This window comes from Streptococcus moroccensis (genome assembly GCF_030812835.1).
In the GTDB taxonomy this organism is placed as follows: domain Bacteria; phylum Bacillota; class Bacilli; order Lactobacillales; family Streptococcaceae; genus Streptococcus; species Streptococcus moroccensis.
The window spans coordinates 1-57,419 of record NZ_JAUSTM010000014.1; the positions used below are offsets into that span (position 1 = coordinate 1).

The 57,419-nt window shown below is 42.0% G+C and carries 56 protein-coding genes and 1 riboswitch; of the genes, 43 read left to right on the plus strand and 13 right to left on the minus strand.

The annotated features are described in order from the left end of the window. Nucleotides 1-325: 325 nt before the first annotated feature. The 17 genes from J2S23_RS07410 to J2S23_RS07490 all read left to right on the plus strand — a co-directional run bounded on the left by J2S23_RS07410 (nucleotide 326) and on the right by J2S23_RS07490 (nucleotide 13,370). Nucleotides 326-967 (plus strand): amino acid ABC transporter permease, encoded by a 642-nt coding sequence (locus J2S23_RS07410; protein ID WP_307122099.1) that lies wholly within the window; start codon nucleotides 326-328, stop codon nucleotides 965-967. 8 nt (nucleotides 968-975) lie between these two features. Further along, nucleotides 976-1,611: an amino acid ABC transporter ATP-binding protein gene (locus J2S23_RS07415; RefSeq protein ID WP_307122100.1), complete on the plus strand. Its 636-nt coding sequence runs from the start codon at nucleotides 976-978 to the stop codon at nucleotides 1,609-1,611. A 52-nt stretch (nucleotides 1,612-1,663) separates the two neighbouring features. Beyond that, entirely contained in the window at nucleotides 1,664-2,494 is an 831-nt protein-coding gene (locus tag J2S23_RS07420) for an amino acid ABC transporter substrate-binding protein (protein WP_307122101.1), read from the plus strand. 134 nt (nucleotides 2,495-2,628) lie between these two features. Continuing rightward, complete coding sequence (locus J2S23_RS07425; protein WP_307122102.1) at nucleotides 2,629-4,383, plus strand: alkaline phosphatase; 1,755 nt, start codon at nucleotides 2,629-2,631, stop codon at nucleotides 4,381-4,383. A gap of 75 nt (nucleotides 4,384-4,458) precedes the next feature. Beyond that, a complete protein-coding gene (locus J2S23_RS07430) occupies nucleotides 4,459-5,061 on the plus strand; it encodes a hypothetical protein (RefSeq protein WP_307122103.1) in 603 nt (200 codons plus the stop codon). Nucleotides 5,062-5,064: 3 nt separating this feature from the next. Continuing rightward, complete coding sequence (locus J2S23_RS07435; protein WP_307122104.1) at nucleotides 5,065-5,703, plus strand: DUF4767 domain-containing protein; 639 nt, start codon at nucleotides 5,065-5,067, stop codon at nucleotides 5,701-5,703. Nucleotides 5,704-5,709: 6 nt separating this feature from the next. Further along, the gene (locus tag J2S23_RS07440) at nucleotides 5,710-6,666 is read left to right on the plus strand and encodes a cation diffusion facilitator family transporter (RefSeq protein ID WP_307122105.1); all 957 of its coding nucleotides are present in this window, start codon (nucleotides 5,710-5,712) and stop codon (nucleotides 6,664-6,666) included. Nucleotides 6,667-6,760: 94 nt separating this feature from the next. Then, the gene (locus J2S23_RS07445) at nucleotides 6,761-7,132 is read left to right on the plus strand and encodes a DUF1033 family protein (protein WP_307122106.1); all 372 of its coding nucleotides are present in this window, start codon (nucleotides 6,761-6,763) and stop codon (nucleotides 7,130-7,132) included. A 184-nt stretch (nucleotides 7,133-7,316) separates the two neighbouring features. Further along, nucleotides 7,317-8,258, plus strand: a complete 942-nt coding sequence (gene comGA, locus J2S23_RS07450; RefSeq protein ID WP_307122107.1) for a competence type IV pilus ATPase ComGA — start codon at nucleotides 7,317-7,319, stop codon at nucleotides 8,256-8,258. Beyond that, on the plus strand, nucleotides 8,188-9,225 hold the full coding sequence (comGB, locus tag J2S23_RS07455; RefSeq protein ID WP_307122152.1) for a competence type IV pilus assembly protein ComGB: 1,038 nt from the start codon (nucleotides 8,188-8,190) through the stop codon (nucleotides 9,223-9,225). Before comGA ends, comGB begins: the two co-directional genes overlap by 71 nt. Further along, nucleotides 9,222-9,527 (plus strand): competence type IV pilus major pilin ComGC, encoded by a 306-nt coding sequence (gene comGC / locus J2S23_RS07460; RefSeq protein ID WP_307122108.1) that lies wholly within the window; start codon nucleotides 9,222-9,224, stop codon nucleotides 9,525-9,527. Before comGB ends, comGC begins: the two co-directional genes overlap by 4 nt. Then, nucleotides 9,484-9,933, plus strand: coding sequence for a competence type IV pilus minor pilin ComGD (gene comGD / locus J2S23_RS07465; RefSeq protein WP_307122109.1), 450 nt, complete (start codon nucleotides 9,484-9,486; stop codon nucleotides 9,931-9,933). Before comGC ends, comGD begins: the two co-directional genes overlap by 44 nt. Then, nucleotides 9,905-10,198 (plus strand): competence type IV pilus minor pilin ComGE, encoded by a 294-nt coding sequence (comGE, locus tag J2S23_RS07470; protein ID WP_307122110.1) that lies wholly within the window; start codon nucleotides 9,905-9,907, stop codon nucleotides 10,196-10,198. The genes comGD and comGE overlap by 29 nt, the downstream gene beginning before the upstream one ends. Next, entirely contained in the window at nucleotides 10,188-10,619 is a 432-nt protein-coding gene (gene comGF, locus J2S23_RS07475; protein ID WP_307122153.1) for a competence type IV pilus minor pilin ComGF, read from the plus strand. The genes comGE and comGF overlap by 11 nt, the downstream gene beginning before the upstream one ends. Further along, nucleotides 10,597-11,151, plus strand: coding sequence for a competence type IV pilus minor pilin ComGG (comGG, locus tag J2S23_RS07480; RefSeq protein WP_307122111.1), 555 nt, complete (start codon nucleotides 10,597-10,599; stop codon nucleotides 11,149-11,151). The genes comGF and comGG overlap by 23 nt, the downstream gene beginning before the upstream one ends. 19 nt (nucleotides 11,152-11,170) lie before the next feature. Further along, the gene (locus J2S23_RS07485; protein WP_307122112.1) at nucleotides 11,171-12,124 is read left to right on the plus strand and encodes a class I SAM-dependent methyltransferase; all 954 of its coding nucleotides are present in this window, start codon (nucleotides 11,171-11,173) and stop codon (nucleotides 12,122-12,124) included. Nucleotides 12,125-12,179: 55 nt separating this feature from the next. Then, nucleotides 12,180-13,370 carry an acetate kinase gene (locus J2S23_RS07490; RefSeq protein WP_307122113.1) on the plus strand — a complete coding sequence of 397 codons (1,191 nt, stop codon included), beginning with the start codon at nucleotides 12,180-12,182 and terminating at the stop codon, nucleotides 13,368-13,370. Between the two features lie 249 nt (nucleotides 13,371-13,619). Here the strand turns inward: J2S23_RS07490 and aao are convergent, their stop codons facing one another. Next, nucleotides 13,620-14,792: an aminoacetone oxidase gene (gene aao / locus J2S23_RS07495; protein WP_307122114.1), complete on the minus strand. Its 1,173-nt coding sequence runs from the start codon at nucleotides 14,790-14,792 to the stop codon at nucleotides 13,620-13,622. 102 nt (nucleotides 14,793-14,894) lie between these two features. On the opposite strand from aao, the gene J2S23_RS07500 reads away from it, so the two are divergent. From J2S23_RS07500 to J2S23_RS07510, 3 genes are all read left to right on the plus strand, one after another. Further along, entirely contained in the window at nucleotides 14,895-15,413 is a 519-nt protein-coding gene (locus J2S23_RS07500; RefSeq protein WP_307122115.1) for a DUF536 domain-containing protein, read from the plus strand. Nucleotides 15,414-15,454: 41 nt separating this feature from the next. Then, nucleotides 15,455-16,042, plus strand: coding sequence for a 3'-5' exonuclease (locus J2S23_RS07505; RefSeq protein ID WP_307122116.1), 588 nt, complete (start codon nucleotides 15,455-15,457; stop codon nucleotides 16,040-16,042). Nucleotides 16,043-16,175: 133 nt separating this feature from the next. After that, entirely contained in the window at nucleotides 16,176-16,901 is a 726-nt protein-coding gene (locus tag J2S23_RS07510; protein ID WP_307122117.1) for a MerR family transcriptional regulator, read from the plus strand. Nucleotides 16,902-17,210: 309 nt separating this feature from the next. On the opposite strand, the gene J2S23_RS07515 is transcribed toward J2S23_RS07510, so the two are convergent. The 3 genes from J2S23_RS07515 to J2S23_RS07525 form a co-directional block, all read right to left on the minus strand. After that, nucleotides 17,211-17,951 (minus strand): alpha/beta fold hydrolase, encoded by a 741-nt coding sequence (locus J2S23_RS07515; RefSeq protein WP_307122118.1) that lies wholly within the window; start codon nucleotides 17,949-17,951, stop codon nucleotides 17,211-17,213. A gap of 44 nt (nucleotides 17,952-17,995) precedes the next feature. Next, on the minus strand, nucleotides 17,996-18,781 hold the full coding sequence (locus J2S23_RS07520) for an L-threonylcarbamoyladenylate synthase (protein ID WP_307122119.1): 786 nt from the start codon (nucleotides 18,779-18,781) through the stop codon (nucleotides 17,996-17,998). 186 nt (nucleotides 18,782-18,967) lie between these two features. After that, a complete protein-coding gene (locus J2S23_RS07525; RefSeq protein WP_307122120.1) occupies nucleotides 18,968-19,267 on the minus strand; it encodes a YbaB/EbfC family nucleoid-associated protein in 300 nt (99 codons plus the stop codon). 369 nt (nucleotides 19,268-19,636) lie between these two features. Between J2S23_RS07525 and J2S23_RS07530 the strand changes: the two genes are divergently transcribed. The 3 genes from J2S23_RS07530 to J2S23_RS07540 all read left to right on the plus strand — a co-directional run bounded on the left by J2S23_RS07530 (nucleotide 19,637) and on the right by J2S23_RS07540 (nucleotide 24,104). Continuing rightward, a complete protein-coding gene (locus J2S23_RS07530) occupies nucleotides 19,637-20,458 on the plus strand; it encodes a PRD domain-containing protein (protein ID WP_307122121.1) in 822 nt (273 codons plus the stop codon). Nucleotides 20,459-20,578: 120 nt separating this feature from the next. Next, the gene (locus tag J2S23_RS07535) at nucleotides 20,579-22,657 is read left to right on the plus strand and encodes a glucose PTS transporter subunit IIA (protein WP_307122122.1); all 2,079 of its coding nucleotides are present in this window, start codon (nucleotides 20,579-20,581) and stop codon (nucleotides 22,655-22,657) included. Between the two features lie 10 nt (nucleotides 22,658-22,667). Beyond that, nucleotides 22,668-24,104 (plus strand): glycoside hydrolase family 1 protein, encoded by a 1,437-nt coding sequence (locus tag J2S23_RS07540; protein ID WP_307122123.1) that lies wholly within the window; start codon nucleotides 22,668-22,670, stop codon nucleotides 24,102-24,104. A 614-nt stretch (nucleotides 24,105-24,718) separates the two neighbouring features. On the opposite strand, the gene J2S23_RS07545 is transcribed toward J2S23_RS07540, so the two are convergent. Continuing rightward, entirely contained in the window at nucleotides 24,719-25,453 is a 735-nt protein-coding gene (locus J2S23_RS07545; RefSeq protein ID WP_307122124.1) for a PHP domain-containing protein, read from the minus strand. A 527-nt stretch (nucleotides 25,454-25,980) separates the two neighbouring features. Between J2S23_RS07545 and hisC the strand changes: the two genes are divergently transcribed. From hisC to hisE, 10 genes are all read left to right on the plus strand, one after another. Continuing rightward, complete coding sequence (gene hisC, locus J2S23_RS07550) at nucleotides 25,981-27,039, plus strand: histidinol-phosphate transaminase (protein WP_307122125.1); 1,059 nt, start codon at nucleotides 25,981-25,983, stop codon at nucleotides 27,037-27,039. Beyond that, nucleotides 27,032-28,009, plus strand: a complete 978-nt coding sequence (locus tag J2S23_RS07555) for an ATP phosphoribosyltransferase regulatory subunit (protein ID WP_307122126.1) — start codon at nucleotides 27,032-27,034, stop codon at nucleotides 28,007-28,009. Before hisC ends, J2S23_RS07555 begins: the two co-directional genes overlap by 8 nt. After that, on the plus strand, nucleotides 28,009-28,656 hold the full coding sequence (hisG, locus tag J2S23_RS07560; RefSeq protein ID WP_307122127.1) for an ATP phosphoribosyltransferase: 648 nt from the start codon (nucleotides 28,009-28,011) through the stop codon (nucleotides 28,654-28,656). Before J2S23_RS07555 ends, hisG begins: the two co-directional genes overlap by 1 nt. Next, a complete protein-coding gene (hisD, locus tag J2S23_RS07565; protein WP_307122128.1) occupies nucleotides 28,653-29,930 on the plus strand; it encodes a histidinol dehydrogenase in 1,278 nt (425 codons plus the stop codon). Before hisG ends, hisD begins: the two co-directional genes overlap by 4 nt. Nucleotides 29,931-29,933: 3 nt before the next feature. Next, nucleotides 29,934-30,518: an imidazoleglycerol-phosphate dehydratase HisB gene (gene hisB, locus J2S23_RS07570; RefSeq protein WP_307122129.1), complete on the plus strand. Its 585-nt coding sequence runs from the start codon at nucleotides 29,934-29,936 to the stop codon at nucleotides 30,516-30,518. After that, entirely contained in the window at nucleotides 30,515-31,120 is a 606-nt protein-coding gene (gene hisH / locus J2S23_RS07575; RefSeq protein WP_307122130.1) for an imidazole glycerol phosphate synthase subunit HisH, read from the plus strand. Before hisB ends, hisH begins: the two co-directional genes overlap by 4 nt. A gap of 108 nt (nucleotides 31,121-31,228) precedes the next feature. Then, nucleotides 31,229-31,948 (plus strand): 1-(5-phosphoribosyl)-5-[(5-phosphoribosylamino)methylideneamino]imidazole-4-carboxamide isomerase, encoded by a 720-nt coding sequence (gene hisA / locus J2S23_RS07580; RefSeq protein WP_307122131.1) that lies wholly within the window; start codon nucleotides 31,229-31,231, stop codon nucleotides 31,946-31,948. Between the two features lies 1 nt (nucleotide 31,949). Next, nucleotides 31,950-32,711: an imidazole glycerol phosphate synthase subunit HisF gene (hisF, locus tag J2S23_RS07585; protein WP_307122132.1), complete on the plus strand. Its 762-nt coding sequence runs from the start codon at nucleotides 31,950-31,952 to the stop codon at nucleotides 32,709-32,711. Next, nucleotides 32,708-33,046: a phosphoribosyl-AMP cyclohydrolase gene (gene hisI, locus J2S23_RS07590; RefSeq protein ID WP_307122133.1), complete on the plus strand. Its 339-nt coding sequence runs from the start codon at nucleotides 32,708-32,710 to the stop codon at nucleotides 33,044-33,046. Before hisF ends, hisI begins: the two co-directional genes overlap by 4 nt. Before the next feature lie 2 nt (nucleotides 33,047-33,048). Continuing rightward, a complete protein-coding gene (gene hisE, locus J2S23_RS07595; protein WP_307122154.1) occupies nucleotides 33,049-33,363 on the plus strand; it encodes a phosphoribosyl-ATP diphosphatase in 315 nt (104 codons plus the stop codon). A 375-nt stretch (nucleotides 33,364-33,738) separates the two neighbouring features. Here the strand turns inward: hisE and J2S23_RS07600 are convergent, their stop codons facing one another. Together J2S23_RS07600 and J2S23_RS07605 are read right to left on the minus strand one after the other, a co-directional pair. Continuing rightward, nucleotides 33,739-34,665: a polysaccharide deacetylase family protein gene (locus tag J2S23_RS07600; protein WP_307122134.1), complete on the minus strand. Its 927-nt coding sequence runs from the start codon at nucleotides 34,663-34,665 to the stop codon at nucleotides 33,739-33,741. Between the two features lie 93 nt (nucleotides 34,666-34,758). Then, nucleotides 34,759-37,056, minus strand: coding sequence for a Xaa-Pro dipeptidyl-peptidase (locus tag J2S23_RS07605; RefSeq protein WP_307122135.1), 2,298 nt, complete (start codon nucleotides 37,054-37,056; stop codon nucleotides 34,759-34,761). Nucleotides 37,057-37,414: 358 nt separating this feature from the next. Here J2S23_RS07605 and J2S23_RS07610 point away from each other — a divergent pair, with 358 nt between their 5' ends. Continuing rightward, nucleotides 37,415-38,143 carry a CppA N-terminal domain-containing protein gene (locus J2S23_RS07610; protein ID WP_307122136.1) on the plus strand — a complete coding sequence of 243 codons (729 nt, stop codon included), beginning with the start codon at nucleotides 37,415-37,417 and terminating at the stop codon, nucleotides 38,141-38,143. Further along, nucleotides 38,140-39,078 carry a serine hydrolase domain-containing protein gene (locus J2S23_RS07615; RefSeq protein WP_307122137.1) on the plus strand — a complete coding sequence of 313 codons (939 nt, stop codon included), beginning with the start codon at nucleotides 38,140-38,142 and terminating at the stop codon, nucleotides 39,076-39,078. Before J2S23_RS07610 ends, J2S23_RS07615 begins: the two co-directional genes overlap by 4 nt. A 71-nt stretch (nucleotides 39,079-39,149) precedes the next feature. Here the strand turns inward: J2S23_RS07615 and pflB are convergent, their stop codons facing one another. Beyond that, entirely contained in the window at nucleotides 39,150-41,492 is a 2,343-nt protein-coding gene (pflB, locus tag J2S23_RS07620; RefSeq protein ID WP_307122138.1) for a formate C-acetyltransferase, read from the minus strand. 276 nt (nucleotides 41,493-41,768) lie between these two features. On the opposite strand from pflB, the gene dinB reads away from it, so the two are divergent. Both dinB and J2S23_RS07630 read left to right on the plus strand, forming a co-directional pair. Continuing rightward, nucleotides 41,769-42,839 (plus strand): DNA polymerase IV, encoded by a 1,071-nt coding sequence (gene dinB, locus J2S23_RS07625; protein WP_307122139.1) that lies wholly within the window; start codon nucleotides 41,769-41,771, stop codon nucleotides 42,837-42,839. A gap of 72 nt (nucleotides 42,840-42,911) precedes the next feature. After that, nucleotides 42,912-43,673 carry a glucose 1-dehydrogenase gene (locus J2S23_RS07630; protein ID WP_307122140.1) on the plus strand — a complete coding sequence of 254 codons (762 nt, stop codon included), beginning with the start codon at nucleotides 42,912-42,914 and terminating at the stop codon, nucleotides 43,671-43,673. Nucleotides 43,674-43,776: 103 nt separating this feature from the next. On the opposite strand, the gene recD2 is transcribed toward J2S23_RS07630, so the two are convergent. The 3 genes from recD2 to rnhC are packed head-to-tail and all read right to left on the minus strand — an operon-like array spanning nucleotide 43,777 to nucleotide 47,856. Continuing rightward, nucleotides 43,777-46,257, minus strand: a complete 2,481-nt coding sequence (gene recD2, locus J2S23_RS07635; protein WP_307122141.1) for an SF1B family DNA helicase RecD2 — start codon at nucleotides 46,255-46,257, stop codon at nucleotides 43,777-43,779. A gap of 52 nt (nucleotides 46,258-46,309) precedes the next feature. After that, nucleotides 46,310-46,933: a signal peptidase I gene (lepB, locus tag J2S23_RS07640; RefSeq protein WP_307122142.1), complete on the minus strand. Its 624-nt coding sequence runs from the start codon at nucleotides 46,931-46,933 to the stop codon at nucleotides 46,310-46,312. A 2-nt stretch (nucleotides 46,934-46,935) separates the two neighbouring features. Then, nucleotides 46,936-47,856: a ribonuclease HIII gene (gene rnhC, locus J2S23_RS07645; protein ID WP_307122143.1), complete on the minus strand. Its 921-nt coding sequence runs from the start codon at nucleotides 47,854-47,856 to the stop codon at nucleotides 46,936-46,938. A gap of 89 nt (nucleotides 47,857-47,945) precedes the next feature. On the opposite strand from rnhC, the gene J2S23_RS07650 reads away from it, so the two are divergent. The 4 genes from J2S23_RS07650 (at nucleotide 47,946) to trxA (ending at nucleotide 51,806) form a co-directional block, all read left to right on the plus strand. Continuing rightward, nucleotides 47,946-48,254 carry a hypothetical protein gene (locus J2S23_RS07650; protein WP_307122144.1) on the plus strand — a complete coding sequence of 103 codons (309 nt, stop codon included), beginning with the start codon at nucleotides 47,946-47,948 and terminating at the stop codon, nucleotides 48,252-48,254. Beyond that, a complete protein-coding gene (locus J2S23_RS07655) occupies nucleotides 48,251-48,796 on the plus strand; it encodes a CvpA family protein (RefSeq protein ID WP_307122145.1) in 546 nt (181 codons plus the stop codon). The genes J2S23_RS07650 and J2S23_RS07655 overlap by 4 nt, the downstream gene beginning before the upstream one ends. Nucleotides 48,797-48,964: 168 nt before the next feature. Continuing rightward, nucleotides 48,965-51,295, plus strand: a complete 2,331-nt coding sequence (locus tag J2S23_RS07660) for an endonuclease MutS2 (protein WP_307122146.1) — start codon at nucleotides 48,965-48,967, stop codon at nucleotides 51,293-51,295. A 196-nt stretch (nucleotides 51,296-51,491) separates the two neighbouring features. After that, nucleotides 51,492-51,806 carry a thioredoxin gene (trxA, locus tag J2S23_RS07665; RefSeq protein ID WP_307122147.1) on the plus strand — a complete coding sequence of 105 codons (315 nt, stop codon included), beginning with the start codon at nucleotides 51,492-51,494 and terminating at the stop codon, nucleotides 51,804-51,806. Between the two features lie 72 nt (nucleotides 51,807-51,878). On the opposite strand, the gene J2S23_RS07670 is transcribed toward trxA, so the two are convergent. Further along, nucleotides 51,879-53,420: an ATP-binding cassette domain-containing protein gene (locus tag J2S23_RS07670; protein ID WP_307122155.1), complete on the minus strand. Its 1,542-nt coding sequence runs from the start codon at nucleotides 53,418-53,420 to the stop codon at nucleotides 51,879-51,881. A gap of 392 nt (nucleotides 53,421-53,812) precedes the next feature. Continuing rightward, a riboswitch (glycine riboswitch) is annotated at nucleotides 53,813-53,904 on the plus strand. A gap of 71 nt (nucleotides 53,905-53,975) precedes the next feature. Here J2S23_RS07670 and J2S23_RS07675 point away from each other — a divergent pair. Beyond that, nucleotides 53,976-55,307, plus strand: a complete 1,332-nt coding sequence (locus J2S23_RS07675; RefSeq protein ID WP_307122148.1) for an alanine/glycine:cation symporter family protein — start codon at nucleotides 53,976-53,978, stop codon at nucleotides 55,305-55,307. Nucleotides 55,308-55,357: 50 nt separating this feature from the next. Continuing rightward, nucleotides 55,358-56,203 carry a mechanosensitive ion channel family protein gene (locus J2S23_RS07680; RefSeq protein ID WP_307122149.1) on the plus strand — a complete coding sequence of 282 codons (846 nt, stop codon included), beginning with the start codon at nucleotides 55,358-55,360 and terminating at the stop codon, nucleotides 56,201-56,203. A gap of 349 nt (nucleotides 56,204-56,552) precedes the next feature. Here the strand turns inward: J2S23_RS07680 and J2S23_RS07685 are convergent, their stop codons facing one another. Continuing rightward, complete coding sequence (locus J2S23_RS07685; RefSeq protein WP_307122150.1) at nucleotides 56,553-57,383, minus strand: CHAP domain-containing protein; 831 nt, start codon at nucleotides 57,381-57,383, stop codon at nucleotides 56,553-56,555. Nucleotides 57,384-57,419 lie beyond the last annotated feature (36 nt).

Below are 57,419 nucleotides of genomic sequence, written 5' to 3' on the forward strand. Positions count from 1 at the left end.
GATATTTGGGTCTTCCAATCCGATTAAATCTGTGGTATTCTTAAGATGTTCCATATGTGTCTTTCTAATGAGTTGTTTGGTCACTTTTCATTATAGATCATATGTGACTTTTTTTCTACACTCAAAAAGGCTCCATAATCTCCGTAAGGTTTTTACCCACTACAGAAATTATAGAGCCAGCTTTTTCTAAAATGGCTATCTGCCTTTTTGATTTGCGTTTAGCTTCGGTCTAGGAGAAATCGTTACGTTAAGAAATGTTATGAAATAAACCTAGTATAATCATGCAAAAGGTGGTATAATAAAACAATATTGTTTGGAGGTTATTATGGATTATATTTTAGAGGTCTTGCCCAACCTGTTAAAGGGAGCGGGTGTTACAGTCCATCTATTTGTCCTTGTTTTAGTTTTATCTATCCCTTTAGGCGTTGTTTTAGCCTTTTTACAGAGAATTGCCTTTAAACCCTTGCAATGGTTTTTACAAGTTTACGTTCTAGTTATGCGGGGAACACCGTTATTATTACAGTTAATCTTTGTTTACTATGTTCTGCCAAGTGTCGGCATAACCTTTGATCGGATGACAGCGGCAATTATTGCTTTTACCTTAAACTATGGGGCTTATTTTGCAGAGATTTTCCGAGGGGGTATTGAAGCCATACCTGCTGGTCAGTACGAAGCTGCCAAAGTTCTCAAACTAAGTTCTTTTCAAACGGTTCGCTACATTGTTCTTCCTCAGGTCATTAAAATTGTCCTTCCAAGTATTTTTAACGAAGTTATAACCCTGGTCAAAGATACCGCCTTGGTCTATGCTTTGGGTGTTGGGGATCTCCTCTTAGCCAGTCGAACAGCTGCTAACCGTGATGCTAGTCTTGCGCCTATGTTTATTGCAGGGGCCATCTATCTTCTGATGATTGGTGTGGTAACACTGGTCTCTAAGAAGGTTGAACAACGCTATAATTATTACAGATAGGAGGAATCATGTTAGAACTAAAACATATTTCAAAACGATTTGGCGATAAACAGATTTTTTCAGATTATAGTTTGGAGATTCCTGCTGGAGAGACATTGGCAATTGTAGGGCAGTCTGGTGGTGGGAAAACAACCTTACTTCGAATGCTAGCTGGCTTGGAATCTATTGATTCAGGCGAATTAGTTTATAATGGGGAATCACTTCCTCTAGAGCATTTGGAAGAGGCAAACTTGTTGGGATTTGTCTTTCAAGATTTTCAGCTCTTTCCGCATTTATCGGTAATGGAAAACTTGACGTTATCACCAATGAAGACGATGAACCAAACCAGGCAAGAAGCTGAGAATCGTGCGAATGCCCTCTTAGAGACCCTAGGTTTAAGTCAGCATGCGTCGGCTTACCCTTATTCATTATCGGGAGGTCAAAAACAGCGGGTTGCCTTGGCTAGAGCTATGATGATTTCACCAGAAATGATTGGATTTGATGAACCGACGTCTGCACTTGATCCGGAATTAAGACGGGAAGTGGAACGGCTCATTCTTGATAATAAAACGTCAGGAATTACCCAGATTGTTGTGACACATGACATGACTTTTGCGCAAACAATTGCTGATCGTATTATTACCATCGAGCCAAAACATTTCTAAATATTGGCTAGATAAAAATCACACCTTAACTTATTAACAAAAGGAGAAAATAATGAAAAAAATCGTTAAAGCAGCTGCCTCATTGGTAGCCATTATTGGTCTTGCAGCCTGTGGAACTAAGGCATCGAATGATGCTCAGACAGATAGCTGGGAGCAGATTGAACAAGCAGGTAAAATTACCATTGGATTTGACAATACCTTTGTACCAATGGGGTATGAAGATACTTCTGGGGAAAATGTCGGTTTTGATATTGACCTTGCAACAGCTGTATTTGATAAATACGGTGTAAGTATTGAATGGCAACCGATTGATTGGGACCTAAAAGAAACAGAACTGAACAATGGCAATATTGACCTCATTTGGAATGGCTATACAGCGACAGATGCGCGTCGTGAACTCGTTCTCTTTACAGAGCATTACATGGCAAACGAGCAAGTACTCGTGACCAAAAAAAGCTTAGGTATCACCAACACAGAAGGCATGACGGACAAGGTCTTAGGCGCTCAGGCGGGATCTTCAGGCTATCAAGTGTTTACAGACGAAGCGAGTGTGCTTAAAGAGTTAGTGGCTACCAATGATGCCAATCAATACGCAACCTTTAACGAAGCTTTGATTGACTTAAAGAATGAACGGATTGATGGTCTCTTGATTGACCGCGTTTATGCCAATTATTATTTGGCCCAGGAAGGCATTTTGGATGACTATAATGTTATCGTACCAGGTTACACCAGTGAAGCCTTCGCTGTCGGTGCTCGTAAGGCAGATAAAACCTTGGTGGACAAGATTAACCAAGCCCTAAAAGAACTCTATACAGATGGAACTTTCGGCGAAATTTCAGATAAATGGTTTGGTGAGGATGTCGCAGCGGACGACATCAAATAAGTAGAGAAAGAGTCTCAAAGAGGCTCTTTTTTTGATATAGTAAAAAACTTCACACATTCTTTACAGCAAATGCATCAAAACAAGAAATAAATAGATTAAACTAACACTTGTAAAAAGAAAATGAGGAGAATCTTATGACATTCAACCGAAAATTGCTGCAACGGCTAGGGATCATTTTAGCGTCATCTACGCTTATTTTGACAGCTTGTGCGACACCTTCTCAGACAGAAAAGACAGGTTCGGTGGCTACTACAGAAACTGTATCAGAAACGTCTTTAGATATCGCAGCAGCAAATGATGCCGAGCTCGCTAAAGAAACTGCTGCTGGAAAAGAAGTGGAGATGTACGACACCGAACGTCCTAAAACAGAAGATTATTCAAAGGTCAATCAAAACCAAGCCAAATATGTCTTTATGTTTATAGGGGATGGGATGGGTGTGACACCCGTTACTGCAGCGGAAAATTATCTCGGGTTTACACGGACAAATGCAGGAGAAGTTTTTCCAGATCGGATGAACTTTACAGAAATGCCAGTTGTCGGCTTGAAAACACAATTTGACTGCCATTCCTTTATCCCAGACTCAGCATCAACAGCAACTGCTTTTGCGACAGGGATCAAGACACAAACCAATACAGTTGGGTTAAGCGGAGATTTTTCAAAGGCGGCAGATTCAGTTGCTGAAAAAGCAAAGCGTGCTGGAAAATCTGTCGGGATTCTTTCAACGGTAACCTTGAACCATGCCACACCAGCTGCCTATTATGCCAATGAAGAATCTCGCAATTCCTACTACGAGATTGGTGCTCAGATGGCAGAAACTAATTTTGACTATTTTGCAGGCGGCTCTTTAAAGCATCGGACAGGTAAAGAGAAAGATCAAAAAGATCTCTTTGATATCATGAAAGACAATGGCTATACTATTGTTGAAACCGCGGCAGATGCTGAAAAAATAGATAAAAATTCTGAAAAAGTTTATTGGGTAGCTGAAGAACTTCAGGATGACGGTGCCATGACCTATGCCATTGACAAGACGGAACAGAGCCAGAGTTTTAGTGATATGGTGGCTAAAGGCATTGAAGTGATGGAGGATAATCCAGCTGGCTTCTTTATGATGGCAGAATCTGGAAAAATCGATTGGGCTGAGCACGCAAACGATGGTGTAACCACCATGGAAGAGGTTATTGATTTTCAGGAATCCATCCAAGTTGCTATTGATTTTTATAACGAGCATCCAGACGATACCTTAATCGTGGTTACTGCTGACCATGCGACGGGTGGTTTTACAATTGGAAATGAATCAACTGGTTATGAAACTTATTTTGATTTGTTGACCAATCAAAAAGGGTCACAAACCGCCTTCAATGATATCGTTACTTCAGAATTGGAAAAAAATCCAAACATGACGTTTGAAGAATTTGCTCCAAAGATTGAAGAATTCTTTGGACTGATTCTTGATGCAGATGCACCAACAGAAATGATTACAAATGCTGAAGAAGAAGACTATTTGAAGGTTCAAGCTGATAATCGTTTACGGTGCTCAAAAGAAGAATATGAAGCGCTAAAGGTGGCCTTTGAAGAATCCAAGAAGGATTCTGCAGATCAAAACACCAATTATGGTGGCTATATACCAGTTTCCATTACAGCAACTCGAATCATTAATAAAAAGGCTGGCTTAGCATGGACTACAACGGATCACTCTGGAGACAAGGTTCCTGTTTATGCCATGGGTTCAGGTGCTTATATGTTTGATGGTGAATTTGATGATACCGACATTGCGATTCGTGTTGGAGATGCTATGGGCTTTAATGGCAAAGTGACGGGGCCGACAGATGGTGGTGAAACCGAAAGTCTTAAACCAACTGGTGTTGGTCTTGCTGCACCAGAATCGTAACCAATGGATGGGATTTAATAAGGCATAAGGGTCAGGGACGTGTCCCCGCCCTTTTGCTCATAAAGAGAGGTAGTTATGAGAAAGATTACGTTTGTATGGATTGCTTTATTGATGTTGGTCGGTTGCGAACAGGCTCAAAACACCTTGTCATCGCAAGAGAGCTTACAACAGGCTGAGGTGGTAAGCTTAAAAAAAGTATTCAAGCAAGAAGAAATTTTATTACCAGACCAATTATTCAATAAAAAGAGTTTGGCTAGCTATGAAGACATGTATGCTTACTTAGAAGGTTTATATGGAAAACCGGTTGATTTGGAAAAAACAGAGTCTGCTGAGGGCATTTATTTAAAAGTTGCCTATTTTTTAGATGAACAGACAGGAACTCAATATTTTGTTGGACAAAATACAATACCGGAGTATGGGCAACTTTCATACAGTTATTTTGGAATCATTGCCTATTCACCAGAAGCTTTAGATGTGGCACTTCAAAAAACAGATTATTATGCTTACAAAAAACAGATTTTAGTTAGCAATTCTCATAATCCTTTTTACCATAATGGAACTGGCATAACTTACCGTAAGTTAGCGGTCACAGATGATGAGATGGCCTATGGTATTTCCATTTTTGATGAGAAAGAGTATACCCTCTATAATGAAGCAGTTTATCAAAAAACGGAGTAAAAAATGGCAAGAAAGCAAAGATTAATGCTTATCGTGAAAGGGTTCTTCCTCCTTTTTCCAGCCGCCCTAGCGCTACTGATTATTGGACCAAGTCTTGGAAATCAATCAGGCGGGCAGACCCTTTCACATCAAGGACACACTCATTTTCCACTGGCATCAAAATTGGCTACTAATAAGTCACTAATAGTTGGTCATGTTCACCAAACAGCTCAAACGACACTAGATACACCTTGGAATCTTAGTAAAGCAGAGAATCTTAGGCAAAAGTTGATGACTTATAGACCTGTTGGTCAAGGAAACTATAAAGAATATTTTATGGGAAATGGTATCGACTGGCAAGGGACAGAACTGCCTAAAGGCCTCGTTCAAGAAAAGGGACAAGCTCTTGTTGATGGCAAGGCTCAGGATTTTCGCTATTCTCAGACTGCAGAACAGCCGGGCTGGCATATTGTTGCTGTTTTTTCAAATCAAGAAGATCCTTCTGCAGAGTTGAAACATACCTACCTTTTTGTAATTGCTAATGGTCAAGGGCCAATAGTGCTAGAACCCCAACGAAGAGATGGGAATCAACTTCATCTAACGAGTCAGGTGGATCAGGAAGTACAAGCCTTGTTTAAATCTGTTGTCGATGGAGAGAGGTAGAAAAAGATGTTAAGTATTAGATTAGTAGATAAGGAAAAAAACCATAGATGCCATCACCACCATGACCATCATTTGAGTCATCATTTGGGAGTCGATCATGACTCCCAATCGATAAGTCGGCAAATGGGAATTGTTGGTCTTATTAATTTGGCCTTTGCTGGGATGGAACTTTTTTTTGCTGGGCGATTTCGATCGACAGCTCTTTTTTCAGATGCCATTCATGACTTAGGAGATGCTATTGCTATTGGCCTATCCTGGTTTTTTGAAAAAGTATCAGGATTACCAGCAGATGATCAGTACCCTTTGGGATACCGACGCTTTTCCCTGTTAGGAGCCTTAATTTCATCTAGTGTGATGATTGTAGGTTCCCTAATTGCCATTACGTTCGGTTTACTATCTCTGAGAGATCCTTGGCCTGTCAACTCTAAAGGTATGCTTATCGTTGGAGTCTTGGCGGTCTTTGCAAACTTAGTATCTACCTATGTCTTGAGAGGAAAAGATTCAGTAAACGGCAATATGTTGAATCTTCATCTTTTAGAAGATGTGTTAGGGTGGATAGCTGTTATTCTTGTAGCCCTCATCTTACAAGTCACAGACTGGTATTTTTTAGACCCACTCTTATCTATCGGAATCGGGCTGACAATGTTGATTAAAACGGTACCGACTTATTTAGATATTTGTCAAATTTTCCTTACAGGATTACCTAAATCGATAGAATTAACCAGAATTTATGAAGCGATTGAAAAAGTTTCAGGTGTTAGCCAAATCGTAACGAAAACCCCTATCACAACAGATGGACGAACGCTCATCATGGGGTTGAAAATAGAAACGGCCTTAACCTCAGTAGAGGAGCAATATCGGTTGAAAAAGCAGGTTAAGGAACAACTCGAATCTTTGGATGTCAGACAGAGTTTCATTGAGATAATACCTGAGAAACGACAACGATTAGAAGGGCATCAGTAAGATAAGAGGATTAGAAGAAGGATGTCATAAGCAAATTTTTTCCTATTTTTCAAATTTTCAGATATAATACGATACATAAAGGAAGTATGAAACCATGTATCAAGTGATTGAATTATTTGGAGATTATGAACCCTGGTGGTTTTTAGAGGGTTGGGAAGAGGATATTGTAAGCTTTGAACTCTTTGAATCCTATGGTGAAGCACTCAGCTTCTATCAAATGAAGGGAGAGCAATTTGCGCAGCTTTTCCCTAAAAAAGAAGAAAAACGAGACCAGCCGGACCAGGATGTCATGGTAGCTTTTTGGAATCCTGACGAACAGCGTTGGTGCGAAGAATGTGGTGAGAATTTACAACAGTTCCATTCTCTGCTGATCAGAACAGTCTCTGAATCGGTAACACCGCTTTCGAAAACAGTGTCCGAGCCTTCATCCAAAGTAAAAATCTGCCGCCTGCAAAAAGAAGCCTAAACTAGTAATGCTAAAAAAGTTGACATTTTTTGTCGACTTTTTTTGTTTATTACGAATGTAAAAGTAAGGGAGCATTGGCTAAGAGTTGGTTCAGAAAAGATGACCTGTCGTATTAAAGAGTCAATACTAATTGGCGATCAATAAGATGTATCACTTTGAGAGGAAGGTCAGGAAAGGAAGAGGAATGGTACAAGAACGTGCAAAACAATTGATTGCCGATGCGGTAAAGGACCGCATTAGTGATCTTTACTTTTTACCCAAGGACACCCATTTTGAATTGTATCGCCGTCACAATGATGAGCGGCAATTTATGGGAGAGTTTCCTTACGATGACATGCAGGCCATCGTTGGGCATTTCAAGTTTGTTTCAGGTATGAATGTCGGAGAGAAGCGTCGGAGCCAGCTTGGCTCTTGTCAGTATGATTATGGAGAAGGAACGATTTCACTCAGGCTATCAACGGTTGGTGACTATAAAGGACATGAGAGTTTGGTCATCCGGCTCATCTATGACTTGGACAAGGATTTGTCTTTCTGGTTTGAAAATGTTAAAAAACTATCAGATGATGTGAAAGGAAGAGGACTATATCTCTTTTCGGGACCTGTCGGCAGTGGCAAGACCTCTCTGATGTATCACTTGGCTCGTCTTCGTTTTCAAGGCCAGCAGGTCATTACCATTGAAGACCCAGTCGAAATCAAACAAGAGGAGATGCTCCAACTGCAACTCAATGAAGCGATTGGATCAACCTATGATGATTTAATCAAATTGTCGCTAAGGCATCGACCGGATTTACTGATTATAGGAGAAATCCGGGATAGTCAAACAGCCCGGGCTGTTGTCCGCGCTAGCTTAACAGGTGCTACCGTTTTTTCAACCATACATGCCAAGTCTATTAGTGGTGTTTACGATCGCTTGTTGGAGTTAGGCGTAACGCCAGAGGAGTTAAAAAACAGCCTTCAAGGCATTTATTACCAGCGTTTATTAGTAGGAGGAGGTATCGTTGATTTTGCCGATCAAGACTTTGAAAATTACCAGCCAACCAAATGGAACCAGCAGATTGATCAGCTTTTTGAAGCAGGACATCTCTCTGAACGTCAGTGGCAAAGCGAAAAAATTAAAACTGCTTAAACAAAAGAAAGTTATTGCTTTATTTAATAATCTCTTTCATTCAGGATTTAACTTGACCGAAATCATTGATTTTCTAAAAAGAAGTCAACTCCTAAGTGACCCTTATACTGATGTGATGCAAAAAGGATTAGTAGCAGGACAACCATTTTCACGCATCATGCAAGAATTAGGTTTTTCAAGTCAAGTTGTAACCCAGTTAAGTCTGGCTGAGCTCCATGGTAATTTAGCCCTCTCTTTGGAAAAGGTCGAAGCCTATCTAGGTCAAGTCCTATTAGTCAAGAAAAAACTGGTTGAAGTAGCTACCTACCCAGTTGTATTGCTTGGCTTTCTAGTCTTTCTGATGTTGGGGATGAAAAATTACCTTTTACCTCAGATGACAGATGGTAATCTGGCAACGGTTTTAGTCGGGCACTTTCCTTCGATTTTCTTAGGAATAGCCTGTCTCAGTGTTCTGATAATTCTTGGTATAAAGATTTGGATGAAGCGGACAGCACACTTACCGGTAGCTTGTTTTCTAGCTCAGCTACCCGGCCTTGGTCGACTCGTCAAACGTTATCTGACAGGATATTATGCCAGAGAATGGGGGAATCTGATTAGTCAGGGTTTGGAAATGCCTCAGATTTTAGATATCATGGTTGACCAACCCTCTAAGTTATTTGCGGAAATCGGTCAGGACATGAAGCAAAGCCTATCAAATGGTCAAACCTTTCACGAAAAAGTGAAGGACTATCCTTTCTTTGAAAAGGAACTCTCACTCATGATTGAGTACGGTGAAGCCAAATCCAAACTCGGTCAGGAATTGACCATCTATGCCCAAGATTGTTGGGATCGATTTTTTACTCAGGTCAATCAGTTAATGCAACTAATTCAACCCCTGATTTTTATCTTTGTCGCTCTCGTCATCGTGCTGATCTATGCAGCCATGCTCTTACCAATATATAACAACATGGAGGTTACATTATCATGAAAACTTTAAAAGAAAAAATACTTAAAACAAATACGAAAGCGTTTACATTGATTGAGATGTTAATTGTATTACTTATCATCAGTGTTTTGTTACTGCTGTTTGTTCCTAATTTAAGTAAGCAAAAGGACAGCGTGACTAAAACAGGAAATCAAGCTATTGTCAAGGTGGTTGAGAGTCAAAAGGAACTCTACGCTATCGCGAATCCAACAGCTGGGGAACCTAGCGCTGAAACGTTGGCAAGTGAAGGTTATATTACCAATGACCAATTGGAAACTTACAACAACCATGTTGCGGGAGAATAAGGATTGGAAGTCCAGTGTCAAAGCTTTTACGCTGTTAGAGAGCCTTCTGGTTTTAACCATCATAATCAGCCTGACTATCCTGTTATCTTCTCAGGTCAAACCTGTTTTTAGCAAGGTGCGCCAGCAGTTATTTTTCCTTGAATTTGAACACCTCTACCGAGAAACACAAGAGCTAAGCCAAGCGCAGGGCCAACGACTGACGCTTCAATTGTCTCATGGTGCTATCACCAACGGCTACCAGACAGTGACTCTTCCAGAGGATATCACAGGACCAAACCAAACAGTCGTTTTCGAGACGCATGGAGGTAATAATTCTCTCCAGAAACTAAGCTTTCAGACACCGACGCAAAGCGTCCATTATCAATTGTATATAGGGAGTGGTAAATATAAAAAAACAGCAGATTAAAGCTTACATCCTTTTAGAATCCTTAATTGCAACAGCCCTTTTTGCCCTCTTGGTAGGGGTTGTTTTAACTGAAATCGACACGAGTCGAGCGCGTCAAAATGCTTACCTCCAACAAGAGGAAGGTTTTCAAGTTGCTAAAATGGCGTTGCAAACAGGTGTCGACCAGTTGAGCCTTAACGGTCAAGAAATAGTTATTTCAAGAAAGGATAAGGGGTTAGAGATTAGCCAGAAAGGAGATATACTTGTCAGCATTAATGAACAGTAAGGTTAAAGGCTTTACCTTGCTAGAATGTCTTGTAGCCTTACTGGTCCTTTCTGGTAGCCTTTTGGTATTTGATGGGCTTACTCGTTCCCTTGCTCATGATGTCTCCTACCAACAACAACAACCGACCAAAGATTGGTTAATTTTTTCAGAGCAACTGCGCCAGGAATTAGACCAGAGCCATTTGGTTAAAGTGGAAAACAATCGTCTCTATGTTAAGAAAGGAAATCAGGAGTTAGCCTTTGGCCAGTCACGTCAAGATGACTTCAGAAAAACAAATTGGGCTGGATTAGGCTATCAACCGATGGTCCAAGGTGTTGCAAACAGCACTATTTCTGAAAGAGACGGAGTAATCTATATCACTTTAGTATTTGAATCGGGTTTAGAAAGGGAATTTGTACATGCCATGGAAAAAGACCGTTAGAGCAGGAATCCTTCTTTATGCCCTCTTGATGCTCGCCCTCTTTAGTCTACTTTTGCAGTTCTACCTTAATCGCCAAGTGATGCTGGCCCAAACCAATCAAGCCAACACTCATTCTTTAACGGCCTATGCCATGGCTCAATGGACCAAGGAAGCGGTTGAACAAGACTTGGAAAGTAAAGCAATCGTAGCAGATGAACCTGATATTGAGAGGATCGAGGATGCTCAAACTACTGATCAAGAGAGTAAGGCCGATCAAGATAGCAGAGATGAGTCTATTGCTACACTTGAACCGATTGAAGGTCAGGCGCATTCAGAGCCTGTTGCTCAAGAGAGAGAAGAGCCACTGTCTGAAAAAGTAGCGAATACACCAAAGGTGAATCATGATGAGGAAAGCTTATCTAAAGGACAACTTTATTTTGACAAAGGGGAGGCTCGTTACCAGCTCGAAGACGGCCAGTTAAAGGTGGATGTTCAGTTAACGGGTGGGCAAGTCTTTCAGTACCAATTCCCTATTAATAGCGAAAATCACTGATTTTTGGTATGATAAGACTATGAATTTTGAAAAGATTGAAGCAGCTTATGAGTTGCTCTTAGAGAATGTTCAGTTGATGCAAAATCAATTGATGACCAATGCCTACGATGCCTTGATTGAACAGAATTTAGCCTATTTAAATGAGACAGTACAAGACGGCACCATTCAAAAAAACAATGAGGCTTTGAAGGCTTTAACGCTTTCTAAAGAAGAATGGCGACGTGCCTATCAATTTTTGCTGATTAAGTTGAACCAGGCGGAGCCCTTACAGTATAATCATCAGTTTACACCGGACAGCATAGGATTTTTGATTGCATTTGTGATTGAAACTTTAACAGTAGAAGACCGTTTAGAAATCTTAGAAATCGGCTCTGGTATTGGGAATTTAGCCAATACACTGCTCAACAACACTCAAAAAGACCTGGATTATCTAGGAATTGAACTGGATGATCTCTTGATTGACTTGTCCGCTAGCATGGCAGAAGTCATGGGAGCAGACGTTCATTTTGTGCAAGGAGATGCGATTCGTCCCCAACTTTTAAAGCCTTCTGACATTATTCTATCGGATTTGCCAGTCGGCTACTATCCAGATGACAGCATTGCTAGTCGCTTTTCAGTAGCATCTAAAAAAGAGCATACCTATGCCCATCATCTCTTGATGGCTCAGTCTATTAAGTATTTAAAAGCGGACGGCTATGCGATTTTTCTAGCACCTAATAACCTTTTAACGAGCGCTCAAAGCGATCTCTTAAAGGTCTGGCTTAAGGAGGAGGCACAACTGGTAGTTATGATTAATCTGCCAGAAACTCTGTTTGGAAAGAAAGAGATGGCCAAATCACTCTTTGTTTTTCAAAAGCCAAAGGTAGAATTTCAAGAGACCTTTGTCTACCCATTACAAAGTTTACAAGATCCTGAGACTTTACAGAATTTTAGTCAGGTCTTTAAAAAGTGGGTTTTGGAATATGCAAATTAGTCTAAAATCTGTTATAATGGTGGAAACGCTTTAGAAAAAAAGGGGAAAATGATCAATGTCAAAAACAATTGCAATTAACGCTGGGTCATCAAGTTTAAAATGGCAACTCTATCAGATGCCTGAAGAAACAGTATTGGCTAAGGGGATTATCGAACGTATCGGATTGGATGATGCTATTTCAACCGTAAAATTTGATGGTCGCTCTGAATCACAGACCTTGTCAATTAAGGACCACACTGTTGCTGTTAAGCTTTTACTAGAAGACTTGAAGCGCTTTGGCATTATTTCAGATTTTTCAGAGATTACTGGCGTTGGCCATCGTGTCGTTGCTGGTGGTGAAATTTTCAAACAGTCAGCCTTGGTAACCGACGAAGTTCTTGCACAAGTTGAAGAATTGGCAGCCCTTGCTCCGCTTCATAATCCGGCTAACGCAGCTGGTATTCGAGCATTTAGAGAAATTCTGCCAGATATTACAAGTGTGGTCGTCTTTGATACTGCCTTTCATGCTTCTATGCCTGAGGTAGCCTACCGTTACCCTCTTGAAGATAAATATTACACAGACTACCAGGTTCGTAAATACGGTGCTCACGGGACTAGCCATTTTTATGTTGCCCAGCAGGCGGCTGATATACTAGGCAAACCGCTTGAAGACTTAAAACTCATCACAGCTCATATTGGAAATGGTGTATCTTTGACTGCTGTTGATGGTGGGAAATCTGTGGATACCTCAATGGGATTCACTCCGCTTGCAGGTCCGATGATGGGAACACGCTCAGGAGATATTGATCCGGCGATTATTCCTTATTTGGTAGAGCATGTTCCAGGTTTGGATGACGCGGCTGCAGTTATTAATGTTTTAAACAAAGAATCAGGAATTTTAGGCGTTACAGGCCGTACGAATGATATGCGTGATTTAGAAGCAGGTGTTGAAGCTGGTGATCCTAAGTGTCAGTTGGCCTATGATATGTTTGCAGATCGTCTCAAGAAGTTTATCGGTCAGTACTTAGCTGTTTTAAATGGTGCGGATGCACTTGTTTTCACAGCCGGTATCGGTGAAAATGCCGCAAACTTACGGGCTAAGATTGTTGAAGGTTTGACTTGGTTTGGTCTTGATATTGATCCTGAGAAAAATGTCTTTGGTACTACGGGTATTATCTCAACAGATGCAGCGCGTGTTAAAGTTTTGGTCGTGCCAACCGATGAAGAATTGGTGATTGCTCGAGATGTTGAAGCCCTCAGAGGATAAATCGTTATAAAATCTTAACAAAAAATAGGAAAAAATATCAGCTCTCTTTGATACCGTGAAATCAAAGGGAGCTGATTCTTTTGTTATTGAGCCATATTTTTCCAGGTGATAGGCAACATTTAGAGCTTGTTTGATGTGATTACTATCCCTTTGACAGTCTTAATTGATTTGACTTGAAGATTATCTGTTTTTTTGCATCCTCTACCTATGCGTCTCTGAGTTTCCGAGTGAGTTTTTAGTGATCTCTTATCAGTAATGTAAACTACCGGCAACCCAGCCGGTACACAGGGCAGCGGTAATATTGAAGCCACCAGTGTGGCCATTAATATCGAGCACTTCACCTGCAAAATGCAGACCAGGTACTTTCTTGCTCTCCAGTGTTTTTGGATTGATTTCAGTCAAGTCTACACCCCCTTTGGTCACAAAGGACTTAGGTAAGGACATTTTGCCAGTGACTGGTATAGGGAGTTGTTTGAGGCGCTCTAAAAGGTGATCACGTTCTTTATGCGTGAGCTGTTTTCCTTTTTCAGGGAGGCCGTCACAGTAGAACTCAGCGAGACGCTCGGGTAGTATGGTTTTTAGGGTATTCTTAAGCGATTTTTCACGGTTCTCGTCTAATAAGGCCTCGAGGTCTTGTTTGGAATGATTGGGGAGGACATCGAGATAAATGGTCTCACCGCCAGAGACAAAGCTGGAAATCCGTTGGGCGGCTGGTCCTGAAAGACCAAAGTGGGTAAAAAGAAGGTCGTGGGTGATGATATGTTTCTCATAGGATAGGGTCACATCATCAAGAGAAATTCCTTGCAACCTTTTGTGAGGGAAGTCCGTCATCAAAGGACTTTCGGCGGCTTCCATGGGTGTGACCTCAAGCTTAAAGTGTCTGGCGATATCGTGACCAAAGCCAGTAGAGCCGGTTGAAGGGTAGGACTTTCCACCGGTCGTCACGATTAAGCGCTCGGCTTCAAAGGTTTGGTCCTTGGTTTTGACAATAAACCTGTCTTCGGGCCGCTTGACGGAGACAACCTCAGTTTGAGTGGCGATGGTTACACCGAACTTAATCATCTCATCCACCAAACACTGGATGATGGTCATCGATTTATCCGTAGTTGGAAACATACGGCCGTGGTCTTCTTCTTTAAGTTTTACTCCCCGATCTTCAAAGAAGCGAATGATGTCCTGGTTGTCAAACTGGGAGAAGACGCTATATAAAAAACGGCCATTGCCAGGAATACCAGCAATCACATCCTCTAAGGGACCACAATTGGTCACGTTACAGCGACCACCACCTGTACCAGCTAATTTTTTCCCAAGTTTTCGGTTTTTATCAATCAAGAGAGTCCGTTGGCCATAAGTGGCTGAACTAATTGCTGCCATCATTCCAGATGGGCCCCCTCCAATAATAATAGTATCATATGTATTCATAGTTTTATTCTATCATAATGCCTTGGAAAATTTGACAGGAAAGGCCTGATGTGATACTATCTAAGATGATATTATTTAGCGAGATGTAGAAATGGGATTGATATGTCAGTAGAGAAAACCGTCAGTGAAATAGCCGATATTTTAGGAATTAGTCGGCAGGCCGTTAATAATCGGGTTAAGGCCTTTCCAGAAGAATTTGTGGATAAAAATGACAAGGGAGTGACCGTTGTAAACCGGGCTGGTTTGATTGAGCTTGAAAAACACTACAAGAAAACCATCTTTGAAGATGAACCGGTAAGCGAAGAAACCAAGCAACGGGAATTGATGGAGATTTTAGTCGATGAAAAAAATGCTGAAATCGTTCGTCTGTATGAACAGCTCAAAATGAAGGATGAGCAAATCGCTGCTAAAGATGAGCAAATCCGCATCAAGGATGTTCAGATTTCCGAGAAAGACAAGCAATTAGACCAGCAACAACAGTTGACAGCCAAGGCCATGAATGACCGAGACACCTTGAAATTAGAGCTCGATGAAGCTCAAGCTCAAGCAATAGCTCAGGCAGAAGCCCAAGCTCAAGAACAAGAAAAGAAAGGTTTCTGGGCGAAGTTATTTGGTAAATAAGGAGAGGCCCGAAAGGGTCTTTTTTGATGAAAGGAACTCAGATGAAAGTTTTATCTAGCTACATAGCCTTAGATTTGGAGTTTAATCAAGCCAATGGGATAGAGGAAATTATCCAACTCTCGGCCGTAAAGATGATTAACCATGAAGAAGTTGAGCAGTTTGACACCTATGTTTATACGGACACGCCATTACAAAGCTTTATCAATGGTTTAACGGGAATTACGGCTGATAAGGTTGCTACCGCCCCGGAAATATCACAAGTCATAGCTTCATTTGCAGATTTTGTTGGGGACTTGCCATTAATTGGCTACAATGCTCAAAAATCAGATCTTCCCTTGTTGCTTGAGGAAGGACTAGATTTGACTAGTCACTACCAGGTTGATGTTTATGATGAGGCTTTTGAGCGCAGAAGTACGGATCTTAATGGCATTATTAATCTCAAATTAACCAGTGTAGCAGATTTTCTTGCTATCAAGGGTCGCGGTCACAATAGCCTTGAGGACGCCCGCATGACAGCTAAGGTTTATGAGGCCTTCTTAGAGTTGGATGCTAATAAGGCCTACCTATCTCAACAAGAACAGGTCACTACGGATAATCCCTTTGCTGCTCTAGGAGGTTTCTGGGAGTAGCAGGTACGTTGACAGGGCTGTCAACTAAATGTCACACGATTTTTCAAAAAAAATAAAAAATCCCCTAGGGTCAGGGATTGCTCATACCCCTAGGTCATGTGCTATAGTAAGGGCAGAAAGGAGGTGAGATGAAATGTCGTTAACCTACACAACAGGAGAGATGGCCAAGCTAGCAGAGGTTTCTGTCCGAACTGTTCAATATTATGACAAGCGTGGCATTCTTCAGCCGTCCAGCCTAACAGAAGGTGGTCGTCGTTTATATAGTCAAGCTGACTTGGACCGCTTGCAGATCATCTGTTTTCTTAGAGAGCTTGATTTCTCGATTGAGCAGATCAGGTCAGTCCTAACAGAAGACAATGCTGGTCAAGTTTTAGAAATGCTTTTAGAAGATCAAATTAGCCGTCTTAAGGCAGAAGTGTCTGATAAGAAGACCAAGCTTGACAGGACTGTAAAGCTTCTAAATGGCCTGGGCCGAAATCAATTCAACTCCTTAGACTATCTGAACGACATTTCAAGGCTCATGAAAAATAAGGATAACTGGCGTCGTCTGCAATGGTGGTTTTACCCACGGCTCTTTACAGTCATTGCCCTCTATGGTCTTGGTATTTACTTAGCGACAGTGGTATTTGAGTCTAAGTGGCTGATGTGGTTGAGTATAGCTGTATTTTTGATGGTACTAAATGGCTTAATCTATAGTTATGTGCTGAAAATCGAATACCTTTGCCCCGTTTGTCATAAGACTTTTGCCCCATCATTTAAAGAGTTTGCAGTTGCTGGCCATACACCTAGAACCAGAAAGGTAACCTGCCCTCACTGCAAAACCAAATCTTACTGTCTGGAATTGGCCAAAGAGGTGTGAAGGAGAATAATGAAAAAAGGAGCTGATTCGTCAGCTTCTTTTTGGTTGGTCTCATGGATGTTCACAGAGCTTGGTAAATTCAAAAAGTTTTGGGGAATATTGTTGAACTAGAAATGGGGCTGATGCAGCGAGTAGGCAGTTATCTGAGGAAAGGGCACGAAGATAACCTATCAGTTGGCTAGTAGAGTAGAACGGATTAAAATCAAACGTATCACTATGGCCGGACTAGAACAGCTGTTTTTGAAATAAAAAAGTTGATAGTATTTTCATTTTCGTTTAACGTCAGAAGACGGGGTGTTCTTTACAAGATTACAGGTTTTCGTTAGACAAAAGGAAGTCTTTGATAGCTTTTGCTACTTCATGGGGCCTATCGGTATGAGGGCTATGGCCAACTGCTAGCAATTTTTGGATATCAATGGTTTGGGGGAGTTGCTCTATCATCTCTGTTTTCCAATCAGGGCAGTTGCGTGTCTGTGAAATCAACAAGGTAGGACAGGTAACCTGAGGGAGAAAGCCTTGGCAATGCCGCTGAAGGGATAGCAGCTCCTTAAGAGCTGTGGGGTTCAGGTTTAATTTCCAGAGGCCATCTTCCGTTACTATGTAATTAGCTAAACTAGCTTTATGAAGGTTTTCAGACCAAAAAAGAGCATTTTGCTGTTCTTGGGCAATGATCTCCTCTGGATTTTGGAAGACTTGTTGTTCCAGATAAGCTCGAGTTTGTAGCCATTCGTCTTCTAGACTGACTAGGGCATCAAGATTAAAATAGCCACCATCGAGAAGAATAAGGCTTTCAGCAGTCTCGTAGTGGCTCGCTAAGTAGGAAAAAAGCATAGCGCCCATTGAATGCCCAATCAGACGAAAAGGTTCTGCTATATTGACCCTCTCTTCAAACCAAAGGTGCAGGTCGATAAGATTAGTAAGAATCGTGTCAAAAGCCTCTCCATGTCCAGGTAATTCAAGAACTGTTACAGGAAAGGGCAGGTGAGCAATCAAATCCATGGCATGATAGGGATTACTCCCAAGGCCACCTAAAAAATAAATCGGAATCATAAACTTATGATAACATAAAAAACGCCAAATGGCGCTTTTCAGTTTTAATAGTATTCCCCTTGGCGGTAGTTCCAAGAATTAAAGTGATCGGATAAGTGCATCATAATCTTGTCAATATCAAGGCCTTTGCGGATAACAACTGGACAAGGCTCGATAGAGCGACTATCCGCTCCTTGCTCAGGAATTAAGGTTCCCTCTGAATCTACCATTGAGACCATGACCCCTTGTTCGTAGCGCGTTTCAATGGTTTTGTCAGGCTGGATAGAAGCCACGTAATCATCTGCCTCCAAAATGAGGTCGACCTTGGAAGCAATGCGCTCCCCAATTCCCTCGACCTTGCCACGGTTTCCTTTGCCAGATGGGTTAGCAGAAGAAGCGTAGACCATTTTTCCTTCAGATTCCCACATTTCTTTAGCAATTTGTTCGCCGGCTACTCCAAACTTAATCACAAAGCATGAGGTGCCGCGGACATCGGTCATCAACTCTTCACGTCCATCTCCGTATGCTTTGAGTTTTTCAAAGGCTTCTGGTTTCCATGGTAAAATGCAGCCAAGAAGAATATCTTCATCCCAATGTTTTTGGTAAAAGGCATCGATTTCAGGAGTTAACTGCGCAAGCTTACGCAATTCCTCCATGCTGCCACAAAGGACAACACCTGGTTTGTTGCGTTTACGTTCTTTCGCGTCAAATTTACGTTCCAATCCCTCTTTATCACTGGTCATAATGATATAGCCGACCTTGGTCGGACAGACAATAAGGCCACCAGTGTTTTGTAGAATAGCAAGACCTTCTTGAGAAAGGTTACCATCCCAATGCAGTTGTTTAGTCATAAAAATCCTCATTTCTAATCGGAAAATTCTGATGAAAATTTCAATTTTCAGATAATTCATATTATAACAAAAATAAAAGAAAAAGCAAGCCTGTTTGGCCTGCTAAAACAAATCCTTTAAAAATCATCAAAAAATTTTGATATGTCTTGACTGAGTAAACCTATTTGGGCAACTTTTATCTAACGACTAGAAGGGAAGTTTGCCTGCAAAAGCACCCATAGACTTTTCAGTAGCTTTATCGATTTGAGCTAGGGCATCGTTAACAGCTTGAAGTGTCATTTCTTGTAGGGTTTCCAGATCGTCAGGGTCAACCACATCAGTCTTAAAGTCGATGGCTTTTAAGGTTTTGTCCCCTGAAAAGGTAGCGGTCACTAAGTCTTGGGCAGACTTACCGACAAAATCAGTCGCTGCCAACTCTTTTTGACTGCTTTCCATCTGTTTTTGGAGTTTTTGAGCCTGTTTCATCATTTGTTGCATATTCATCATAAGATTTTCTAGATTCCTTTCGTATCAAGGGTTTGGGCCCTGTTGTAAATGAATTATTGCCTGAATTTAAGGCAAAATAATATGTATTTATTACTATTTAATAAGTATATCATAGAATATATTAAATAGGCTAGAATTAATTGTCGAAAATGCTAACATCATTTTAAAGTTTTCAGTTGATTTTATAAAACAACTTATTTAAAAATTTTATAAAATAGTCTTGACAAAGAAAATTAAGATGGTGAAATGAAAACGTAAACAAAACAAGGTGTTACTCCACAGAGGCACTACTTGAATGCGAAATTTCAGTTTAAAGACTGGTTTGGCTATTTTGAGTAGACCCTGTGGTTTTATTTTGAGGAGGTTATCATGCTAGTTATCAAGCAAATCAATAATAATGCTGCCATAGCAAAAGATGCTTCTGGTACAGAAATAATTATTTTAGGCAAAGGAGTAGGATTCCCGAAGACACCTTATGAGATAAAGGATATGTCAAAAATCGAGCGAACATTTTATGATGTTGATTCACAATATTTAGAAATGGTTGCTTCTTTGCCCCAAGATGTGTTAATGGCAAGCGCTGATATCGTTGAACGTGCTGAAGTTGAATTAGACAGTGTCTTTAATACAAATTTGCCTTTCACTCTAGCTGACCACATCAATTTTGCCATTGAAAGAATATCCAAGGGGATTGATATCACTTCCCCAATTGCTTATGATGTAAAACATTTATATCCACAACAATACAGTATTGGTAAGGTTGCAATAAATATTATTCAAAAGGCAACGGGACATCTCTTACCTGCTACAGAAGCAGTTAATGTGGCACTTCATTTAATTACAGCTCAAGCTGAATCAGGAGATATGCACGATATTATAAAGTCTGTTGAAATTATTTCTGAAATTCGAAAGCTCATTGAAAGTAACTTAGATATTACAATTGATGAGGAATCCTACCAGTTTTCGCGGTTTGTTATGCATCTTCGCTATCTTATCAAAAGGCTTAACGGAGGGAAGCATACCCATAAGGATTCTACCATGTTGAAAACAATGAGTAGAGAGTACCCTAAAGAATATTATTGTGTTCTTAAAATAACAGAATATCTTAACGAAAAATGGTCCTGGACCTGTGATGAAGAGGAGATGCTTTATCTCTTGATTTATGTTACCCGATTATCAAATAAAACTTAATACAACTAAATGGAGTGTTAGCTTAGGCGCATAACCCATAGTGAAGAAAGTAGAAAAGGTCTTGGACTCTTTCTGTTTTCTTGACTATGGGTTTTTCTTATCAAAAAGAAAGGAAAAGTTATGGTAAATAATGACATCAAAAACACTATTATATTGCTAGCAGGTGATTATAGCAATGTCATTAATGAGCATCAATCTAAAAATATTTTAACACTAAAAGTTAAAGATAGAAGTGTTGTTCAAGTGGATGAAATTGAAAAACTTGACGAAGTAACCTCAATTTCAGTCGTACAAAATAGGATTCGAATCCTATTGATAAAAAAACATACAGAAGAGGATGGAATAATGTCAAAAAAGAGAGATTTTAAACAATTAGCCAGTACTATTGTGGAAAATGTTGGTGGTAAAGATAATATCAATGGTTTACGTCATTGTATTACACGCTTACGTTTTCGTTTGAAAGATGAAAATTTAGCAAATAAGAATGTGCTGGAAAACACAGATGGTATCATTTCTGTAGTTAAAGGTGGCGGAGAGTATATGGTTGTGATAGGTAATGATGTTGTAAAAGCCTATGATGCCGTTAATGATGTACTAGGAATTTCAGAAGGTCAGTTAGACCAGCATGCCTCAAGCGTAGATAAACAAAATCCTATCATGAAAGTCATCAATGCTGTTGTTGGAGCAGTTATGCCGGCTCTGAATTTTATTTGTGCTGGCGGTGTTCTAAAGGGACTATTAACAATACTTTCAATGACTGGCTTGTTGGATGCTAAAGATGGTTTATACATTTTAATTAACGCGATGGGGGATGCTGTATTCTTCTTCCTTCCAATAATTTTAGGGTATAACTTTGCCAAACACATGAAAGGAGATCCCTTCCTTGGTTTAGTCATTGGAGCAATTTTATGTTACCCAGCCGTAAATGGAGTAGATCTTAAACTATTTGGTATAGCTACTAAGGCTACTTATACAAGTTCTTTCTTACCTGTTATTGCCATTACAGCAATTGCCGTTATTATTGAACGATTCTTGAAAAAATATATTCCAAGTGTTGTTTCAGGATTTTTAGTACCCGTAATAACCCTTTTGATAGTTATTCCATTAGGATTTGCTCTTGTGGGACCATTTGTTAACGAAGCAAGTAATGCTGTAAATGCTGGTTTAAACTTCTTATTAGGAAGTTCGCCAATTATTGCCGGATTAGTCTTTGGTGGCTTGTACCAAGTCATGGTTTTATTTGGCATTCACCAAGCTGCAACATCTATTTCATTCATGAATGTCTTATCAGGAAAACCTGACCAAATTATGGCAATGGGTGTATTAGTATGTTTTGCACAAGTTGGTGTTGTTTTAGCTATTTACTTAAAAACAAAAGATAAAAAATTAAAAGGAATTGCTTTACCAGCGGTTATTTCTGGTTTATTTGGAATTACAGAACCTGCTATTTATGGTGTGACGCTTCCAAGATTAAAAATGTTTATCATTTCTTGTATTGGTGGTGCTTTAACAGGAGCATTTATTATGGCAACTGGTGTTACCATGTATAGTTTTACTGGATTAGGTTTAGTGACTTTCCTAGGTTTAGTCTCACCAAAAAATCCTGATTTTATTTTACCAATAATAGCTGCCTTAATAGGTTTTGTCTTCTCATTTGTTGCTACTTTTGCCCTCTATAAAGACAATGATAGTGACTTAGTAGTATCAACTGAAGTAGCTGATGATAAGAGTAAAGACACAGTAGTAACATATACTGTAAAAAGCCCATTAGCTGGTATAGTCCATGAATTGACAGAAGTTCCAGATCAAGTATTTGCCTCAGGTGCTCTTGGTAATGGAGTAGCAATACAACCAGAAACAAATGTTGTTTATGCACCTGCAGATGCAACTGTAACTGCTCTTATGCCTTCAAAGCACGCTATCGGTTTAACCCTAGATAATGGGGCAGAATTATTAATCCATGTTGGTATTAATACAGTCAATTTAAATGGACTGTATTATGATTACTTGGTTAAAGAGAATCAAAAAGTTAAAGCCGGAGAGCAAATAATGACATTTGATAGACAAGCTATCGAAGCAGTCGGATATAAAACTATAACACCTATTATTATCACTAACTCTGGTGAATTTGGAACAATAGCTGTGTTAGCAAAAGACAAAGTAGAAGTAGGAGACTTACTATTAGATTTTTCAAAATAAGGAGAAAAAAATGACTAAATTTCCAAAAAACTTTTTATGGGGCGGAGCTATTGCAGCTCACCAAGTTGAAGGCGCCTGGGACGTAGATGGTAAAGGTCCTACAGTAATGGATATGGTAACCAGTGGTAGCCATACTATTCCAAGAATTTATGATCCCACTTTATCTGACAATCATTTTTTCCCTACTCATGAAGGTATTGATTTTTTCAATCATTATCCAGAAGATATCGCATTATTTGCTGAAATGGGTTTTAAAACATTGCGTTTATCTATTAACTGGACTCGTATCTTTCCAACCGGAATGGAAGAAGTAGCAAATGAAGCAGGACTACAATTTTATGATAAGGTTTTTGATGAATGCTTGAAGTATGGTATTGAGCCACTTGTGACTTTATGTCATTATGAAATGCCATATGCACTAGTAGAGAAGTATAATGGTTGGGCAAGTAGAGAAGTTATATCTTGCTTTGAAAAATTCTCTAAAACGGTTATAGACCGTTATCATACTAAGGTCAAGCGTTGGCTAACTTTTAATGAAATTAATGCTGGCACATTATTTACAGGTGTTGTTATGACTTTGGGAATTGTTAAAGATTATCAAGGACCAATGTTGGATGCTCCAGCTAGTGAAGCAGAGAAGTTCCAAGCATTACATCACCAGTTTGTTGCTAGCGCACGAGTTGTTAATTATGCGCACCAACATTATCCCGAATTACAAATGGGGAATATGATTGGTTTCTTACCACAGTATGCTTTTACTCCTAATCCAGCAGATATCTTGTTGGCACAGGAAAAAAATAGAATCGTCAACTGGTTCTGTTCAGATATTCAAGTCAGAGGAAAATATCCTACCTATGCGCAGCGATTCTTTAAAGAAAATAATATTCAACTAAAAATTGAAGAGGGTGATTTAGAAGATTTGGCTAAAGGTCGAGTTGACTTTTATACCTTGAGTTACTACATGTCATTTTGTGTGTCAACTGATAATAATTTGGAAGAAACAGGTGGAAATCTTTTAGGTGGTATTAAAAATCCATATTTAGAGGCTTCTGATTGGGGCTGGCAAATTGATCCTAAAGGACTACGTTGGTTATTAAATGAAATCAATGATCGTTATGAAATCCCGATTATGGTAGTTGAGAATGGTTTAGGTGCTTATGATGAGAAATCTTCTGATGGTAAGATTCATGACGATTATCGATCAGCTTATTTAAGAGAACATATCATTCAGATGGCTGAAGCTATTGAGGATGGTGTCAATCTGATTGGCTATACACCTTGGGGTTGTATTGATCTTATCAGCCTATCGACTGGCGAAATGGCAAAAAGATATGGCTTTATTTATGTTAATAAGTTTGATGATGGAACTGGGGATTTTAGTCGAGAAAAGAAAGACTCATTTGAATGGTATAAAAATGTTATCGCATCTAATGGCGATAGGCTTTAAGAATTGGAACCTAACCTATATAGGTTCTTGAATATTTAACCTCCCTATTATTTTTTCAATTGAAGTATTGAATTGAAAAAACTATTGTATACAAATTTATACTTAACAAAAATCAAAAATTACTTTTTTATCTCTTTCTTAAAAGTGCGGACGCTCAAAAGGTTTGGGGAACCTTTTGAGGTGAGAAATAGAGTTGACAAAGTCAACATCAAAACCACCTTCGGAGTTTCATTGCTATTTTTGATTTTGGATGAGTATTAAAAAGCTTTCCTCTATTGAAGAAAGCTTTTTTGTACATTTCAGATACTGTCTTTGTCTATTTTTTGTCTTATTGTAATAAATTTAAGTTATTTTAGTTTAACTTAGTAAATATTAAATGGCTTTAAATCAATCTTTCTGACGATTGCAAGACTTAAAAAATCGTGGAACAAGTCTTGCATATTCATCATAAGATTTTCTAGATTCCTTTCTTAGAAGGGCTTAGCCCATGTGTGTTAGGTGATCAAAATGACCGCTTTTCTAAAAATTAGGGAAACCATTGCCTACTCCCCTTTTCTCCATCCATTATACCATGGAAAAGAAACAAATTAAAGAATGAGGCTAGGAAAACAGGGTTAGATGAGCTGGTCCTCTGGGATTCCTTCGGCATCCAAGAGCTTTTTAATGCGGTCGAATTGCAAGCGGAAATGGTCTAGACGATGCCCGTCAGAACCAATAGAATAGCGCTGACAACCCAAATCATGGACGAGGTGAAGGGCATACTTGTAAAGCTCTTCATGCCCGTAAAGGTACATGCTTTTAGCATTTAATTCAAAGGCTAGGCCATGAGTTATCATTTTTTGGAAAATGCGAATGAGTTGTGGTTCATAGACTTTTAACTGGTCAACCTCAAGATCAAAGAGTCGAAAACCATAATCAAAGTGCGCCAGAACATCAGCTTCAACCCGGCCAATGGCATATTCTAAAAGATCCAGATATTCGCGGATGACCTGGTCAGGATGAAAATCTTTGACCTCATCATCCAGGTAGTCATTGGTGCCATTGTGATGGACAGAGAGTAGCTTGAGGTCATAGTGTTTACCCTCTAAATAGTCCAGGATATCCTGTTCCCTTGGCTGATAATAACCAATTTCGATTCCTGTTTTGATACGATTGCCATAACGCTCATTTAGCCCCTTAATATGGTCAACATAAGCCTCATAATCAGGGGCATCGTCTTGCTTGGTATAGGGGTTAGAGTAGTCAAAATGCTCAGTTGTAACGATTTCACCAGGGTAGTGATCGAGGTAGGCTTCAAAACTTTCGTCAGAGTCGTATGAGAAGTAGGTGTGTAGATGGTTATCGCGCATGCTAATCTCCTTGATTGTCATTGCTACCATTATACCAAATTAAAGGTTCAAATGGTTTTTAGGACCTAAATGGCCAAGGACAAAATTATATTTTCCGAAAGAATGGCAAAAATGATGGCAAAACTATTGAATTTTCTGACAAATAGAGGTACAATAAGAGAAATACTAAAACGACGACAGAAAAAAATCCCAAGGAACCAACAGAGAGTACGTGAGGTGAGAGCGTACACCCTTAGGAGAGCACATTCTGGAGTGCATGTTCGAAAAAAACTGATGAGTAGGGCATGACGGTTGGCTCACGTTACGAGGGAAGTTTCAAACTTCATGAGGGTTACAGGGCAATCTGTGACTAAATTAAGGTGGTACCACGTAGTAATACGTCCTTTTAACAGTATTAGCTGTTAAAAGGTTTTTTTATACCGTTTAAGAGGTTTTAAAAACTGCAAAGGAAGTTTAAGGTTACGGAAAAAGTCAGTAATAGCCTAACCCGATGGAAGGAAGCTGACGATAAAGAGGAGGAGACAGAGATGGCGCTTAAAGGATTACGACAAATGGAGCCATATATTCCAGGGGCACAGCCAAAGGATGCGGATATGATTAAATTAAATACCAATGAAAATGCTTATCCACCGAGTCCTGCTGTGGCTAGAGCCTTGGAAGAGTTTGCTGTTTCGGGACTGGCGCGATATTCTAGCTTGGATCAATCCCCCTTAAAGGAAGCTCTTGCCCACCAACTAGGGGTTTCCAAAGAGCAATTGATTATCGGTAATGGAAGTGATGACATCCTTTCACTGGCTTTTTTAGCCTTCTTTAATTCGGAGGATCCGGTTCTCTTTCCTGATTTGACGTATGGCTTTTATAAGGTTTGGGCAGACCTTTACCAGGTTCCTTTTAAGGAAATTCCTCTGGCAGATGATTTCTCGATTGATTTTGAGGACTACAATCAAGTCAATGGAGGCATTATCATTGCCAATCCCAATGCGCCAACAGGATTTGGGAAATCCTTGGACGCTTTGGAAGAGTTCTTAAACGCCCATGAAGACGTCGTGGTGATAGTCGATGAAGCCTATGTTAACTTTGGTGGCCAGACGGCTATTCCTTTATTAAAATCCTACCCTAATCTTTTTATCACACGGACTTTTTCTAAAGATGCAAGTCTGGCTGGTCTGAGGGTTGGGTATGGCATTGGGCACCCCGATTTGATTCAAGTGATGCAGGCGGTCAAGGACTCTGTCAATCCTTATTCTGTCGATAGCTTGGCAGAGAGCTTAGCGACTGCCGCAGTCAAGGACTGGGAATATTACCGTGACACTTGTATGCGGACGATGGCGACAAGAGATGCCTTCTCAAAGGGATTAGAGGCTTTAGGCTTTACGGTCTTAGACAGTCAGACCAATTTTGTCTTAGCCAAACCCAACCACTGTTCTGCTAAAGCTCTGTTTGACCATTTGGAATCTCGGCATATCTATGTTCGTTATTTTCCTAAGAGCGAACGCATCAAGGAGTATTTACGGATTTCCATAGGGACTGATCAGGAAATGGCGACTGTCCTAGAAGCGATGAAGGAGACCTTGACAGATGACTAAAACTCAATTACCCATAGGGATGCGCGATAAGCTCTTTAAACGTGCCAATTCTATGTACAAATTGGAGCACGATATTTCAGACTTATTGATGGATAAAGGCTACCACCGCATTGAAACACCGACTCTGGAACACTCGGACGTCTTTTCCAATACCATTAACACGAATTACTACAACCTTTTTGATAAAAAGGGCGCCCTCTTAACTCTACGACCAGATATTACCAGTCAGATCGGCCGTGTCATGGCTTCGACTCGCGTTCAAGCTCCTATTCGCTTTTCCTATTCAGGCAAGGTCTTTTATTACAATGAAGAATTGAGGGGCTTGGTCAATGAGCGCACGCAAGCGGGTATTGAATTGATCGGCTATCCGGTCCAATCTGCCCTTCAAGAAGCTGTTTTAACAGCTAGTGAGGCCTTGCAAAAAGCTGGTTTAACCCAATACCATTTTGAATTTTCGCATGCCCGTATCCTGCAAATTGTGTTTGAATCTTTGGCCTTAGATGAGGAAAATCAGGCCAAGCTAGAAACACTGATCAGAGATAAAAACATTACAGGTCTTCATGCATTCACAAATATTTATCCAAGTGAGTTTTCCGATTTGTTGAAGGCATTACCCTATCTCTTTGGAGATAGCCAGTTGGTTTTGAAAAAGGCAAGGCAACTGGTCAAAGATGAAGCTATTTTAGAAGCATTGGATAATCTAGAAACCCTGATTCAAAGTCTATCACCTGATTTAGCAGGAACAACCATTGATTTAGCACAGCTTTCGACTCAGGATTACTACACAGGTATTCTGTTTAAGGTCTTTAATCCGAAAGTGCCCAATGCCTTCATGTCAGGCGGCCGCTATGATAAGCTTTTCAAGCGTTTTGGTGGCGAAGACTTGACGGCGGTTGGATGGGCCATTGACATTGATGCGATTTATGATGCCCTAAAGGATTCACTCTTATATGAAGGAGGTGAGCGGTGATGACAAGACCAATTACGATAGCCCTAACCAAGGGGCGCATCGAAAGCGACACCGTCAAGCTCCTGACACGCGCAGGGTTTGATCTTTCTTTCATGGAAGATAAGGGCAGGCATTTAATCTTTGAAGATCAGGCGCAACAACTGCGCTTTCTACTGGTCAAGGCACCAGATGTGACCACTTATGTCCGGCATGGCGTGGCTGACATAGGCATTGTCGGTAAGGACGTTCTCATGGAGCATCCGACCGGTTACCTAGAAATGCTAGATCTCAATTTTGGACTTTGTAAATTCTCGGTGGCTTCTACCAAAGATTACCAGCCGAATGACCACAAACGGAAAGTCATTGCGACTAAATACCCAACGGTAGCGACGGATTTCTTTAATCAAAAAGGGGAAGATGTGGAAATTATTTCCATTCAAGGGAGTGTTGAAATCGCTCCGATCATTGGCCTAGCGGATGCTATCGTCGATATTGTGGAAACAGGCTCTACCCTTGTGGCTAATGGGCTCGAAGTTTACGAAGATATTTGTCGTATTTCAGCGCGTTTAATTGTTAACAAAGCAGCGCTTAAAAACAACCCATCTGTCTTAAATTTTATTAAGAAAATTGAAAAGATGGTTGGAACAGAGGAGGTACCTTTCACATGAAACGTTTAAAAGGAACAAATGAGGAAATCGCCCGCATTCTGGCTGAGGAACAGGTGGCTTTAACCCAACAAAATATAACCGTTGAGGCGACTGTTCGAGAAATCATCCAAGACGTTAGCCAAAGAGGCGATGAGGCGCTTAGAGAATACACAAAAGCTTTTGATGGTATAGAAATCACGGATTTTAGGTTGTCTGAGACAGCCATCCAATCAGCCTATAACACCATTGAGCCAGACGTTCTAGCGGCGCTTAAACATGCGGCCGCTAATATTGAATCCTACCATAAACAACAAATGGAAACAGGCTTTGAAGATCAGCCTGTAGACGGGGTTATCCGAGGCCAGTTGGTTCGGCCCATCGAACGTGTCGGCGTCTATGTGCCAGGTGGAACAGCTGCCTATCCGTCTTCTGTCCTGATGAATGTTATTCCTGCTAAAATTGCAGGAGTCAAAGAAATCATCATGATTACACCACCTCAGCAAACCTTTAATCCAGCAATCTTAGTTGCGGCTGACTTAGCAGGTGTTGATCAGATTTTCCAAGTTGGAGGTGCTCAAGGAGTCGCGGCCTTGGCTTATGGGACGCAGACAATTCCTAAAGTGGACAAAATCACAGGACCAGGAAATATCTATGTTGCGACAGCTAAGAAAGAAGTGTTTGGTCAAGTCGGCATCGATATGATTGCAGGGCCCTCTGAAATTGGAGTTATTGCAGATGAGACAGCCAATCCGGCCTATGTAGTTGCTGACTTATTGTCCCAAGCTGAGCATGATGTGTTAGCCCGTGCGATTCTAGTGACTAACTCAGAAAAGTTGGCAGATGCGGTTGAGATTGAACTTGAAAAGCAATTAAAGCAACTGCCACGAGAAAACATAGCGCGCCCATCGGTGGAAAACAATGGACGCATCATTATTGCTAAAGACAAGGGCAGCATGTTTGCTCTGATGAACTTAGTAGCACCAGAACATTTGGAAATCGCTATGGAAAATGCCTATGACTATCTGGATCAGGTTGAAAACGCCGGCTCCATCTTTTTGGGTCATTACACGAGTGAGCCAATTGGAGATTATTACGCTGGAACCAACCATGTCTTGCCGACAACGGCAACCAGTCGGTTCTCATCAGCCCTTGGTGTTTATGACTTTATCAAGCGCATCCAGTACACACAGTATTCTAAGGCAGCCATTCATGAAGCTGAGAAGGATATCACGACCTTAGCCTATTCTGAAGGCTTACAGGCTCATGCAAAAGCTATTGAAATCAGAAAGGATTAACCGATGAGAACAGCAGCCATTGAACGCAACACTTTTGAAACAAAAATAAAACTAGAACTCAACCTCGATGCTCAGGAACCGGTAGACATCGATACAGGAGTTGGCTTTTTTGATCACATGCTCACCCTGTTTGCTAGACATAGTCGGATTTCCCTTATCGTCAAAGCTGATGGAGACCTTCATGTGGATAGTCACCATACCGTAGAAGATGTGGGAATTGTTCTTGGTCAAGCTATTAAAGAAGCGCTGGGAGACAAGGCCGGGATTAACCGTTATGGGACGAGCTTTGTTCCCATGGATGAAACCTTGGGCTTGTCAAGTCTAGATTTATCTGGGCGCTCCTATTTGGTTTTTGATTGTCAATTTGACAATCCTAAACTTGGTGCCTTTGACACGGAGTTGGTCGAGGAATTTTTCCAGGCCCTTGCCTTTAATGTTCAGATGACGCTCCACCTTAAAATTATGCATGGAAAAAACAGCCATCACAAGGCAGAAAGCCTCTTTAAGGCCACAGGTCGAGCTTTGCGGGAAGCTATTACCATTAATCCAGAGATTCATGGGGTAAATTCAACGAAGGGGTTGTTATGATTGTTGTCATTGATTATGATGCTGGTAATACAGCCAATGTCCTAAGAGCCCTCAAAAAATTGGGAGTTCAGGCCCTATTATCTGCTGACCCGGATCATATTTTCTCTGCTAAGGGCTTGATATTACCGGGAGTAGGAGCTTTCCCTGCTGCCATGGCAGAACTGGAAAGGCGTGGGCTCGTTGAGGTGATTAAGCAAGCAGTTGCTGAGGGAACTCCTCTTTTAGGCATCTGTTTGGGCATGCAGTTATTAACAGAAACGGGTTTAGAACATCAAGAGACCCAGGGGTTCGGCTTTATTCCAGGCGTCTGTCGCCAAATTCCTCATCAGGTAGGGTATCCTGTCCCTCATATGGGTTGGAACGCTTTAGAAGTCGAACAGGAAACAGCTTTGACACCAGGTCTTGAGGACCAGTCCGTTTATTTTGTGCATAGCTATTACACAGATGTCCCAAAAGCATACATCGATGTCACGGCTCAATACAGTTTGACAGTGCCTGCCATGATTCATAAAGACCATGTTTATGGGGCCCAATTTCACCCTGAGAAATCCGGTGATGTTGGCCTAGGAATTCTATCGAAATTTGTTGCCCTCTGCCAGTAGCAGAGCAAGGCTTCAAGAATAGGATAGAGCGACTGCTTTCATCTGTACAGCGAAAATCGATCATCGGATTTCGCTTGACGATCAAATGGCTGAAATAAGGAGAAACGAATGCAAATTTTACCTGCAATTGATATCAAGGATGGCCAAGCTGTCCGTCTCTTTAAGGGAGATTTTAAGCAACAGACGGTTGTTAATCCGGATGTTTTAGGGCAAGCCCGGCTATTTGCCGATGCTGGGATTGCCTTTATTCATGTGGTGGATTTAGATGGGGCCATAGATGGCCAAGCGACCAACCGAGACCTCATTGCGAGCATCAAAAAAGAGACTGGGCTTGGTGTTGAAGTTGGTGGTGGCATCCGGACAATGGCCCAAATTCAGGATTACCTCGATGTCGGTATTGACCGTGTGATTATCGGGTCAATGGCCGTCAAGAATCCTAGTTTCGTTCAAGAAGCCATTGAAACCTTTGGCGCGGATAAAATTGTGGTCGGCATCGATGCTAAAGCGGGGATGGTGGCCACAGAAGGCTGGCTAGAAACCTCGGATGTTCACTTTTTAGACCTAGCCAAAGCCATGGAACAAAGGGGAGTCCAACTTTTTGTTTATACGGATGTGGACCGAGATGGGACATTAACAGGCCCTAACTTTGAACATTATGAAGAGTTAGTTGCCCAATTAACCACTGCTAAGGTCATAGCCTCTGGAGGTATTGCAGAATTAAATGATTTGATCCAGCTACAAGAAATCGGCGTAGCTGGGACTATCGTTGGGAAGGCTTACTATAATGGCAATATTAGCCTAGAGGAATTAAAAAAGGTGGAGAACTAAAATGCTAGCAAAACGAATTATTCCCTGCCTGGATGTGAAGGATGGCCGTGTGGTCAAAGGGGTCAATTTTGTCAATTTGACGGATGTTGGAGACCCAGTTGATTCAGCGCGTGCCTACTATGAAGCGGGCTGTGATGAACTGGTATTTCTAGACATTACAGCAACCCATGAAGAACGGGAAACAACGGTTGAGATGGTACGCCGCGTTGCGGAGCAGGTCTTTATTCCCTTTACCGTCGGTGGTGGCATTCGTTCAGTAGAAGACATGAACAAGATGCTCAAGGCGGGTGCAGATAAGGTAGCTGTCAATTCCTCAGCCATGGCTAACCCGCAACTGATCAAAGATTGTGCTCAGAAATTTGGGAATCAGTGTGTAGTTGTTGCCATTGATGCTCGCAAGGAAGACGATGGTAGCTGGCATGTCTATGTGGCTGGGGGACGTAAGGACACAGGTAAGGACCTAATCGCCTGGGCCCAAGAAGTGGTCGCCCTAGGAGCGGGTGAGATTTTGCTGACCTCAATGGATAAGGATGGAACCAAGTCTGGCTTTGATCTAGACATGCTCAATCGCGTGGCAGAAGTGGTCGATGTGCCTATCATTGCATCAGGTGGTGCGGGCCATCAGGAGCATATCTTAGAAGTCTTTGAAAAGACCCCCGCCACTGGGGCACTCGCGGCTTCTATTTTTCACTACGGCGAAGTCAGTATTAAGGAAGTCAAGAAAGCCATGAAAGCTCATGGAATTGAGGTGCGACAAGCATGACAACTGTAAGGATTGATTTTGAAAAGCAAGGGGGTCTGGTCCCTGTCATTGTGACCGATTATCAGACCAATGAGGTGCTCATGTTGGCCTACATGAACCAAGAAAGCTATGACTTGACCCTAAAAACCCAGCAAATGCACTACTGGAGTCGGTCTCGCAAGGAACTCTGGCATAAAGGAGCGACCTCCGGGCATTATCAGCATGTCAAGTCGATTCGAACCGATTGCGACCAAGATACTTTGCTGATCCAAGTAGAGCAAGAGGGCGCGGCTTGTCATACCGGGGCCTATTCCTGCTTTTACCAGCAACTATGGGCCCAAGAAGGAGAAGAATGATGATGTTAGAAGAATTGTATCAAAGTGCTCAAAGTCGCAAGGAACAACCCAAAGAAGGTTCCTACACCAATTACCTCTTTGAAAAGGGGATCGATAAGATTCTCAAAAAAGTCGGAGAAGAAGCGACTGAGGTGGTGATCGCAGCCAAAAATGCCGACAAGGTAGAAATGGCTAACGAAGTGGCGGATCTTCTCTACCATCTAGCCGTTATGCTGGTTGAAACTAATGTGACTACAGAAGATGTTCAAGCAGTGTTAAAAGAGCGTCACGGTAAAAAGAGCCGTATTCAGGACCGCAAAGAGGTGACAGATTATTAAGCCATGCGCTCTAAAAATCAAACAGAAACGGTGTTGCCTTGATGGAATGACTCCCAAAGATAACCTGTGTCGCCTCGACTCATTTTGATTTAAAGGCTTATCCAGACAAATGAAACCTCTCCCAAAATCTGCCTTATCAAGGCGATTTTTTGGGAGAGGTTTTTGAGGACTACTGCGGATGAAATAAGGAATCAGCAGGTAAACTCTTGGAGTGAAACAGGCTCTTTTAAATTCAATAGAGTTGTTTTACAGGTCACGAGCTACATTGAGGCAATCGATGACAGCTTTTATTGGACTATTTGATTCATTCCGAATATCGGGATTAATATAGGTTGAGTTGGTTAAATTACCTCAAGTTCCAATAGGAATAATTCATTAATCAATATATAATTCGTGAAGTAAGCTCTCTGCTGTTGTTGTCGGCATGATTCGGACACGGTTAAGTGTTAACATGCCATTATCCAAACTGGCTAGACCGGGATTGGTAGTAGTGGCCATTTTGTAACCAGCAGCCTCAGCAATGGCTAAGGTGTCTGGTGAATATTTCCCAGCTGGATAAGCCAGGCTAATGGTGTCTTGCTCCAGAAAACTGTCTAAATAGGCTTTGCTCTCAACCAATTCGTGTTGCTGCCTTTCGATGGTGCTAATGGCAAGGTCAGGATGGTTGACAGTATGTGCCTGAAAGGACATGCCGTTGCCTTTCATCTCCAAGAGCTGTTCGATAGAGAGGTGTCCGTGATGGCCTAGGGTTCCGATGATGACATTATTAGTCGCCTTGATTTGGTATTTTTTTAGGATAGGGTAAGCAATCTCATAAAAATCCCACAAGCTATCATCGAAGGTTAGCCAGACGACTTTTTTGCCCTTGGGAAGGACATTCTCAGTAAGCACCTTGTAGGCTTCTTCTGGAGTTAGGCTATAGTAACCAGCCTCTGTTAAGGCTTTTAAGTGACTTTCAAAGACATCTGGCGCAACGATTAAATTCGCATTAGGAGCTTCGGCAGGATCCATGATGTGGATAGCATGGTACATCAAAATCGGCACTTGAACAGGCTGGTCTTGCTTTTCCCAATCTAGCTCATCATCTGCTGATACTGGTATGTCTTGAAGAGAATCTGAGGAATTGAGTGTAGTCTTAGTTTGATTTTGCTGTAGGTGCTTTATCGACTTTTCTTGAGGCCTTGACCAAAAATAAAGCGTTAAAAGACTTCCAAAAGCCATTAAAAGAATGAGGCTCATAAGGAGAGACAGTTGGCGGTTGGCTCGCTCTCGACGCTTTTTGATTAGAGTTTTCCTATTCATAAATCTATTATAGCAAAAACAAAGAGATAACTATAGTTACAGTTTACTATCATAAAAATTTTACCTACTTAAGGATATCCTCAATACTGTTCGTTAGCCATTCGTTTGCGAATTAACATTCACTGGTAAATGAATCTGAGATTTAGCTAAATCAACAGTGATTTGCCAGCTATGATTATCCCTCACGGTGTGCTCAAAGTCGGTTGTGTAGAGCACGATGCGAATGGTATCGCCTTTTTTGAATTTGTAGACGGTCGGCTGGAGCGCAAAGTTGACGGTCATCCAGGTATCAGGTGTGACAGGCTCCACCGTCATAAGGTCGGTACGGTTTTGCAGATTGAGGTGGCCCTTGGTAACGACACGATAAGGTGTCTCTGGCATGGCTAATTCTCTCAGGTCTTCTTGGGCAAAGTTGCGCCCATTGTCTACAGAGCGAGGAGCGATAGGCATAGGGATAGAGGTAATCCGTTTGGCTGGGCCAAAATCCAACACTTGAGCAGAGACGAAGCCTTTGGAGGTGCTTGATTTCACTCGTAATTCCAGGTCAATCGGACCGTTCAAGAAGAGATCTTCCTCTAGAGTCAGGTCAACAGTCACCTGGTTAGCCTTGTCCATGAAGAGGTCTTGTTTAAAGGCATTGAAGTCCTTGTCATAGCGGGCAAAGGTTTCTTCAGCATACTGGTTTTCAATGTCGGCTTTCTTATCTCCAAGGCTGAGAGTGACTTGTTTCTCACTGCCAAAAGCATCTAATGTTTGCCAGCTCTGAAGGGCAGTATTGTCCTGCCAGATGACTTCTGGTAAGCTATAGGCGCTATCGTGCCCTAGGAGACGTTGGCTCAGGAGAGCGTTCATGCTTTCCCTGTAGTCAATCGATTGCCAGTTGTTCATGTAGACATGTTCTCCTAGGTGGAGAAAGAGGTGTTTCTTAGTTTCAGGCAGGAGGCGCTTGAAGACATTGTAGACATGAACTGGTTTTACATTCCAGTCTTGGAGGCCATGGGTGTAGACGACTTCAGCCTTAATCTTATCGATATGAGGTAGGTAGTTACGATCTTGCCAGAATTGGTTGAAGTCTCCGGTATCCCGGTTTAAGTCCCTGGCCATCTGGGCGATGAAGGCTTTGTGGGCATCCTTGGTTTTGAGGAAATCACCAGCTTGGAGGGACTTGGAGTAGGTCAATTCTGCCAAGCTATCAAGGTCCTCTCCTGGATAGCCGCCTGGGCTGACTACAAGGCCGTTTTCCCGGTAATAATCGTACCAAGAAGCAATGCCGGCTTCTGCCATAATGACTTCGAGGCCGTCAACACCTGTGGTGGCGAGCCCTGTTGAAAGGGTTCCTAGATAAGATATCCCAGAGGTGGCTACCTTACCGTTAGACCAAGTCGCTAGGACCTGCTTGTCTCTTTTATGGCTGGTAAAGGCCACGGCTCTACCATTAAGCCAGTCAATCACAGCCTTGAAGGACTGGATTTGGCGGTAATCACCGCTGGTCATCATCCCTTGAGAACCGAGAGTGCCGATTCCTGATACGTAAATATTGGCCATACCCCGGGAGAGGAAATAGTCATTAATAGTAGTAAAACGTCCTTGATAGGTAAAGGTCTCTTCCGCTTCATAGGTTTCAGCGGCTGGTGCTGTACCTGCAAGGAGTTCAGGTTGCCTTGGATCCCTAACCGTGATTTGACGGCTCTCTTTGTCCAAAAGATCACCAGCCATCTTATAGAGGGCCTTATCACTGGCAACGTCATTAATCCCCTGCTGATAAGGGCTGTTAGTGATAATGGCTGGCACCTTTCCATCATAGCGTGGACGAACGATATTCACCTTGACCAAATCAATCTCACCGTCGTCATCCGTGTCAAGTCTCGTTTCCACATAGACCACTTCACGGATGAGATTATGGGTGGTAAAGGAGGAAAGCACCTTACCGTTGAAGAAATGGTAGCTATTATCCTGAGGGATCAAGTCCTGTGCCACCAAATGGTCTATCAGGGTATTGCCAGACTTCTTACGGGTATTGAGCAGCTGGTAGATATTGGTAATTACATCTCCGTATGTAATTGGAAAAGCCAGTTTCTCCAGGAATTCTGACAGATTGTCATAATCCACTCCTGGCACAAAACCGAGCAGTTGCAGGGCAACCTGATAAAAAATGTCATCGGTCAAGGGGCGGTCTGACTGGAAAAAGTCTAGAAGATCGGTATTTTCATCGGCAAGCAGTGTGGATAGAGGATAGTCCGTGTCTGTATAATTAAAAAAAGTCTTACGAACAAAGGTCTCAAGGTTAGCCTTATCAGACTGATCAGCCGACAGGGCAAATCCGAGTCCTTGGAGCTCTTTAAGCATCTGCTCTTTGGAGACAGGGGTGTAGGAAAATTGATTGTAGCGCATGGTAATCCTTTCTGCTAACGGGGAGAATGGTGTTTATTGGCACCTAGCTTTTCCAAAAATCGTCCTATTAGGGCAGGGATTTGAAACAGCTACTTTTCGGACGATTGAGGTTTTCATATGATTCGATTGATTATTGAAACCATAATCTAATAGGACATCACTAGTTCTATTATACTGAATACAAGAGGGATTGTCTAAAATTTATTATGAAGGGGATTTGAACTAATGTGAGAATATATTTGGGAACAGGAAGATAAATGAACGCTCGTTTGAAAGCCTTTTAGGCGAAACCGTTAAATAGTTGTCAAAAATGGTAATTTCCATTACAATATATGGTATGGAAAAAGATATGAAATGTATGGAAATCATACCCGTATTAAAAGTAAACAACCGCTTTTTGAACGTTGATTTTTACACAAATCAGTTAGGCCTTAAGGTACTCCATGAGGAGAATGCCTTTGCGGATTTAGGAAGTCATGGCGAGAAAAGAACCCAGTTGATTCTTGAAGAATCTCCTTCAATGCGCACACGAAAGGTTAAAGGCCTTAAAAAACTATCTCAAATTGTGATAAAAGCTCTTGTCCCTGAAGAAATTGAGCTCTTGCTCGGTTTAGGTGTGCCTTATCGGGAGCTTTACCAAGGGCCAAGGGGCTGGGCTTTTACCACCATCTCACCAGAAGGGGATGCTTTTTTGCTACATGCGGAAGAAAAGTGTTCAGATCTCATACCTTTTGAGGGCCAACCAGTCTTTAAGAAAGTTGTTACAGAGTTTGCTGGTTTGAGTCGGTTTGAAGTAGAGTCAATCAGTATTCGCAGTCAACACGCTCAGGCAAGTATGTCCCTCTGGGAAACATTGTTAGAAAATCCTCCTGTCCAATTTGTTCAAGAATTAGGACCTGATTTAAAGGTAGCTAACTCGGAAACTTGGGACCTGACAGGTGTTGAAGCGACGGTTTCTTCTGAACAGTCACTAGTGGCCTTAGCTGAATTGGCACGTGCGCAACATTTACCGGTATTTTTAGATAAAAAAGACCGCTTTTTAACTGTTACCGATCAAAATGGACTGGATATTACCCTACGAAAATGACAACAATTCAAGATAAAATTCAAAGCCAGATAGACCAAGGACTTTACCCTGGAGCTAGTCTGGCTCTTTATGACCATGGAAAATGGCAGAACGACTATTTTGGCACCATAGATGGACATCAACCCACCGAATCAAACTTAGTCTATGACTTAGCCAGTGTGTCAAAAGTCGTGGGTGTTTCAACAGTCATGATTAAGCTTCTCAAAACGGGTCATCTCGCATTAGATACACCTTTAAAAGTCTATTATCCAGCGGTTACAAATCCAAATGTCACCATCCGAGAACTCTTGACGCACACCTCTGGGATTGATCCCTTCATTCCCAATCGTGATAACTTGGGTGCCAACGATTTAAAAACTGCAATCGACCAGATCAAGGTGAGCGATCAAAAAATGTTTCACTATACGGATATTAATTTTATCCTGCTTGGTTTTCTCTTAGAAGAAGTCTTTGAGAAAGACTTGGCCAGTATTTTTGCGGAACAGGTCTTTAACCCCTGGCAGATGTCAGAGACAGGATTTGGTCCTGTTTTAGGAGCTGTGCCGACCATATCGGGAATTTTAGATGGTCAGGTACATGATCCCAAAGCCAAGGTACTGGGACATCATTGTGGGTCTGCAGGCCTCTTTTCCACCCTTTCAGATTTACAGCTCTTTTGCCAGCATTATTTAGAGGATGAGTTTGCAGAGAATCTTTGGAAAAATTACACTAATGGAGAGAAAACGCGGTCTTTGGGTTGGAATTTAGATGGTGACTGGATTGACCATACGGGCTATACAGGACCTTTTGTCATGATCAATCGTAAAGACCAGCAAGCTACTATCTTCTTGACCAATAGAACCTTTGCCTATGATGACCGTCCTCAATGGATCACTAAACGCAGAGAATTAAGAGATATCATTGAGCAAACTATGCAAAAAAAGATTAACTCATGATGCCACGTCACCGATATTGCTATAACCAGAAAAGCCCTGATCAACTGATCAGGGCTTTAGATTATGATCTATTAGTTGTTAACCAACTCATCTACAGAATCATCAAGTGAGAGCACTTCATGGAAGACACGTTGTGTCAACTCAGTTTTTTGTTCTTTAGTGAGGTACTTAGTGTTAACACAGTAACCTGAGATACGAACGATAACATCCTCGCCATCCATAATTTTCTTATAGACATCGTTAAGGTCCATAACGTTCAAGTTAACGTGTTGGCCACCACCTTCAAAGTAACCATCAAGAATGGTAACAAGGTTCTTCACTTGCTCCTCAAATGTCTTACCAAGTGCTTTTGGTGATACTTGAGTGGTGAGGGAGATACCATCGTTAGCGTGGTTGAAGTTTAATTTTGAAAGTGAGTTTAAGTTTTGCAACCAACCACCACGAGCTTTAGACGTTGGGTTAGCACCTGGTGGGAAGAATTCTACTTTAGAAGTGTTAACAGAGCCATCTTCGTTAAGGAATACACCACGGTGAACTGGAGAGTTACCAGTTTGTTTAGAGTAAGCAACGTTTGAAGTGATGGTTAAGATTGATACAGCTGCTTCAGCATTCTTGTAAAGTGGCTTGCTAGCAAGACGCGTATAGAAGGCTTCCATCAACCATTTCGCAATGTCATCTACACGGTCGTCATCTTCACCGTAACGAGGGAAGTCACCAGTTACTTCATAGTCGTAGATGAAGCCATCTTCGTCACGGATTGGTTTAACTTGAGCGTATTTAATCGCTGAAAGTGAGTCAACTGTGTTTGCGAATCCACAGATACCGAATCCCATGTTAGCACGAAGGTGAGTTGGCAAGAAGGCCATTTGTACTGCTTCGTAGTTGTACTTATCTGTCATGTAGTGGATGATGTTCATCGCATCTACATAAGTGTCAGTCAACCAATCAAGGGCGATTTCAAAGTTCTTGATAACTTTATCGTAGTCGAAGACGTCTTCATTGAATTCTTCAACACCATCAAAGACTTTGTAATCTTTGTGAACATCGTCATAACCATTGTTCCATGATGACAAGAGACCTTTAAGAACGTTAACACGAGCACCGAAGTATTGAATGTTATGACGTTTGTCTTCGTTTTCTGGGTCAAGTGGAGATACACAACATGAGATACATGACATTTCTCCATAACCGTCTTTGGCCATTGTTGACACACCTTCGTATTGGATAGATGAGTGCTTGTGGCTCATTGCCATACAGTAGCGACGGAAAGCATATGGTAATTGGTCAGACCAAAGCACTGTCAAGTTTGGCTCTGGTGAGTTACCGATGTTATCAAGGGTGTTGAGGAAACGGTAGTCCATTTTTGTCACGCGGTGACGGCCATCGTTACCCATACCAGCCATAGATGTTGTCAAGAAGGTTGGGTCACCTGAGTAGATTTCGTCGAATGATTTCGTACGTGCAAATTTAACCGTACGAAGTTTCAAGACGAAGTCGTCTACAAATTCTTGGATTTCAGACTCTGTGAAAGTACCGCGAGCCAAGTCACGTTCTGCATAGATATCAAGAACGATAGGCACACGTCCAAGAGAAGTAGCAGCACCATTGATGACACGGCAGACTGCCATGAAAGCGATGTTGACCCATTGGATAGCTTCTTTAGTGTTCATCGCAGGTTTGCGAACATCGACACCATAGTGGTCACCGAGTTTTGCAACTTGTTGCAATGCTTGATACTGAAGGTTGATTTCTTCACGAAGACGGATAGATTCTTCATCAATTTCAGTGATCGCATTCCAGTCAGCAACTTTTTCTTGCATCAAGTAATCTGCACCATAAAGGGCCAGACGAGCGTACATACCGATGATACGACCACGTGAGTAGGCATCAGGAAGACCTGAAACGTGGTGAGAGTGGCGAGCACGACGAATATTTGACGTGTAAGCACGGAAAATACCGTCGTTTACAGTTGTCGCATGTTTTGTGTAGATTTCATGAAGGACTGGATCTGGCTCATAACCGTTCTCAATCAAAGTGGTTTCAGCCATACGGATACCACCTTTTGGCATGAAGTTCAACTTGAAGAGTTCATCGTTTTGGATACCAAAGATCACTTCATTGTCTTTGTCGATGAAACCAGGACCGATATCAGCGATAGAAGTCGCACGGTCGATATCCATAGGGAAACGTGTGTCTTCGTAATGTGCTTTAGTGTCTTCGATGATTTTCTTAATTTTTAGTGAGCGCTCAGTTGGGCCTGCTAAGAAGCTTTCATCACCATCGTACGGTGCGTAGTTTGCTTGTACGAAACGCGTTACACTGGCTTTATCTTGCCAGTCATCACCTTTGAAGCCTTCCCAGGCTTGAGCGAAAACATCTTCTGTCACGTTAGCTGTTTTAACTGTTGTTGACATTTGAGTTCCTTCTTTCTTTTTATAGCTTTTACAACTACAATTATAACATTTGGAAATCGTTTACACAAGGGAAGGGGTTGGTGTAAACGTTTTCTTGTGTTATTTATTTTACACTGATTAATTAGGTTAAATCCTAAATTAAGAATGTTAAGTGAATCACATTACAATTTTTTGACAATTTAATAAAGAGATGTCGTTTTCATATTAATTTCAAAAATAAGCTATAATATAAGCTATAAGAATAGAAGAAAACTGAGTTAGAATGGAGGTGCCATCATGTTGATTTTTCCCTTAATCAATGATACGAGTCGAAAGATTATTCACATTGATATGGACGCTTTTTTTGCGGCTATCGAACAAAGAGACAATCCTAAACTCAGGGGCAAGCCTGTTATTATTGCGCGTGATCCAAGATTTTCAGGAGGTCGGGGCGTGGTCTCAACAGCTAGTTACGAGGCCAGAGAATTCGGAATTCATTCGGCTATGTCGGCAAAGGAAGCCTATGAGAGGTGTCCTCAGGGAATTTTTGTCTCAGGAAATCATGAGAAGTACAGCCAGGTAGGGCAGCAAGTCAGGCAAATTTTCTATCGCTATACAGATCTTGTTGAGCCGGTCTCGATAGATGAAGCCTATTTAGATGTTACAGTGAATAAAATAGGAAGCCAATCGGCGATTAAAATTGCCAAACTTATCCAGAGAGACATCTGGGAAGAACTTCATTTGACAGCTTCAGCAGGGGTTTCTTACAATAAATTTTTAGCTAAAATTGCATCAGATATGGAAAAACCTCACGGATTAACCGTTATTAAACCTGATGAAGCTCTTTCAGTCCTCTCTCAACTACCCGTTGAGAAATTTCATGGTGTAGGGCGAAAAACCGTTGAGCGGCTACATGCTATGGGGGTATATACAGGAGCTGACCTGCAAAGTGTCCCAGAGATGACCTTGATTGATCGTTTTGGTCGTTTTGGATATGACCTCTATCGAAAGGCACGAGGGATTTCCAATGCTCCCGTCAAGGTTGAGAGAACTCGAAAATCGATTGGCAAAGAGCGGACCTACAGCAAGTTTTTACGTACAGAAGAAGACGTCAAAAAAGAACTAACAAATCTTAGTTTACGATTAGAACAAAGCTTAGAGAAACATCAGTTAGCTGGACAAACAATCGTTTTAAAAGTTCGTTATGAAGATTTTGAAACCTTGACGAAGCGTCAAACATTACCCACTGCTATAGCAACAGCAAGTGAGATTGACCAAGTAGCACAAAGTATTTATGACCAGTTGTCTCAAAATTCCTTAGGCATTCGCTTGCTAGGCATCACTGTTACAAAATTGTCCACCAAATAGCATATTTTGAATGCGCTTTCACAAATATATGTTATAATAATATAGAATAAAATTATTTTTGGAGGATATCCTATGCGTTTATCTGGAAAAGTTGCTATTGTGACAGGTGCTGGATCGGGAATGGGTTTAGAAACGGCTAAGCTGTTTGCTCAAGAAGGTGCCAAGCTTGTTTTGTCTGATATCAATCAAGACCGTATTGATGCCTTGGTTGATGACCTCTCATCTCAAGGTTTCACAGTTGAGGGCGTTCTGTGTGATGTTTCTGACCGTTCATCAGTAGAAGGCTTATTAGCAAAAGCAATCGAAAGTTACGGCCATTATGATATTCTGGTTAATAATGCTGGAATCATGGATGGTATGGAAGGAATTGAGTCGGTTACAGAAGAGAAGTGGGACAAGATTTTTGCTGTTAATACCAAATCCTTACTCTATGCGATTCAACCAGCAGTTCGCTATTTTAAGGAAAATGGTATTAAAGGAAGTATCGTCAACAATCTTTCTTTAGGTGCTCTTTATGGTGCTAGGGCAGGTGTGGCTTATACAGCATCTAAACATGCTGCTGCAGGAATCACTAAGAACACGGCCTTTATTTATGGGCCTGATGGCATACGTTGTAATGCTATAGCTCCAGGGGCAGTTGCAACGAATATCAGCGAAACGATGACAGATGTGGATATGGATAGCGCTCAGCGGATAGGTCTTGGTCGAGCGACTATGCCTCATCCAGGGTCTCCTCTGGAAGCAGCACAGGCTATTCTCTTCTTAGCATCCGATGAAGCAAGCTATATCAACGGTGCTATTCTGACAGTCGATGGAGGCTGGGCATCCATCTAATCGTTTGAGAGACCAGCAATTGACCTAATACTAAAAAACGAATGGGTTTCCTTCTAAGTAAGAAGGAAACCCATTCGTTTTGGGTAATTGGTAAGACAAGTCTTCAAAGGAGTGCATTTGTCTGGAAAAAGTGCTGGATATCCTCATCGCTGATACCAATCATAGGGTCAATGCTGAGGTAGTTATCAGCTGTTAATCGATAGGATTGGCTCTTGGAGGAATCGTTTTGTCTGATCATAGAGGCATAAGCGAGAGTTGCAGTGGAGTTAGGTTGACTGTCAATTGCCTGATTGGACGTTTTTTGGCTATCGTGTTCAAGAGAGGGTTGGTCACTGGATGCTGATAAGGAAGGACTCGACTGTTCCTGGCCAAACTGTTGAACCAAATAGGTTTTACGTGCGGTTCCTGTATGGGCGCAAGCATAATCAAAGGCTGAGAGATTCCCAAGCAAAATAAGTTTACTTTTACTTCTCGTGATAGCAGTATAAAGAAGGTTTCGCTGAAGCATTCGTTTGCTACTGTTGGTCAAGGGAAGGATAACCACGGGAAACTCACTGCCTTGTGACTTATGGATCGACATGGCATAAGCAAGGGTGATTTTATACCACTCATTGCGAGAGTAGATAACTTCACCGCCATCAAAGCTAATGGTCAGTTCGTCCTGTTTGCTGTCAGTGTATTTGGCGGGTAAGAGGTCTGTGATATAGCCTAAGTCTCCGTTAAAGACATTACTTTCCGCATCGTTGACCAGGTGAATGACCTTATCTCTATTGCGAAAGACAATATCGTTAAAGGCAAACTCGATTTGTCCATCAGATAGGGGATTAAGCTGGGCTTGCATGAGTTGATTGAGTTGGTCAATACCAGCTGTCCCTCGGTACATAGGGGCTAGAATCTGGATGTCTCGCGCTGCAATGCCACTAGACATGGCAGCAGAGACAATTCTGCCAACCATCTGTGGGATATGGTCAGGTTGAGCTTCAAAGTAAGAACGGTCTGCTTTTTTTTGAGTGAAGTCAGCAGGCAATTGGCCTTGGCGAATCTGGCTGGCCAAGGTCACGATGGTGGAATCCTCAGACTGGCGGTAAATTTTTTCCAGTTTGATGCTAGGGATGCTGTCGACTGTTAAAAGGTCGGCCAACACCTGGCCTGGATTGACCGAAGGAAGCTGGTCGCTATCCCCTACAATGAGGAGTTGGGTATTGCCTGAAATATTAGATAAAAGTTGGTAAGCCAACCAAGTATCCACCATGGAAAACTCATCGACAATGATAAACTCGGCATCGAGATAATCATTGAGATAGCTGACTTCGTCATTCGATTCTCCCGTTAAGCCTAAATGACGGTGAATCGTCGCAGATGGTAAACCGGTGAGCTCATTCATTCGTCTGGCTGCACGACCTGTCGGAGCTGCCAGCATAATCGGACAATCACCTGTCACCTTGGTCAAATCGATCTTGTGAAGACGAGCATAAACGGCAATTAGGCCATTGATAATTGTTGTCTTCCCAGTCCCAGGTCCACCTGTTAGGATGAAGACGGATTGGTTGATGGCCTTGACGATAGCTTCTTTTTGCAGGCTGTCGTAGGTAATTCCTTGCTCGTTTTCTAGTTTAGCAATTTCTTCTAAAATAACTGATTCTTGAAAGATTCGCTCAGGACCATGCTTCATGAGACGTTTTAGCTGGGCTTCAATGCCTTGTTCAGCAAAGTAGAGGCTGTTATCGAAAATTTTAGTATCGATTTGTTGGACCTTATCAGTAGCAATGAGATTGCCAAGTTCCGAAGCAACTGCTTCTGGCGAGACCTCGATTTGTCTCGCGTCTTCTAGCAGATAAATGGTTGTTTCTAAGAGGTCTCTAGCTTCCACATAAGTGTCGCCTGTCTCCATGGAACGGCTCAAGAGGCTGTGAATGAGTCCTGCTCGAAAGCGCTCTGGGGCATCGCTTTCGATATCAAGAGCCTCTGCAATCCGATCGGCCAGTTTAAACCCAATGCCTTGGATGTCTTCGACCAATTGATAGGGATTGTCTTCGATGACTTGCAAGGTCGTTTCCTTATAGGTATCTTGAATCTGAAAAGCTAATTTATTAGGGATACCATAGGTGGCTAGCTTTGCCAAAATCATCTCTGTCCCATAATTGGCTCGCAATTTTTCTAAGAAATTGTCACGGGCATTTTTAGACAGACCTTGAATCTCAGTCAATTGCTCAGGTTCAGCTAAGATCCGGTCGATGGTCTCTTCCTCGCCATAGGCTGTTACAATGCGCTCAGCTGTTTTTTGACCAATTCCTTTGAAATGATCGCTCGAAAAGTATTTAACCAAGCCCTTAGCACTAGGCTTACTACGCTCATAGCGGGTAATCTTAAGCTGTTGACCATATCTAGGATGTTGGACAATCTCCCCATAGAAACGGTAGTCTTCCCCTTCAATAACATCAGCAACTGTACCTGTAACGATAATTTCTAAGTCATCGTAGTCATCGTAGTCTGTCTCATCAATAGTGAGGACTATAATTTTGTAGAAATTACTTGGGTTTTCAAAAATAACCCGTTCAATCGTTCCAGAAAAAAAATATTCCATGGTATCCTTTCCTATATGAGAAAACCCAGCTCTTAAGCTGGAGCCGGGTTTTTTAAAACAAATCCATATTGGTAATCGGCCAATAACGAACCTTGACCTCGCCGACGAGGCTTTCTTCTGAATAGGTACCGACATGACGGCTGTCTTTAGAGACAATGCGGTCATCTCCAACAAGGAAATATTGCCCTTCAGGAACGGTAACCGTAAAGTTGCTATTGTAATTGGCATCTGTTGTAAAGGTCTGGGATTTTAAAGCGAGCTCTTGAAAGTAACTATTGTAACTGTAGGTTTCTTGGAGTTTATCCTTTTTAAAGGCTGCAAGGTACTCTGCAAGGTAAGGTTCGTCTACAACTTCACCATTGATGGTGAGGACATCATTGTTAAAATTAACCACATCGCCAGGCATTCCGATGACCCTTTTCACAATTTTTTTGGTTTCTCCATTATCATCAACAGAATTGGCAACGACGACATCAAAACGCTCAATATCAGTATGCAGCATAACAATAAGCATTTCACGATCCTTCAAAGTTGGATCCATGGAGTGGCCTTCGACAGTAACGGGATTCCAAATAGTATAGCGTGAGATGAGAAAGAGTCCCATGATTAAGATAAATCCGCCCCATTCTCTGAGGAACTTTCCAAAATTAAATTGATTTTTTTGTCTTCTAGACATGGTTAAGATCTCCTAACTAATTTCTCTGCTTTTTCGGTGTTTTTAAAATGAAGTTTAGCGGTTTGATGAAGCGAGGATCGGCCGTAGGCTTGTAAGAGTTGGGCAGCAACTTTATCAGAAGCTGGACCAGCTCCGCTAGGAAGCTTGTAGCCGACCTGCTCTCCCAAATCGTTTAGTTGGTCTAAAAACATCGCTCGGGCAATGATTGATGAAACTGCAACAGCTAAACATTGGCTCTCAGCCTTTTCAATCAGCTGAACAGGTATGAGCAATTGATTTGGCTCATTGGCCACATACTTTTTGTAATTTTGTGAGCTGGTAAAGGCGTCAATAATGATCTGCTCGGGTGTTTCGATCTTTTGAAGAAGCAAGTAAAGAGCCTGGTTATGAAGAGCGACCTTGACTGAAACCGCATTGTGGCGACTGGGGACAACTTCGTTGTACTTGGAAGGTGACAATAACAAGGCCTGATGAGCGATTTCTTTTTCCAAAATAGGAGCAATCTGTAGAATTTTAATATCTGTCAGGCTTTTTGAATCATCAACACCTAGGGCCTTGAGCCGAGAATGTTGGTCGGGGCGCACATAACTGGCAACAACCGCAATACCTCCAAAGTAGGAGCCGTTCCCAACCTCATCAGAACCAACCGTCGATAGAGCTTGATTCACTCGAGAAGGTGTGAATGAAAGCCTGTCACTGGTTTTTTTATGATTATCAGTTGTGGTCTGCCACTGACTGGCTAAAGCTCGGGCCTCTAGTCCCTGAAACATGACCTTGCCGGAAGCATAGACACTAATGGCTGTCCCATTGACTTTAAAAAAGTGCTTTTTATAGGGGTCATTGTTGGGGCTACTGTAGCTAGCATAATGAGCAGTCAGTCGACTGATCTCATCATCAGTCAAAAGCAAAACGATTGGATTCATAGGTTTTATTTTACCATAAAATTAGGAAAATGACCGTGTCAAATGGTCAAATGCCTAAAAATAAGGTATAATGAAGGTTGAGGTAATTTATGGCAAACTTAAATCGATATAAATTTACATTTTCAGACAAACAACTAACCCTAACTACAGAGCACGACAACCTATTTATGGAAGAAATCGAACGGGTCGCTAAAGAAAAATACCAGGCTTTACAGGAGGAAATGCCAACTGCAGATTCTGAGACTTTGGCGATTTTACTAGCCATTAATACCCTGTCTGTTCAGTTAGCTCGTGAAATCGAGTTCGAAAAGCAAGAGGAGGAATTAAATCGCCTCCGCAAAAAATTGTTGGAGCATATTCAAACATTAGAAACCTCAGCTGAGGAGGCTCTATCATGATTTCTTTAGGGATTCTACTTATCTTAGCATGGCAATTTTACATTGGTTACCGTAGGGGACTCGGTCTTCAAGGTACCTATTTCCTAGGGAGTCTAATTTCTCTTTTTGTGGCTAGCTTATACTACCGTCCTTTGGGGCAATGGCTCTACCTATGGGTACCTTATGCCAGTGCTGCTGAAGGTGCCTCTACCTATTTTTTTGACCAAAGTCAACTCTTTGAGTTAGATCAGGTCTTCTATGCAGGATTGGCTTTTTTTACCATCTATTTATTAGTGTATGCAGTCATCCGTTTCTTGGGGCTTTTTCTACATATTTTTGATCTTGAAAGTTTAGATGTGCCTCATACCAGAATTGTTGCTGGCATTATGTCTGTATTTGTTTCTTGGCTTGGCATTGAAATGGTGTTAACAATTTTGGCAACGGTGCCGATAGGATTAGTTCAAGACAAACTCCATGAAAGTTTAATGGTTCGTATCATGGTTGATACACCTTTGGTGTCTCATTTTTTGAAGAACCTATGGGTCACAAAAATATTGGGGTAGGGCTTGCCCTCCCCTTTTTAATAACCTTAAAAACAGCTATTACATAATCATATGGTCAATGGATAACCATGAGATATTTGCCATACACATTTAATGAGTTATCTTTTCTGACTCAAGAACTAAGTTGACCAGCTGTGATAAGCATGACGAATAATTGAAAGAACAAGAATGAACAATAAGATATTAGAAACATTAGAATTTGAAAAGGTCAAGGCCCTGTTTGAGCCTTTTTTAGTCACTGCCCAAGGACGTTCTGAACTGCAGGTAATAGGGCCGTTAGCAGATATGAAGCGGGTCCAAGGCCAGTTTGAGGAGCTCGCCGAAATGGCTGATATCTTTGTGGAATCGCCTCACTTTGCCCTAGGGGAAACAAAAGACATCAGTGGTTTAGTGGCTCGTCTAGCTCTAGAAGGTCAACTGAATATAGAGGAATTTTTGGCCCTCAAGCGCCTCTTAGAAGTCACCAAGCACCTCAAGGACTTTTACGAGGACTTGGAAAATGTTCAGCTGACGCAGTTATCGCGCCTTTTTGAAAATTTAGAAGTCTTTCCACACCTCCAAGGTAGCCTCCAGTCGATCAATGATGCAGGTTTTGTGGAATCTTTTGCCAGTCCAGCATTAGCCAAAATCAGACGGACCATCCAAGAAAGCGAAGACCAATCGCGTCAGGTCATGCAGGACATCCTTAAAAAGCAGGGGGAAATGCTGGTCGAAGGGATTATTGTTAACCGAAACGGTCGCAATGTCTTACCCGTCAAAAACACCTACCGCAACCGGGTGCCAGGAATTGTCCATGATATTTCGGCTTCAGGTTCGACAGTCTACATTGAGCCTCGAGCTGTGGTGACCCTGAACGAAGCCATTACCAATGCCAGAGCAGATGAACGCCATGAGATTAACCGCATCTTGACTGAGTTGTCTCAGATGGTTCAGCCCCATCACGCTGCTTTTAAAAACAATGCTTGGCTGATTGGGCATATTGACTTGGTGCGCGCCAAACACCTCTTTGCTAGGAAGTACCAGGCAGTCGTACCAGAAGTATCCGCAGATCATAGTATTCAACTCTTAAATGTGCGGCATCCTCTCTTGGAAAAGCCAGTACCGAATGACCTTTACTTTGGAAAAGAGTTAACGGCCTTGGTCATCACAGGTCCCAACACTGGTGGTAAGACCATTATGCTAAAAACGCTGGGACTGACCCAAATCATGGCCCAGTCAGGTCTTCCCATTCTGGCTGACCGAGGGAGTCTTGTGGGGCTCTTCCACCAAGTCTTTGCGGATATCGGTGATGAGCAGTCAATTGAGCAGAGCTTATCGACCTTCTCAAGCCACATGACCAATATCGTTCGCATCTTAGAAGACGTTGACCAAGACAGTCTGGTCCTCTTTGACGAGTTAGGGGCAGGGACTGATCCCCAGGAAGGGGCAGCTCTGGCCATGGCGATTTTAGACGACTTGCGTCTCCGCGGGATTAAGACCATGGCAACGACCCATTACCCGGAGCTCAAGGCTTATGGGATTAACACGCCTCATGTCGAAAATGCCAGCATGGAGTTTGACACGACGACGCTCAGCCCGACCTACCGCTTCATGCAAGGGGTTCCTGGACGGTCCAATGCTTTTGAAATCGCACGACGTCTGGGCCTATCGAGCATTATCATCACGGAGGCCCAATCCCAAACCCTGGGCAATACCGATGTCAATCAGATTATCGAAAAATTGGAGCAGCAAACCACCGAAAGTCGTAGAAGACTGGATAAGATTAAGGAAGTTGAGCAGGAAAACCTTAAATTTAACCGTGTGCTCAAAAAGCTCTACAATGAATTTAGCCGAGAAAAAGAAAATGAGCTGGACAAGGCAAGGGGGGAAGCTCAGGAAATCGTAGATTTAGCCTTGGCTGAAAGCGAGCAAATCCTCAAAAACCTTCACGACCAAGCCCAACTCAAACCCCATCAAATCATCGAAGCCAAGACCCAACTCAAACAGTTGGTCCCTGAAGAGACCAAGTTAGCTAAGAACAAGGTGCTTAAAAAGGCCAAGAGTCAAAAAGCGGCTAAGGTAGGCGATGACATCATAGTCCTAGCTTACGGGCAACGCGGAACCTTGGTTAACCAGCTCAAGGACGGTCGCTGGGAAGCCCAGGTCGGCTTGATTAAGATGACGTTGGCTAAGGATGAGTTTGACCTTGTTAAAAAGGAAGAACCACAAGTCAAGGCTAAGCCCGTCAATGTGGTCAAACGTGCTAACACCAAGGGGCCTTCAGCCAGACTTGACCTGCGTGGCAAACGCTACGAAGAAGCTATGCAGGAACTGGATGAATTTATCGACCAAGCCCTCTTGAATAACATGGCGCAGGTCGATATTATCCATGGGATTGGGACAGGGGTCATCCGCGAAGGAGTAACCAAGTACCTAAGACGCAACAAAAACGTCAAATCATTTGGCTACGCCCCGCAAAATGCTGGCGGCTCTGGCTGTACCATCGCTATTTTTAAATAAACAAAAATCCCAAGTTCAGAGAGAGCTTGGAATTTGACCGCCTGTCTGAACAAAGAGCATGGCTTAAACTTGCTTAAGCAGTTTAACATAAGCCTTCTTTGACAACAGGGAAATACTAACTCCGTAGCAGATTTGAGACAAAATGGTTCTTTTGGAGTACAATGACAGTAGATAAAGTTTTAAAAGGAGACACATTATGACTCAAGCCGTAACAGATGCAACATTTGCGCAAGATACCGCTGAAGGCGTTGTTTTGATTGACTTTTGGGCAACTTGGTGTGGTCCATGTCGCATGCAAGCGCCAATTTTGGAACAATTGTCCCAAGAAATCGATGAATCAGACCTCAAAATCGTCAAGATGGATGTGGATGAAAACCCATCAACAGCGCGTGAATTTGGTATTATGAGCATCCCAACCTTAATGTTCAAAAAAGATGGCCAAGTGGTTAAACAAGTGGCCGGTGTTCACACCAAAGATCAAATCAAGGCAATTTTAGCTGAGATTGGATAACCAAAAAAGCCTAGAAACAGTTTGTGTTTCGTGGCTTTTTAGTTTCTTCGGTGCTTGATTAGTCGACAAGGGCTAATGGCCCAAGTCGTCTTTATTGATGAGATGTAGACCATCTGGTTTAAGCTCGTAAAAGCTTTCGCAAACGTCTCTGAGAAAGAGGCGGTCGTGAGAAATAGTGACAATAGCGCCAGGAAAGCTTTGAAAGAGCTGGCGGAGTTCGGGTTGGGAGGTTGGAGAAATGTTCCGACTGGGTTCATCCAACAATAGAACAGTTGGTTCTTGAAGGACAAGGTTTAAAAGGAGCAGTTTAGCGCGTTGACCACCAGAAAGCTGGGCGATGGGGTGTCTGGCTTCCTCACGGGTAAAGTTGAGCAAGGCTAAATGACTGAGTATTTTTGTTTCATGTTCCTTTTCCTCAGAAGGATTGAGAAATTCTAGGGGAGATTCCTCTAAAGGCAGAAGGGCTTCATAGTGCTGTGGCATATAGGCGACCTTGATATCAGGTCGGCCTTGAAGCCTTTGGTACAGGATGTTGAGAAGGGTTGATTTTCCAACCCCATTAGCTCCAATAATTCCGATACGATCTTGCCCTCTGAATAAGAGATGGATATTCTGGGAAAGGACTCGCTCAGGTGTTTCGAGTTTCAGGTTGTGAAGCTGAAGAAGGACTTTTGAGGCTGGCAAAGGTGAGATATTATTAAATCTCAAACTTATGGCATCTTCTTTAGTAGGAATTTCTGTGAAGTCCTCACTTTCTCTTAGAAAACGGCGTTCCTGTGACTGCAAGGTTTTCATCTTTTTGGCGAGGAGTCGTCCCAGCACATCATTTTTAGTGGTTCTTAGGCGGTGCTGAACGGCCTGTTGTTGTTGCTGATTATGGGCCATGGTGGCCGCATGTTCTTTGCGCTCCTTCTTGCCAATCTTGGTATCTTTGGCAAATTGGTGATCTCGCTGTGTTTTATAATCGTCGTAATCGAGAGATTGGACCTGAGTTCTAGCCTCGGTTCGCTTTTTAATCCGTTCTAAGTGAACAACCTTGGTAGCTACCTGACTGAGCAAGCTTTCATCGTGGGAGACAAAGACAACGGTCTGTGGTAATGTTTGAATGGTATGTTCTAACCATTTCAAGGTGTCTAAATCAAGATCATTAGAGGGTTCGTCAAGAAAGAAAACCTCAGCGTCGCTGGCAAAAAGTTTAATGAGCTGAACCTTTACCTTTTCCCCACCAGATAGGCTCCCTAGTTGCTGATTGCTGGCAAAACGATCACTGTCAAAAGACAATTCACTGGCGTAACGGTATAGCTTTCCATAGTCGAGCAAAGTCATCGTATCCCCGAAGAAGTAGTCGTTAAGACTAAGGCTTCGAGCTTCTGCAGGCAAGCTTTGAGGAAGGAAACCAAGGGTTGAAAATTGACGATGGATGGTGCCTGAGTAACTGGCGTAAGAAGCAATCTCAGTTGGACTCATTAATAGGTTTAAAAGGGTGGACTTGCCGTTCCCTTCTTCGCCAATGAGGGCAACCTTGTCTCCTTTGTTAACAACAAGGGTAAGATCCTTGACCAAGTCTTTTAAATCCTTGAGGTGAGTAATGGTTAAGTCTTGAGTTTGAAGTATCATTTGGGTCATAGAGTCCTCCTTTTTAACTGAAAAGAAATTGGCCTTTACTGAACAGTAAAGACCAAGGAACTCCAAAATAACCCAATATCACCTTGTCGGCTCATGCTTTGGGGAAAATAGCGTTATAAGGGCACACAAAAATCTTTTCTATTCAGTATTTCAGTATTACTGCTGGAAAAGATTAGTTGCGCATGTCTCCCTTACCTCCGTATCATTTGAATTTAGTTTAGCATATAATAACTCTAACGTCAACCGCTTTCATTGAAAGAAAAATCAATATTTTCTGAAAATTGCTTGACAAGACTAATTATTGTGATAAAATAAACAAAAAAAGATTACCGATTGACGTTTTTCAGAAAGAATACACGGAGCTGTTCTGACTGATAAATCGACGGAACTCTGGAGAGACCATCATGAGGATGGCGCCGAAGGGGCAAGGGATACCACCGAAACTCTCAGGCAAAAGGACAGAGCAAAAGCAATTGCTTTTTCCTACGATTTGCAGCCAGCCATCTCGGCTGGCTTTTTAGCTGTCATCGGAAAGGAGCCTTTATGTTAAAATTTTTAGAGATTGTCGATGCTTGGATATGGGGACCACCCCTTTTGTTCCTTTTAATGGGGACTGGGCTCTATCTGACCATTCGTCTTGGTTTTTTACAGTTACGAAAATTGCCCAAAGCGATTCGCCTGATTTTTAAAGCTGATAACGTTGGACACGGAGATGTATCAAGTTTTGCGGCTCTTTGTACGGCTTTGGCCGCTACTGTTGGTACGGGGAACATTGTCGGGGTAGCAACAGCGGTTAAAGCTGGTGGACCAGGGGCTCTTTTTTGGATGTGGGTGGCTGGACTCTTAGGGATGGCAACTAAGTATGCAGAAGGCGTCTTGGCCATTAAATACCGTCAGGTCAATGCCGACGGCAGTATTTCTGGTGGTCCTATGTATTACATCACCAGAGGACTGGGCGAGAAGTGGCGTCCTCTAGCTATTTTCTTCTCCTTGGCCGGTTTATCTGTAGCGTTTTTTGGCATGGGAACCTTTACTCAGGTGAATGCCATCACAGGTGCCCTTCAGGGGAGTTTTAATTGGTCGCCCACCATTATGGCCCCTTTATTGGCTATCTTAGTTGCTATTATCACCTTTGGTGGCATACAATCGATCTCTAAGGTATCGACTAAAGTGATTCCTTTTATGGCGCTATTTTACCTTCTAGCTAGCCTCTGGATTGTTGTGCTCAATTGGCAAAAAATGCCAGAAGTGTTAGCGATGATTTTTGAAGGGGCCTTCACCCCAATGGCTGCATTAGGTGGCTTTGCAGGGTCAACCCTTCGAACAGCTATGCAAAACGGGGTAGCGCGAGGCGTCTTTTCAAATGAATCGGGGATGGGGTCGGCCCCTATCGCAGCAGCAGCAGCAAAGACCGAGTGGCCAGCTGAACAAGGTCTTATTTCAATGACCGGGACTTTTATTGACACCATTGTTATTTGTAGCTTGACCGGGATTGTTTTATTACTAACAGGTGTTTGGTCAGGTGATGCTGCAGGAGCTGCTATGACTCAGGCAGCCTTTAATACCACGATGCCAGGTATCGGTCCCTTGATTCTAACATTGAGTTTAACGCTATTTGCTTTTACGACTATTTTGGGTTGGAGTTACTACGGAGAACGGTGTTTTGAATTTATTTTTGGTCGAAAAAATATTGTGGTTTTCCGTGTCCTTTTCGTCTTAATGGTCGGCTTAGGTGGTTTTTTAGAGCTAGACTTGGTCTGGGTCTTAGCGGATATCTGTAATGCTTTAATGGTCTTTCCAAACTTAATTGCTGTTTTAGGATTATCACCCGTTATTATTGCAGAAACCAAGCGCTACTTAGATCATTTGGAGTAGGAGCTTGTGAGAGTTTTTGATATAATGGTAACCATCAGGAAGGGAGCATTATGTCAACAGTGATTCAAAATTACTTTACCCAGTTTGATGGGGAAGCCTTATTAACAGCGTTGATCAGTAAAACCATTTCTTTGGTTTTGCTAATCATAGGATTTTTTATTCTTAAAAAACTGATCCAATTTATCGTTCAAAAGGTTATTTCGCCATCTTTAAAATTAACTCATGACAATAACCGGCAACATACCTTGACGCGGTTAATTGAAAACACCCTCAACTATGTCCTTTACTTTTTCTTGATTTATTCTATTTTGAGTATTTTGGGCTTGCCTGTGTCCTCTCTTTTAGCGGGTGCTGGTATAGCAGGCGTGGCCATAGGGTTAGGAGCTCAAGGGTTTCTTTCAGATTTGGTCAATGGGTTCTTTATCCTTTTAGAGCGCCAGTTTGATGTCGGAGACTCCGTTACGTTAACAAATGGAACCATCAAATTATCCGGTTATGTTTATAGTGTTGGTATTCGGACAACACAAATTAGGGATTTTGATGGAACCCTTCATTTTATTCCCAATCGCAATATCCTTGTCGTTAGCAATCTGTCGAGAGGAGATATGCGGGTTCAAGTTGACCTGCCTTTAGCAGTCACGGTTAACCTTGAAAAAGTCTATCAGATCATTGAAGGGGTCAATAAGGAGTTGGTGGCTGAGATGCCAGTGATTAAACAAGCGCCAACAATCTTTGGGCCCCAGCTAGCAGCGAATGGACAGACAGTTTTGAGAATTCATCTTTTTGTTGAAAATGGCAAGCAATTTGCGACCCACCAAGCTGTTTACCGACGCTACCAAGAAGCCCTCAGGGCTGAGGGAATTGAATTTATCCAACAACCTTATACCTGGAAATAAAGGATGTTGAAAGAGATGAGGTCTGTAATTTCTCCCGAATACCTCTGCAACTCCTCTCAAAGAGGCTGCTGATTCGCTGATGAAGGTTAGCTTTCTCTTTATTTAATGCTTTAAATCGAATTGGAATAAAAGATTAGGTCAAGTAAGAGCTGTGCCCAACAGCATTGCTTCGTGAACGAGTGGAAATCTATTATGGGTATTTCTAATAAATCAGAAACTTAAAAAGTTTGGGACAGTAGGTCTGTCTCAAACTTTTTTTAGTATTATCTTTAGAGTATTAGCGGACCTTTCATGACTCGAGGTAATGGATAAGTCTAAACGTTTAAGATCTTCATTTGCTAGGAATGAATTACCAAGGGTAAATATACGTGACACGACCTTGGGCGTTGGTAGGATCGAACCAACCACGGTAGTTGGCAATTTGTTTTTGCCCCATGTAGTTGGATTCTAGGACTTGGATACTTGTGTCGGATGCGACAGAAGTGACGTAGGCAACATGGCCAAAATCTCCACCATCCCAAACAGCAATAGCACCGACGGCAGGCGTCACACCAACGGAATAGCCATTAAGGGCAATCGCATTTTCGTCCCAATCTTTGGCATTGCCCCACCAATTATTAACCCAAGGCGCTAATTCTTTCACAGCCCAAGTACATTGACCAATTGGATATGAATTGCCATAATCGGTAGGAGTATTAAGAATCACACCTTCAACATCCTGAGTGCCATAGGGATCTGAAGAATTATAAGACTGCGTTTGAGGCAGAGTCGCTGAGGTGCCTTGAACCTGCAAGACATCGCCTGGGTTGATGGTATCGTATATAGACTTTCCATTGTTACTAGCTAATTGAAAAGCATCCATCCCATAAAAGCCAGCGATGCTATAGAAGGATTCCCCCCACTGAACAGTGTGGGTGCTTGATACTGGCGTTACAGGGGGCAAATCAGCAACTTGCAAAATATCTCCAGGATTGATGATATCGTAAATAGATTTCCCGTTATTGACAGCCAGTTGATAGGTATCCATCCCGTAAGCTGTCGCAATACTATAGAAGGATTCTCCAGATTGGACTGTATGGCTAGCTGCTTCTGCAGATGAAGTACCAAGGCTGCTGACAGCTGTTACTGTAGCGATAGCCATGCTTGCTTGCCCAAACGACCTAGTTGTCTTATGCGTCATATTAAACTCCTCTTATCATTCTTTTTATGGCGTCAC

Bases quoted from the DNA above. Each gene is read 5' to 3' on its own strand.
- J2S23_RS07410 (WP_307122099.1), top strand. From the start codon at position 326: ATGGATTATATTTTAGAGGTCTTGCCCAACCTGTTAAAGGGAGCGGGT.
- J2S23_RS07415 (WP_307122100.1), top strand. From the start codon at position 976: ATGTTAGAACTAAAACATATTTCAAAACGATTTGGCGATAAACAGATT.
- J2S23_RS07420 (WP_307122101.1), top strand. From the start codon at position 1,664: ATGAAAAAAATCGTTAAAGCAGCTGCCTCATTGGTAGCCATTATTGGT.
- J2S23_RS07425 (WP_307122102.1), top strand. From the start codon at position 2,629: ATGACATTCAACCGAAAATTGCTGCAACGGCTAGGGATCATTTTAGCG.
- J2S23_RS07430 (WP_307122103.1), top strand. From the start codon at position 4,459: ATGAGAAAGATTACGTTTGTATGGATTGCTTTATTGATGTTGGTCGGT.
- J2S23_RS07435 (WP_307122104.1), top strand. From the start codon at position 5,065: ATGGCAAGAAAGCAAAGATTAATGCTTATCGTGAAAGGGTTCTTCCTC.
- J2S23_RS07440 (WP_307122105.1), top strand. From the start codon at position 5,710: ATGTTAAGTATTAGATTAGTAGATAAGGAAAAAAACCATAGATGCCAT.
- J2S23_RS07445 (WP_307122106.1), top strand. From the start codon at position 6,761: ATGTATCAAGTGATTGAATTATTTGGAGATTATGAACCCTGGTGGTTT.
- comGA (WP_307122107.1), top strand. From the start codon at position 7,317: ATGGTACAAGAACGTGCAAAACAATTGATTGCCGATGCGGTAAAGGAC.
- comGC (WP_307122108.1), top strand. From the start codon at position 9,222: ATGAAAACTTTAAAAGAAAAAATACTTAAAACAAATACGAAAGCGTTT.
- comGD (WP_307122109.1), top strand. From the start codon at position 9,484: ATGACCAATTGGAAACTTACAACAACCATGTTGCGGGAGAATAAGGAT.
- comGF (WP_307122153.1), top strand. From the start codon at position 10,188: ATGAACAGTAAGGTTAAAGGCTTTACCTTGCTAGAATGTCTTGTAGCC.
- comGG (WP_307122111.1), top strand. From the start codon at position 10,597: ATGCCATGGAAAAAGACCGTTAGAGCAGGAATCCTTCTTTATGCCCTC.
- J2S23_RS07485 (WP_307122112.1), top strand. From the start codon at position 11,171: ATGAATTTTGAAAAGATTGAAGCAGCTTATGAGTTGCTCTTAGAGAAT.
- J2S23_RS07490 (WP_307122113.1), top strand. From the start codon at position 12,180: ATGTCAAAAACAATTGCAATTAACGCTGGGTCATCAAGTTTAAAATGG.
- aao (WP_307122114.1), bottom strand. From the start codon at position 14,792: ATGAATACATATGATACTATTATTATTGGAGGGGGCCCATCTGGAATG.
- J2S23_RS07500 (WP_307122115.1), top strand. From the start codon at position 14,895: ATGTCAGTAGAGAAAACCGTCAGTGAAATAGCCGATATTTTAGGAATT.
- J2S23_RS07505 (WP_307122116.1), top strand. From the start codon at position 15,455: ATGAAAGTTTTATCTAGCTACATAGCCTTAGATTTGGAGTTTAATCAA.
- J2S23_RS07510 (WP_307122117.1), top strand. From the start codon at position 16,176: ATGTCGTTAACCTACACAACAGGAGAGATGGCCAAGCTAGCAGAGGTT.
- J2S23_RS07515 (WP_307122118.1), bottom strand. From the start codon at position 17,951: ATGATTCCGATTTATTTTTTAGGTGGCCTTGGGAGTAATCCCTATCAT.
- J2S23_RS07520 (WP_307122119.1), bottom strand. From the start codon at position 18,781: ATGACTAAACAACTGCATTGGGATGGTAACCTTTCTCAAGAAGGTCTT.
- J2S23_RS07525 (WP_307122120.1), bottom strand. From the start codon at position 19,267: ATGATGAATATGCAACAAATGATGAAACAGGCTCAAAAACTCCAAAAA.
- J2S23_RS07530 (WP_307122121.1), top strand. From the start codon at position 19,637: ATGCTAGTTATCAAGCAAATCAATAATAATGCTGCCATAGCAAAAGAT.
- J2S23_RS07535 (WP_307122122.1), top strand. From the start codon at position 20,579: ATGGTAAATAATGACATCAAAAACACTATTATATTGCTAGCAGGTGAT.
- J2S23_RS07540 (WP_307122123.1), top strand. From the start codon at position 22,668: ATGACTAAATTTCCAAAAAACTTTTTATGGGGCGGAGCTATTGCAGCT.
- J2S23_RS07545 (WP_307122124.1), bottom strand. From the start codon at position 25,453: ATGCGCGATAACCATCTACACACCTACTTCTCATACGACTCTGACGAA.
- hisC (WP_307122125.1), top strand. From the start codon at position 25,981: ATGGCGCTTAAAGGATTACGACAAATGGAGCCATATATTCCAGGGGCA.
- J2S23_RS07555 (WP_307122126.1), top strand. From the start codon at position 27,032: ATGACTAAAACTCAATTACCCATAGGGATGCGCGATAAGCTCTTTAAA.
- hisG (WP_307122127.1), top strand. From the start codon at position 28,009: ATGACAAGACCAATTACGATAGCCCTAACCAAGGGGCGCATCGAAAGC.
- hisD (WP_307122128.1), top strand. From the start codon at position 28,653: ATGAAACGTTTAAAAGGAACAAATGAGGAAATCGCCCGCATTCTGGCT.
- hisB (WP_307122129.1), top strand. From the start codon at position 29,934: ATGAGAACAGCAGCCATTGAACGCAACACTTTTGAAACAAAAATAAAA.
- hisH (WP_307122130.1), top strand. From the start codon at position 30,515: ATGATTGTTGTCATTGATTATGATGCTGGTAATACAGCCAATGTCCTA.
- hisA (WP_307122131.1), top strand. From the start codon at position 31,229: ATGCAAATTTTACCTGCAATTGATATCAAGGATGGCCAAGCTGTCCGT.
- hisF (WP_307122132.1), top strand. From the start codon at position 31,950: ATGCTAGCAAAACGAATTATTCCCTGCCTGGATGTGAAGGATGGCCGT.
- hisI (WP_307122133.1), top strand. From the start codon at position 32,708: ATGACAACTGTAAGGATTGATTTTGAAAAGCAAGGGGGTCTGGTCCCT.
- hisE (WP_307122154.1), top strand. From the start codon at position 33,049: ATGTTAGAAGAATTGTATCAAAGTGCTCAAAGTCGCAAGGAACAACCC.
- J2S23_RS07600 (WP_307122134.1), bottom strand. From the start codon at position 34,665: ATGAATAGGAAAACTCTAATCAAAAAGCGTCGAGAGCGAGCCAACCGC.
- J2S23_RS07605 (WP_307122135.1), bottom strand. From the start codon at position 37,056: ATGCGCTACAATCAATTTTCCTACACCCCTGTCTCCAAAGAGCAGATG.
- J2S23_RS07610 (WP_307122136.1), top strand. From the start codon at position 37,415: ATGGAAATCATACCCGTATTAAAAGTAAACAACCGCTTTTTGAACGTT.
- J2S23_RS07615 (WP_307122137.1), top strand. From the start codon at position 38,140: ATGACAACAATTCAAGATAAAATTCAAAGCCAGATAGACCAAGGACTT.
- pflB (WP_307122138.1), bottom strand. From the start codon at position 41,492: ATGTCAACAACAGTTAAAACAGCTAACGTGACAGAAGATGTTTTCGCT.
- dinB (WP_307122139.1), top strand. From the start codon at position 41,769: ATGTTGATTTTTCCCTTAATCAATGATACGAGTCGAAAGATTATTCAC.
- J2S23_RS07630 (WP_307122140.1), top strand. From the start codon at position 42,912: ATGCGTTTATCTGGAAAAGTTGCTATTGTGACAGGTGCTGGATCGGGA.
- recD2 (WP_307122141.1), bottom strand. From the start codon at position 46,257: ATGGAATATTTTTTTTCTGGAACGATTGAACGGGTTATTTTTGAAAAC.
- lepB (WP_307122142.1), bottom strand. From the start codon at position 46,933: ATGTCTAGAAGACAAAAAAATCAATTTAATTTTGGAAAGTTCCTCAGA.
- rnhC (WP_307122143.1), bottom strand. From the start codon at position 47,856: ATGAATCCAATCGTTTTGCTTTTGACTGATGATGAGATCAGTCGACTG.
- J2S23_RS07650 (WP_307122144.1), top strand. From the start codon at position 47,946: ATGGCAAACTTAAATCGATATAAATTTACATTTTCAGACAAACAACTA.
- J2S23_RS07655 (WP_307122145.1), top strand. From the start codon at position 48,251: ATGATTTCTTTAGGGATTCTACTTATCTTAGCATGGCAATTTTACATT.
- J2S23_RS07660 (WP_307122146.1), top strand. From the start codon at position 48,965: ATGAACAATAAGATATTAGAAACATTAGAATTTGAAAAGGTCAAGGCC.
- trxA (WP_307122147.1), top strand. From the start codon at position 51,492: ATGACTCAAGCCGTAACAGATGCAACATTTGCGCAAGATACCGCTGAA.
- J2S23_RS07675 (WP_307122148.1), top strand. From the start codon at position 53,976: ATGTTAAAATTTTTAGAGATTGTCGATGCTTGGATATGGGGACCACCC.
- J2S23_RS07680 (WP_307122149.1), top strand. From the start codon at position 55,358: ATGTCAACAGTGATTCAAAATTACTTTACCCAGTTTGATGGGGAAGCC.
- J2S23_RS07685 (WP_307122150.1), bottom strand. From the start codon at position 57,383: ATGACGCATAAGACAACTAGGTCGTTTGGGCAAGCAAGCATGGCTATC.